This is a genomic window from Niastella yeongjuensis (genome assembly GCF_900110245.1).
GTDB classification, from domain to species: domain Bacteria; phylum Bacteroidota; class Bacteroidia; order Chitinophagales; family Chitinophagaceae; genus Niastella; species Niastella yeongjuensis.
Genome location: NZ_FOCZ01000008.1, coordinates 1 through 57,671, shown reverse-complemented (window position 1 = coordinate 57,671; position 57,671 = coordinate 1). Strand labels below are relative to the sequence as shown.

At 44.6% G+C, this 57,671-nt stretch carries 48 protein-coding genes (1 of these 48 running past the window's edge); 19 read left to right on the top strand and 29 right to left on the bottom strand.

From position 1 onward, the window contains the following. A protein-coding gene (locus tag BMX95_RS21540; RefSeq protein WP_081200478.1) for a SusC/RagA family TonB-linked outer membrane protein crosses the window boundary here: on the bottom strand, nt 1–897 show its 5' end (the start). Its footprint begins 2,436 nt before the window's first position; 897 of the gene's 3,333 nt are visible here — the first part of the coding sequence; it begins with the start codon at nt 895–897; the stop codon falls past the left edge of the window. Nucleotides 898–1,288: 391 nt separating this feature from the next. Here BMX95_RS21540 and BMX95_RS21535 point away from each other — a divergent pair, with 391 nt between their 5' ends. From BMX95_RS21535 to BMX95_RS21525, 3 genes are all read left to right on the top strand, one after another. Continuing rightward, nucleotides 1,289–1,984, top strand: a complete 696-nt coding sequence (locus BMX95_RS21535) for a FadR/GntR family transcriptional regulator (protein ID WP_081200477.1) — start codon at nt 1,289–1,291, stop codon at nt 1,982–1,984. Nucleotides 1,985–2,156: 172 nt separating this feature from the next. Continuing rightward, complete coding sequence (locus BMX95_RS21530; protein ID WP_133053909.1) at nt 2,157–2,744, top strand: hypothetical protein; 588 nt, start codon at nt 2,157–2,159, stop codon at nt 2,742–2,744. 99 nt (nt 2,745–2,843) lie between these two features. After that, on the top strand, nt 2,844–3,341 hold the full coding sequence (locus tag BMX95_RS21525; protein ID WP_081200475.1) for a response regulator transcription factor: 498 nt from the start codon (nt 2,844–2,846) through the stop codon (nt 3,339–3,341). A gap of 52 nt (nt 3,342–3,393) precedes the next feature. Here BMX95_RS21525 and BMX95_RS21520 read toward each other — a convergent pair whose 3' ends face one another. The 8 genes from BMX95_RS21520 to BMX95_RS21485 all read right to left on the bottom strand — a co-directional run bounded on the left by BMX95_RS21520 (nt 3,394) and on the right by BMX95_RS21485 (nt 10,197). Further along, entirely contained in the window at nt 3,394–4,071 is a 678-nt protein-coding gene (locus tag BMX95_RS21520; RefSeq protein ID WP_081200474.1) for an SRPBCC family protein, read from the bottom strand. 139 nt (nt 4,072–4,210) lie between these two features. Next, nucleotides 4,211–5,125, bottom strand: coding sequence for a bifunctional molybdenum cofactor biosynthesis protein MoaC/MoaB (gene moaCB / locus BMX95_RS21515; protein ID WP_081200473.1), 915 nt, complete (start codon nt 5,123–5,125; stop codon nt 4,211–4,213). A gap of 3 nt (nt 5,126–5,128) precedes the next feature. Continuing rightward, on the bottom strand, nt 5,129–5,575 hold the full coding sequence (locus tag BMX95_RS21510; RefSeq protein ID WP_081200472.1) for a molybdenum cofactor biosynthesis protein MoaE: 447 nt from the start codon (nt 5,573–5,575) through the stop codon (nt 5,129–5,131). 70 nt (nt 5,576–5,645) lie between these two features. Next, nucleotides 5,646–5,879 carry a MoaD/ThiS family protein gene (locus BMX95_RS21505; protein WP_081200471.1) on the bottom strand — a complete coding sequence of 78 codons (234 nt, stop codon included), beginning with the start codon at nt 5,877–5,879 and terminating at the stop codon, nt 5,646–5,648. Nucleotides 5,880–5,906: 27 nt separating this feature from the next. Then, nucleotides 5,907–7,091: a molybdopterin molybdotransferase MoeA gene (locus tag BMX95_RS21500; RefSeq protein WP_081200470.1), complete on the bottom strand. Its 1,185-nt coding sequence runs from the start codon at nt 7,089–7,091 to the stop codon at nt 5,907–5,909. A gap of 10 nt (nt 7,092–7,101) precedes the next feature. After that, nucleotides 7,102–8,082: a GTP 3',8-cyclase MoaA gene (moaA, locus tag BMX95_RS21495; protein WP_081200469.1), complete on the bottom strand. Its 981-nt coding sequence runs from the start codon at nt 8,080–8,082 to the stop codon at nt 7,102–7,104. A 115-nt stretch (nt 8,083–8,197) separates the two neighbouring features. Continuing rightward, a complete protein-coding gene (locus tag BMX95_RS21490) occupies nt 8,198–8,800 on the bottom strand; it encodes a nucleotidyltransferase family protein (protein ID WP_081200468.1) in 603 nt (200 codons plus the stop codon). Between the two features lie 239 nt (nt 8,801–9,039). Then, nucleotides 9,040–10,197, bottom strand: a complete 1,158-nt coding sequence (locus BMX95_RS21485) for an XdhC family protein (RefSeq protein ID WP_081200467.1) — start codon at nt 10,195–10,197, stop codon at nt 9,040–9,042. Between the two features lie 171 nt (nt 10,198–10,368). Here BMX95_RS21485 and BMX95_RS21480 point away from each other — a divergent pair, with 171 nt between their 5' ends. The 4 genes from BMX95_RS21480 (at nt 10,369) to BMX95_RS21465 (ending at nt 14,163) form a co-directional block, all read left to right on the top strand. Continuing rightward, nucleotides 10,369–10,848 (top strand): (2Fe-2S)-binding protein, encoded by a 480-nt coding sequence (locus tag BMX95_RS21480; RefSeq protein WP_081200466.1) that lies wholly within the window; start codon nt 10,369–10,371, stop codon nt 10,846–10,848. Nucleotides 10,849–10,866: 18 nt separating this feature from the next. Continuing rightward, nucleotides 10,867–13,032, top strand: coding sequence for a xanthine dehydrogenase family protein molybdopterin-binding subunit (locus BMX95_RS21475; protein ID WP_081200465.1), 2,166 nt, complete (start codon nt 10,867–10,869; stop codon nt 13,030–13,032). Nucleotides 13,033–13,304: 272 nt separating this feature from the next. After that, nucleotides 13,305–13,865, top strand: coding sequence for a hypothetical protein (locus BMX95_RS21470; protein WP_081200464.1), 561 nt, complete (start codon nt 13,305–13,307; stop codon nt 13,863–13,865). Next, nucleotides 13,858–14,163, top strand: coding sequence for a helix-turn-helix transcriptional regulator (locus tag BMX95_RS21465; protein WP_081200463.1), 306 nt, complete (start codon nt 13,858–13,860; stop codon nt 14,161–14,163). The genes BMX95_RS21470 and BMX95_RS21465 overlap by 8 nt, the downstream gene beginning before the upstream one ends. Before the next feature lie 8 nt (nt 14,164–14,171). Here the strand turns inward: BMX95_RS21465 and BMX95_RS21460 are convergent, their stop codons facing one another. The 5 genes from BMX95_RS21460 to BMX95_RS21435 form a co-directional block, all read right to left on the bottom strand. Then, entirely contained in the window at nt 14,172–15,422 is a 1,251-nt protein-coding gene (locus BMX95_RS21460) for an adenylate/guanylate cyclase domain-containing protein (protein ID WP_165758917.1), read from the bottom strand. Between the two features lie 237 nt (nt 15,423–15,659). Continuing rightward, complete coding sequence (locus BMX95_RS21450) at nt 15,660–18,773, bottom strand: efflux RND transporter permease subunit (protein WP_081200460.1); 3,114 nt, start codon at nt 18,771–18,773, stop codon at nt 15,660–15,662. Between the two features lie 201 nt (nt 18,774–18,974). Beyond that, complete coding sequence (locus BMX95_RS21445; RefSeq protein ID WP_081200459.1) at nt 18,975–20,027, bottom strand: efflux RND transporter periplasmic adaptor subunit; 1,053 nt, start codon at nt 20,025–20,027, stop codon at nt 18,975–18,977. Between the two features lies 1 nt (nt 20,028). Then, nucleotides 20,029–21,390: a TolC family protein gene (locus BMX95_RS21440; protein WP_081200458.1), complete on the bottom strand. Its 1,362-nt coding sequence runs from the start codon at nt 21,388–21,390 to the stop codon at nt 20,029–20,031. Between the two features lie 232 nt (nt 21,391–21,622). Next, nucleotides 21,623–22,837 carry a helix-turn-helix domain-containing protein gene (locus tag BMX95_RS21435; RefSeq protein WP_081200457.1) on the bottom strand — a complete coding sequence of 405 codons (1,215 nt, stop codon included), beginning with the start codon at nt 22,835–22,837 and terminating at the stop codon, nt 21,623–21,625. Between the two features lie 104 nt (nt 22,838–22,941). On the opposite strand from BMX95_RS21435, the gene BMX95_RS21430 reads away from it, so the two are divergent. Both BMX95_RS21430 and BMX95_RS21425 read left to right on the top strand, forming a co-directional pair. Further along, nucleotides 22,942–23,658 carry a hypothetical protein gene (locus tag BMX95_RS21430; protein ID WP_081200456.1) on the top strand — a complete coding sequence of 239 codons (717 nt, stop codon included), beginning with the start codon at nt 22,942–22,944 and terminating at the stop codon, nt 23,656–23,658. Nucleotides 23,659–23,693: 35 nt separating this feature from the next. Beyond that, nucleotides 23,694–24,128, top strand: a complete 435-nt coding sequence (locus BMX95_RS21425) for a hypothetical protein (RefSeq protein WP_081200455.1) — start codon at nt 23,694–23,696, stop codon at nt 24,126–24,128. 93 nt (nt 24,129–24,221) lie between these two features. Here BMX95_RS21425 and BMX95_RS21420 read toward each other — a convergent pair whose 3' ends face one another. Together BMX95_RS21420 and BMX95_RS21415 are read right to left on the bottom strand one after the other, a co-directional pair. Beyond that, on the bottom strand, nt 24,222–25,328 hold the full coding sequence (locus tag BMX95_RS21420; protein ID WP_177193707.1) for an AAA family ATPase: 1,107 nt from the start codon (nt 25,326–25,328) through the stop codon (nt 24,222–24,224). Further along, nucleotides 25,306–26,019 carry an RNA ligase family protein gene (locus BMX95_RS21415; RefSeq protein ID WP_081200453.1) on the bottom strand — a complete coding sequence of 238 codons (714 nt, stop codon included), beginning with the start codon at nt 26,017–26,019 and terminating at the stop codon, nt 25,306–25,308. Before BMX95_RS21415 ends, BMX95_RS21420 begins: the two co-directional genes overlap by 23 nt. 183 nt (nt 26,020–26,202) lie before the next feature. On the opposite strand from BMX95_RS21415, the gene BMX95_RS21410 reads away from it, so the two are divergent. From BMX95_RS21410 to BMX95_RS21400, 3 genes are all read left to right on the top strand, one after another. Further along, on the top strand, nt 26,203–26,493 hold the full coding sequence (locus BMX95_RS21410; RefSeq protein ID WP_081200452.1) for a hypothetical protein: 291 nt from the start codon (nt 26,203–26,205) through the stop codon (nt 26,491–26,493). Between the two features lie 495 nt (nt 26,494–26,988). After that, complete coding sequence (locus BMX95_RS21405; protein WP_081200451.1) at nt 26,989–30,312, top strand: SusC/RagA family TonB-linked outer membrane protein; 3,324 nt, start codon at nt 26,989–26,991, stop codon at nt 30,310–30,312. A gap of 19 nt (nt 30,313–30,331) precedes the next feature. Beyond that, the gene (locus BMX95_RS21400) at nt 30,332–31,792 is read left to right on the top strand and encodes a SusD/RagB family nutrient-binding outer membrane lipoprotein (RefSeq protein ID WP_081200450.1); all 1,461 of its coding nucleotides are present in this window, start codon (nt 30,332–30,334) and stop codon (nt 31,790–31,792) included. A gap of 106 nt (nt 31,793–31,898) precedes the next feature. Here BMX95_RS21400 and BMX95_RS21395 read toward each other — a convergent pair whose 3' ends face one another. Then, nucleotides 31,899–32,795, bottom strand: coding sequence for a helix-turn-helix domain-containing protein (locus tag BMX95_RS21395; protein ID WP_081200449.1), 897 nt, complete (start codon nt 32,793–32,795; stop codon nt 31,899–31,901). Nucleotides 32,796–32,834: 39 nt separating this feature from the next. Next, nucleotides 32,835–33,605, bottom strand: a complete 771-nt coding sequence (locus BMX95_RS21390; protein ID WP_081200448.1) for an SDR family NAD(P)-dependent oxidoreductase — start codon at nt 33,603–33,605, stop codon at nt 32,835–32,837. Between the two features lie 142 nt (nt 33,606–33,747). Between BMX95_RS21390 and BMX95_RS21385 the strand changes: the two genes are divergently transcribed. The 5 genes from BMX95_RS21385 (at nt 33,748) to BMX95_RS21365 (ending at nt 41,017) form a co-directional block, all read left to right on the top strand. Next, nucleotides 33,748–34,416 (top strand): endonuclease III domain-containing protein, encoded by a 669-nt coding sequence (locus tag BMX95_RS21385; RefSeq protein ID WP_081200447.1) that lies wholly within the window; start codon nt 33,748–33,750, stop codon nt 34,414–34,416. A gap of 188 nt (nt 34,417–34,604) precedes the next feature. After that, nucleotides 34,605–37,037, top strand: coding sequence for a bifunctional YncE family protein/alkaline phosphatase family protein (locus BMX95_RS21380; RefSeq protein ID WP_081200446.1), 2,433 nt, complete (start codon nt 34,605–34,607; stop codon nt 37,035–37,037). 19 nt (nt 37,038–37,056) lie between these two features. Then, entirely contained in the window at nt 37,057–37,308 is a 252-nt protein-coding gene (locus BMX95_RS21375; RefSeq protein ID WP_133053908.1) for a hypothetical protein, read from the top strand. A 71-nt stretch (nt 37,309–37,379) separates the two neighbouring features. Beyond that, nucleotides 37,380–38,450 (top strand): hypothetical protein, encoded by a 1,071-nt coding sequence (locus tag BMX95_RS21370; protein WP_081200444.1) that lies wholly within the window; start codon nt 37,380–37,382, stop codon nt 38,448–38,450. After that, complete coding sequence (locus BMX95_RS21365) at nt 38,450–41,017, top strand: TonB-dependent receptor domain-containing protein (protein ID WP_081200443.1); 2,568 nt, start codon at nt 38,450–38,452, stop codon at nt 41,015–41,017. The genes BMX95_RS21370 and BMX95_RS21365 overlap by 1 nt, the downstream gene beginning before the upstream one ends. Before the next feature lie 106 nt (nt 41,018–41,123). On the opposite strand, the gene BMX95_RS21360 is transcribed toward BMX95_RS21365, so the two are convergent. The 6 genes from BMX95_RS21360 to BMX95_RS21335 form a co-directional block, all read right to left on the bottom strand. Continuing rightward, the gene (locus BMX95_RS21360; RefSeq protein WP_081200442.1) at nt 41,124–42,194 is read right to left on the bottom strand and encodes a phosphatidylinositol-specific phospholipase C1-like protein; all 1,071 of its coding nucleotides are present in this window, start codon (nt 42,192–42,194) and stop codon (nt 41,124–41,126) included. Nucleotides 42,195–42,227: 33 nt separating this feature from the next. Further along, complete coding sequence (locus BMX95_RS21355) at nt 42,228–43,835, bottom strand: RagB/SusD family nutrient uptake outer membrane protein (protein WP_081200441.1); 1,608 nt, start codon at nt 43,833–43,835, stop codon at nt 42,228–42,230. Between the two features lie 20 nt (nt 43,836–43,855). Then, the gene (locus BMX95_RS21350) at nt 43,856–46,858 is read right to left on the bottom strand and encodes a SusC/RagA family TonB-linked outer membrane protein (RefSeq protein WP_133053907.1); all 3,003 of its coding nucleotides are present in this window, start codon (nt 46,856–46,858) and stop codon (nt 43,856–43,858) included. A gap of 100 nt (nt 46,859–46,958) precedes the next feature. Continuing rightward, nucleotides 46,959–48,179 (bottom strand): CehA/McbA family metallohydrolase, encoded by a 1,221-nt coding sequence (locus BMX95_RS21345; protein WP_242673126.1) that lies wholly within the window; start codon nt 48,177–48,179, stop codon nt 46,959–46,961. Between the two features lie 109 nt (nt 48,180–48,288). Then, entirely contained in the window at nt 48,289–49,386 is a 1,098-nt protein-coding gene (locus BMX95_RS21340) for a FecR family protein (protein ID WP_081200438.1), read from the bottom strand. A gap of 76 nt (nt 49,387–49,462) precedes the next feature. Further along, entirely contained in the window at nt 49,463–50,011 is a 549-nt protein-coding gene (locus tag BMX95_RS21335) for an RNA polymerase sigma factor (protein WP_081200437.1), read from the bottom strand. Nucleotides 50,012–50,400: 389 nt separating this feature from the next. Between BMX95_RS21335 and BMX95_RS21330 the strand changes: the two genes are divergently transcribed. Next, nucleotides 50,401–52,257, top strand: a complete 1,857-nt coding sequence (locus tag BMX95_RS21330) for a T9SS type A sorting domain-containing protein (RefSeq protein ID WP_242673125.1) — start codon at nt 50,401–50,403, stop codon at nt 52,255–52,257. A gap of 48 nt (nt 52,258–52,305) precedes the next feature. Here the strand turns inward: BMX95_RS21330 and BMX95_RS21325 are convergent, their stop codons facing one another. The 5 genes from BMX95_RS21325 to BMX95_RS21305 all read right to left on the bottom strand — a co-directional run bounded on the left by BMX95_RS21325 (nt 52,306) and on the right by BMX95_RS21305 (nt 56,258). Then, on the bottom strand, nt 52,306–53,343 hold the full coding sequence (locus tag BMX95_RS21325; RefSeq protein WP_133053906.1) for a hypothetical protein: 1,038 nt from the start codon (nt 53,341–53,343) through the stop codon (nt 52,306–52,308). A 42-nt stretch (nt 53,344–53,385) separates the two neighbouring features. Beyond that, nucleotides 53,386–54,228 carry a sulfurtransferase gene (locus BMX95_RS21320; protein ID WP_081200434.1) on the bottom strand — a complete coding sequence of 281 codons (843 nt, stop codon included), beginning with the start codon at nt 54,226–54,228 and terminating at the stop codon, nt 53,386–53,388. Nucleotides 54,229–54,325: 97 nt separating this feature from the next. Beyond that, the gene (locus tag BMX95_RS21315; protein WP_081200433.1) at nt 54,326–54,769 is read right to left on the bottom strand and encodes a hypothetical protein; all 444 of its coding nucleotides are present in this window, start codon (nt 54,767–54,769) and stop codon (nt 54,326–54,328) included. Between the two features lie 3 nt (nt 54,770–54,772). Further along, complete coding sequence (locus BMX95_RS21310; protein ID WP_081200432.1) at nt 54,773–55,384, bottom strand: Panacea domain-containing protein; 612 nt, start codon at nt 55,382–55,384, stop codon at nt 54,773–54,775. A 163-nt stretch (nt 55,385–55,547) separates the two neighbouring features. Continuing rightward, nucleotides 55,548–56,258, bottom strand: coding sequence for a recombinase family protein (locus BMX95_RS21305; protein WP_242673124.1), 711 nt, complete (start codon nt 56,256–56,258; stop codon nt 55,548–55,550). 1,153 nt (nt 56,259–57,411) lie between these two features. Here BMX95_RS21305 and BMX95_RS21295 point away from each other — a divergent pair. After that, a partial coding sequence (locus BMX95_RS21295; protein WP_177193706.1) for a transposase occupies nt 57,412–57,671 on the top strand: 260 nt, incomplete at its 3' end.

Sequence of the window (57,671 nt, the reverse complement as noted above, 5' to 3'; positions counted from 1 at the left end):
CAGCAGGGCGTCTTTTGGCAACGCATCGAATGTGTTTTTAACGGTGGTACGGGCCAGGGTGAGGTAATCTTTGGCGCTTAAATAGTCATAATCGCGCATCATGGTTTCCCAGTTGTGGCGATAGTTAAAGGTGACAACCGGCTTTGAGCCAAACTTGCCCGATCTTGTTTTTATGACAATTACGCCATTTGCGCCACGGGCGCCATAGGCGGCAGTGGAAGCGGCATCTTTCATTACCTGGAAAGTTTCAATATCATCGGGATTGATATCGCTCATTGAGCGGAACACGCCGTCGATCACTACCAATGGATCTGATACATCGACATTGCTGTTGGCACTACCACCACTGGATCCCACGCCCGTGCCATAGGAATTTAGTTTGGTACCACCACGGATGAGGATGTTATTGGCGCCTGAACCGGGTTGCCCGTTCACAATAGGCACAGACACCCCGGCCAGTTTTCCCTGAAGGGCCTGTACGGGGTTTGGATTAGGGGTATTGACCATTTCTTCAGCCGCCAGTTTAGATACCGCAGCGGCTGTTTTGTTCCTTGTTTGCGTCATGTAACCAACCACCACTACATCACTGAGGGAGGTAGCCCCGGCATCCAGGGAAGTATTCACAACCGTTTGGCCGTTTATGGCCACTTCTTTCGGCTGCGTACCTATATAGGAGAATACCAGGGTGTCCTTCAATGAATTTACCCTGATCTCGAAATGACCATTGTTATCGGTAACAACAGCCCGGTTAGATCCTTTTACAGTAACAGTAACGTTTGATAATTTTTCGGCGGAGACAGTTTTGACAGTTCCCGACACCAGGGGATTCGACTGCCCAAATACAGTGGCACTAATCATTAACCAGCAACCAATAAGTAACCAGGTAATCTTTTTCATAAATGGCTTGACGTTAGTTTTGCAATTCAATACGTAGATATGTTCTACATATAACAAATATAGAACTATTACTATTTAAACCAAATAAATTTGGGCTACAAATTGGCCACGATAACTTTGTGGCCTGTTTTCTGCATATAGCAGGGGCCTGGAACAGGGAGATTCCTTCCCATGCGATTAAGGTTTAACGTGCATCATTTCAATATCTTATACAACCAACATCACTTCGAACCACTTAAGGATATTTAACCCGTCAGGCAGCTTAACAGGCTGTATGGCCATCCCTATACGCAATCGATTGTGTAAATGGGGGTAACCGGTTTTAATATTAAATAACCAATCCACCATTAAGTATTACATATTCCGCTAATTTTTTATTATTTTTGAACATATGAGCATTGAAAAAGACCTGTTTAAACTCAAACCTATCGCTTATACCACGATGGCCGACCAGGTGGAGAACCACCTCCGCGAGTACATCATTAAACGCTCCATTAAACCGGGCGACCCCATTCCGAAAGAAACGGAAATAGCCCAGGCACTGGGTGTAAGCAGAAACGTTGTGCGGGAAGCGCTTAGCCGTCTGCGCATGCTTGGCATGATTGAATCTCGTAAGAAAAGAGGTATGATACTTACCCAGCCCGATGTAATGAAAGGGTTGGAACTGATCATACACCCCACTATATTGGATGAACATGTGCGCAAACAGTTATTCGAACTGCGGTTAGTGCTGGAAGTTGGGTTGGGTGATCTGTTGTTTCGCCGCAAAACGGAGGAGCAACTGAAAAGACTGGACGTCATTGTTGAACGCGAACAAAAAGCCACTACCCAAATTGAACGCATTCGTTGCGAAGTTGATTTTCATTCCACACTGTATGATATGGCCGGTAATGAAACATTGAAACGTTTTCAGGACATCCTGATGCCGGTATTTGAATACGTAGTGGAATATGAATCAAAGCTCGATCATACTTCCGTTGGTTCGGTAACCCATGGCGACCTGGTTAAAATATTATATGATAACAATGCAGAAGCATATCCCAATGCTATGCGGAAACACCTGATGCCGCACTTATCGCATCTGTAAGAATTTTAAAATTTGAATACAACGCGTAACATATATGGTGTTACGCGTTTTTTTTGTGCCTTTCATTAACATCAGTTATTGCCCCGTTAATCGCACCTTTCTACAGCAAACCTCTCCCATTACTGCCGTCTTATATTCGCTAAATAACAACATTGACGCTAAAAAATTTTGTATGAAAAACGTAATTATTGTCGGCAGCCTGCTGGTATTTACCGCTACAGGCGCATTTGCACAGGATGAATATGTATATAATCAACCTGCCGGGTTTATTCTACATAAAACAAGCAAAGCGCAACGTGAAGAAAACAGGTTGATCAAAAGAGAGAAAATGCTCACTACGCCCAACTATATGACTGTACAGCAGTTTATGGTCGATTTTCCCAAAGCTGAAAATATAAGCTGGAAGCGCGGCACCTTTGAAGAGGCTTCCTTTACATTGAATGGAAAAGAGATGAATGCCTTTTATGATGAAAAGAATGCCCTCATTGGCACTACTTCGGCCGCCAGCTACAATGATCTTCCTGTAGGTGTCCAAAAAGACATTGAAAAACATTTCAAAGGGTATACACCCCAACAAGTGATCCTGTTCGACGATAATGAATTCAATGATACCGATATGGAATTATATGGCAATGCATTTGAAGATGAAGACAATTACTTTGTAGAAATGACCAACAATAATAAAACTATTGTATTGCAGGTTAACATGGAAGGATTAGTTACCTTTTTTCAGGACATCTCTTATAGTAATGTTAAATAACCCCTATTACTACAGGTTTCCGGCATGGCCGTGAAACCTGTTTTTAAAAAATTTGTTAGTAAACACAATTAATGTTCGAAAAAGTCATTAATACTCTTTATGAAACCTGTTACTATATTACTGGCAGAGGATGACCTGGTGTTGGGCCTTTTTGTAAAACGGGTGTTACAGACGGCTGGTTACCGCGTGTGGTATTGTATGAATACGTCGGAAGCATGGCAATATTACGCTGATAAAAACCCCGACCTGGTATTACTTGATAATAACAGATCAGCCGATTCGAATCTTTTACTGGCGGGCAAAATACGGGAGGTGAATAAACTGATCCCTATTCTGTTCTTATCTGGTAAAACATATGAGGAAGAAGTATATGAGAACATCTGGCCGCAACAGGAACAGTCAACGGCTACCGGGGCACTGAGTGAAAAGAAGCTGTTGGAAAACCTGCACAACATGCTGCCGGTTGCAGCACCACCTGAAGTAATTGCACCGGTATTTGATGTGAATGAGATGACCTTATGTGGTCCTGAAGATATATTGGTACTTACGTCCTTTTTTGAAGATTCGGTACATCTTAAACAATACGTACCTAATTAAGGGGAAAATGTGAAAATAGAACAGCCGTTCCATTTTCACATTTTAATTTCGTTTATCGGGGGATCAGAATCGTTTCGTGGGTTTCTACAAAGTCCTTGAACCCTTTTATTTCTTCTTCTATCAGTCGTTTGGTTACCGGGGTAAATAACCGGGCTATCTGTTCGCCTGCTCTTCCTAACGGCGCATGATACGTGAAAACTACATCGACAGTAGTACCTCGTCCACCCAGCGAGTCACGAAAACCTATTTTACCTGCATTATCTATTGATGAACCGGGGAGGCTTTGCCAGGCGATCATTTCACCATAGCGTTCTTTCACGATCTCTGCATGCCATTGCATGGTCCCTATTTTACCCGGAAGCACCATCGTCCAGTTCGAATACAATTCATCCTGCTCATCTACCTGTTGCAGGTGTTTCATGAACAAAGGCAGGTTGCTCAGGTTTCTCCACATGGCAAATACTTCCTCCCGGGGTTTATTAATGACCATCGACACCCTGATATTGAGTGTACGGCCAGCGGCCACTTTTTCAAAAGAACGGTACATTTCACCCATGGTACGCCTTCCGGCCACTCCTTTAAACGTGAGGTAACAGCCAACGGCAGCTTTTAAAAATCGTCTGGAAGAATTTTTGTTCAATGCACTGCCTATTAACATGATTCCTCCTACAACGGATGCCAGCCTCTGGCCGGAGGCTGCGCTCATTAATTTATCACGGTTGCTGTGCATAACTTAAGGTTTTAAAGTGGATAGTATTGAAGAATTGCATTAAGCATCAAAATACTGTACCACGTATGCAACCGTGTTAACCGTTACCAATATTACATAGAGGGTAAAAGTGTAGCTTTTTTTCTACAACAGTGTCAACTTATCCATCGTGTCTCATGCCTTCTGCAACACGAAAAATATGGAAGATATATGGGAACAGGGCATCCATGCTTTCTTCAGTTCCCTTGGTAGAACCGGGCAGCGTAATCACCAATGTGTTCTGAATAAACCCGGCCACACCACGCGATAACATGGCGTAGGGCGTGCGTTGTTGTCCATATTGACGGGCAGCTTCCATAATACCGGGAATGGGACGATCGAGCAAGGGAGTAATGGCTTCGGGTGTTACATCGCGTGGAGAAAGTCCTGTGCCGCCGGTAAACAGCACCAGGTTATATCCTTCACCTACCAGCTGTTTTACTTTCGCCTGAATAACAGCCGCTTCATCGGGAATGATCATGTAAATACCGGCATTGAGATTAAACTGTTTTAATTTTTGCAGGATCACTTTTCCGGCGCGGTCTTCTTTAGCACCGGCTGCAATGCTGTCGCTGCAAACGACCACTGCACAACGCAGGTCTTTGGAATAATTATCTTTGAAATCCGATTTGCCGCCTTTTTTATTTTCAAGCCTGATGGTGCTGATCTCAATTCCTTTATCCAGGGGTTTCAGCATATCGTACATGGTAAGCGCTGTTATGGAGGCGCCATGCATGGCTTCCACTTCTACCCCGGTTTTATAAATGGTATGCACCTCTACGGTTACAATGATGTTCAGGCCGTCAATGGCATGGCTTATTGCGGCAAACTCCACAGGCAGCGGGTGACAATCGGGAATAACATCACTTGTTTTTTTTATCGCCAGCAAACCGGCAGCGCGACTGAATTCAAATACATCGCCCTTGGGCACTTTGCGTTGCTGAATGGCATCGATGGTTTCCTGTTTGGATACTTTTACTATTGCTGTTGCAGTTGCCTGTCGTAAACTGGAGACTTTATTGGTAATATTGTTCATGTGCTATCTATTCTCTTTCCATTGATAAGATTCATTCTCAAAGATCTCCTTCCCCCAAATTGGCAATTCTGCTTTTATTCTTTCCACCGTTTCGGTACAGGCATCGATCGCTTCCCTGCGATGGGCTGAAGAGGTAAACACAAACAAACAGATCTCACCGGCTGCAATTTTACCCAAACTATGGTGCACATGCATACAAACGAGCGGATATTTGGCAAAGATTGCTTCGCGGATCTGATGCATTTTTTCCAGGGCCATTTCTTCATAAGCCGTATATTCTATCGCCGCTACTTTATTACCATCGATCACATCGGCCCGTACCTGCCCCAGGAAAATACTATGCCCTCCAATATTTGTTTTTGTATCGTGCTTTTGAATGCTATCGGCAATAAAGGAAGCCGATATCGGTCCCGTAGTAAAGATATTCCTGATCTTATGTTCGGTAGCCATACTTGAAAGTTTAATTCGTGAAATTCGAAAACCCTTCTTTGCCCTCTGCCTTTTGCCCTCTGCCCTTCTATCATCCTCCCGCAAACGGTGGCAACAAAGCAACCGCATTTCCCCCGGTTAACGTTGTATTCCCGGTTACGATCTTCTTATCAACCGCAATGATATAAGGTGCATTTACCAGTGCCGGGTAGCGTTGATTCAATCGCCTGATCAACGTGTTGGTATCAGGCGCATCTTCCATCGTTACTGGCTGATGTCCCAGAATATCTGTTAGCTGTCCAAACACAATAACCTGAACCGGCATAAAAATAATTTATAGTACAAATTTACTTTACTCTGGTAATAAATGAACGACTACCAATTCTCCTTCAGGGAATTCCATTTTTTCCTCAGGCAAACACACCAGGCAATTGGCCATGGCAAAAGATCGCAGGCGATACGATTCCTGTGAATCCAACGGTACTACGGTTTGTCCATCGTAATAACCTTTTAAGAAAAAAGTAAGCAGTGCATTTTTGGAATAGGTCTTTGATAACGGTACCTGTATGGTTTTCAAAACAGGCGGTATTTGCATCAACTCCTCCAGGGCGGTTATTACATACTCATAAAAACAGGTAAGCACCGAAGAGGGATTACCCGGCAAACCAAACACCCATTTGTTTCCTTTTCTGCCTACAAACAAAGGTTTACCCGGTCGTTGTTTTAATTTATGGAACAGGGTGGTTACGCCACAGGCGGCAGCGGCTTCTGGCACAAAATCATAATTGCCTACGCTTACCCCACCGGTTAATAACACCACATCGCTGTTGTCCAATGCATATTGCAAGGTATCCTTTACTACCTGTGGATCATCCTTGGCTTCAAATAACGGCACCTCTTCTATTTGCAATGACTGCAAGGCGGCACGCAATTGAAAGGAATTACATTCGTATACCTGTCCATACTGCAGGGTTTTACCTGGTTGCTGCAATTCATTGCCGGTAACAATTATACTCATTACCGGGGTTGGGTAAACGGTTACTTCCGCCACACCGGTGGTGGCCAGAAAACCCACAGCCGCCGGCGTTAGTTTTTGTCCTTTCGGTAAAACCAGTTCGCCGGCTTTTATTTCGGAACCTTTTATTCTAACATTATTCCCTGCTTTCAACTGATCGTCGAGAATATACAGTTGATTATTGTTCACCTGCACTTTTTCCTGCATCACCACGGTATCGGCACCGGTGGGTGTTGGCGCCCCGGTAAAAATGCGCATGGCCTGGTTGGGCTGCAACAGCGACAACTCCGGCGCACCGGCAGGCACTTCACCATGGATCGTCAGCGTTGTGTGCAATTCAAAACCGGCAAACGACAGGGCATAGCCGTCCATGGCCGATTGATCAAAAGCCGGAATATCGGTGACGGCAAAAACATCGGCTGCCAGTACCCGGCCCGCGGCTTGTTGTAATGGAATGGTAACGGGCGTCAATGGCGTGGCATTGGCGCGGATCATATTTTTTGCTTCTGTTACAGAAATCATGTTGGTGATATTAACCTCCGATGGTGATCATGCTGCGGTTCTGAATAGCGCTGGCCTCGATGTGTTCAAAATCGGCGCTGAATTGTCCGCCCAGTTCTTTGGCCTTGGCATGAACGCTCTGGCGGATCAAAGGAATAATGTCCTGTCCATTGCGCAATGCCGAAAGCAGGTCCGTTTCTTCCTTTGAAAAAAGACAGTTTTTCATTTTGCCGTCTGCGGTCAGGCGCATCCGGTTGCAGGTGCCACAGAATGGCGCGCTCATGGTGCTGATAACGGCAAAGGTGCCGGCATGCCCCGGTACTATATATTTTTTTGCAGTTTCGTTCAATTCATCCTTCAGCGGAAGGAATGAAAATTCCGATTCAACAATTTGTAGTATCTGTTGCCAGGTAAGCACTTTGTTGCTCGTCCACCTGTTCCCCTGGAAGGGCATGAACTCGATAAAACGTACATGCACAGGTGTGTCTTTCGTCCAGCGAACAAAATCATTGATCTCATGATCGTTGAAATCTTTCATTGCCACCACATTCACTTTGGCGCGAATGTCGTTTTCGAGCAACAGGTGTATATTGTCGTAAACCCGCTGAAACTGATCGCGGCGGGTGATGAGTTGAAATTTATCGGCCTGTAACGTATCGAGGCTTACGTTAAGTGAAGTAACACCGGCCTGTTTTAATATGGGCAGAAATTCATGCAGGCGGGCACCATTGGTGGTCATGGTTAAGGTAACCGGCAGTTTCGACAGCGCAAGTATGATATCGGCGGCATCCTTCCGTACCAGTGGTTCGCCACCAGTAAGCCGGATCTTTTTTACTCCCAGCCCAACAAATGTTTTCGCGATGGCCTCTATCTCATGCGCCTGCATCAGTTTGGAAGCGGGTGTGAACTCGTACTCTTCCTCAGGCATACAATAAAAGCAGCGAAAATTACAATTGTCGGTCAATGAAATCCGTAAATAATCGTGCGCTCTGTTGAACTGATCAATTAACATTTATCCTGCTTGTTGAAGTAGTAAAATTAACTTAAAAAGGGGACAATCGGGACGTGAAGTTAGTCAGTTGGCAGGTTGATGGAGTTCATAGGTTGACAAGTTTTGGCCTTCCTTATCAACGTGTTAACCTCTCAACCAGTTCCTGATATTCCCCTGGCGTATCGATATCAATCTTTCCTTCCGGAAATGCTACCGAAGCCACCTCTTCCCCATATTGCTGAATCAATCGTCTGGCCCCAGTGTCACCCTGTAAATCAAGCAGTTGGGAAAACAGGGATTTGGTAAACAGGGCGGGAATGCCCAGCGTACCGGCATAGGCACTGGCCACAATCGGTTTGTGGCTTTTCTGTTGTTCATTGATGAGATCGAGTAATAATTCTACCGTTACAAAAGGCTGATCGCAAACCATAAAGATCACCTGGTCCGGTTCGGGCGTGCGGTTCAATAAAGCCTGTAAACCGCAGCGGATAGAGGAAGCGATCCCCTGTTCCCAGTTTGCGTTAAAAACCAGTTTCACCTGACCGGGATCTATCGCCGCCGCCAGATGCTCGCTATTGGCGCCCGTAACCACCACGGGTTGCGTGGTTACCGTGCGTGCAGTTTGCACCGCATGTTGTAACAGCGTCACCCCCTGCCAGGGCAGTAACTGTTTGGGGCGGCCCAACCGGGTAGATGCGCCTGCCGCCAGGATTATTATATCGGTGTGAAAGATGGTCATTCCCCCTACCCCCTAAAAGGGCTATTAAGTGATAATGTGTTTTGAATCAATCGGTTTCAGCTTGCTTGCACCCAGGATTTCACCATATTTTCCCAGGATTTTGCTTCGTATCCCGGGATTTCATGCTGTTTTCCCGGGGTTTTATACCTTTTTCCCGGGATTATATAGCGTTTTCCCGGGATAAAAACCTGTTAACTCGTCAACTTGTCGACTTGTCAACTTGTCAACCTATCAACTTGTCAACCCACCCTCACTTCCTCAATTTCCTTCTCCACCCGCGGGTGAATGGTATCGGCGCTGTTGCGCAGCGATTCCCCGTTCCGGCCCGCAGTCACTGCTTTTATTTCTGCTATAATGGCTAATGCAATTTCTTCGGCGTTCTCGGCCCCGATGTTTAACCCTACCGGTCCAAAAACGGATGCCAGTTGTTCGGCGGTAGGCGCTATCCCTTCCCCTTTCAATTCATCGAGCATGCGCACCAGTTTTTTGCGCGGACCTAACATGCCTATATAAGGTATGTGCTGGTTGAGCAGTTGCCGAAACACTTTCAGGTCATAATTATAATTATGGGTCATCAGCACAAACACGGTTTGCGCATCGGGCACTACCTGCGCTACTACTTTTTCAGGTTTGGTAACCAGCACCTGGTTGGCTGTTGGGAACCGGGCGGTGGTTGCATAAGCAGGCCGTCCATCGGCTACGATTACCTGCCAGCCGAGTAAATGCGCCATTTGTGCAACTGGTATGGCATCGTTCCCAGCTCCGATGATTACTACCGAAACGGCTGGTTTTACCAATTCAATAAAGGCCGTGAATTGTTTTCCTTCCGAGATGTATGTTTTGGTGGCCGACACCTGGTTTATAAAAGCGGTTTTGGCGTCTGTGGTCAATGCCTGCTGCAACGCCTCATTGGTCATGCGGGCCGTTATGGTTTCGCCGGGCAACTGTAATAAACAGGTACCGGGTTGCACCTCGCGCCGGTCGTTCAAAGAAAAAAGCATTACGAGCACGGCATGCTGCCGCTGGCCGCTGATAGTTTTTAATAACTGAATGGGATTATCGGGCAGCTCCGGTTGTATGGGTTCTATCACAATATGAATAATGCCTTCGCATCCCAGTCCTACCCCTAATTTAGCGTCGTCTTCGTCGGTGGTATCGTACGTCACCAGCATGGGTTGTTGCTGGGCCATCACCAGCAGGGCCTTGCGTAAGGCATCGCCTTCCAGGCAGCCACCACTTATGGCTCCGGTCAGCTGGCCGTCCTGCGTAATCAACATACGCGCGCCCGGCCGCCGGTAAGAAGAACCCTGTACATGTACTACTGTTGCCAGTGCTGTTTGTTTGCCCTGCTGCTGCGCCACCTCATAGGCCTGGATAATGGCCTGTATTTCTTTCATATGGGAGATATTTTATGTACTCTGCTATATTAAAGTTACAACAGTTGACAAATATATTTTGATACAAATTCGACCAACGGCGTTGGGCATAATTCCTTTACCATTAGAATAATTTGTTGGAAGCCGCATCGGGTTTGTTGTATCTTAATACTATCCTAAATCACCTCCATTATGGCTTCCTACAAACTCAGTATCAACGGCACTATACAGGCCGTAGAAGCTGATCCCAAAATGCCGTTGCTATGGCTTTTGCGCGATCTGTTGAATATGACCGGTACAAAATATGGATGCGGCATGAGCCAGTGCGGCGCCTGCACGGTGCACCTCAATGGCAATGCCATTCGTTCCTGCTCCATGCCGGTATCGGCTATAGGCAATCAAAAAATTACCACCATTGAAGGAATAAGTTCCGATAACATGCATGCTGTACAACAGGCATGGATAGCAGAACAGGTGCCGCAATGCGGGTATTGCCAAAGCGGGCAGATCATGTCGGCCGTGTCTTTGCTGAAACGCAATCCCAATCCCACCGATCATGATATTGACCTTGCCATGCAGGGAAATATCTGTCGCTGCGGTACTTACCCCCGGATCCGGAAGGCCATTCACAAGGCAGCGGCCATGATGAAACAACCGGCTAAAAGTTTTTAATCGTTAACCATCCATGTTATGCAACCCAAACATTCCATCGACCGCCGTGCATTTTTAAAGCTGTCTACTTTTACCAGCGCTGCACTTACCATAGGATTTTACTTTCCTGCCCTGGCAGAAGAAAGTACCATTATTACCGCCGAAACTGCTGATAACCTCGGCATCGTGTTGAATGCATTTATTTCTATCGACAAAACCGGAAAGGTTTCTATCATCAACCACCGCGCCGAAATGGGCCAGGGTTCTTTTCAGGCGGTTCCGCAAATGATTGCCGAAGAACTGGAAGTTTCGCTCGACCAGGTGTCGATCGCCTTTGGTCCCGGTCACCAGACTAAATATGGCGGCAGTCAGATCACAGGTGGCAGTTCAACCGTACGCGGCGCCTATAAACATTTATTGAGAACCGGCGCTACTGCCCGCGAAATGTTGATCGATGCTGCTGCAAAAAAATGGAGTGTACCACGTGAAACATGTTATGCATTGAATGGAGAAGTGATCCACCGCCCTACCAATAAAAAACTCGGTTATGGCGAGCTGGTAGAAGAAGCTGCCAAGGGCACACCACCCAAACAGGTTGCCCTCAAAGAACGCAAAAATTATACGGTCATCGGAAAACCATTACCCCGGCAGGATACGCCGGCCAAGGTAAACGGCAAGGCTGAATTTGGGCTCGACAAAAAACTACCCGGCATGCTGTATTCAGTAGTGGAACGATGTCCTTACTTTTTGGGAAAGGTTAAAAGTTATGACGACAGCGCCGTGACAACCATGCCCGGCGTAAAACATGTTTTCAAAGTACAAATGCCAGTGTTCGATAGCTTACGTGAAGGGGTAGCCATTGTGGCCGACAATACCTGGGCCGCCATGCAAGCCCGTAAAGTATTGAAAGTAGAATGGGATGCTACCGGGTTCGAACACCTGGACACGGCCACTCTATACAACCGCATGAAAGCAGACCTGCAGAAACCCGGTCTATCACAACGCACAGGTGGTAACTTCGACGCCACTTACGCCAAAGCTGCCAGCAAACTGGAAGCTGTTTACGAAACGCCGTACGAAGCACATGCCTGTATGGAACCACTGAATTGCGTAGCCGACGTAAAGGGTGATATCATCACTGTCTGGGGTCCTATTCAGGGCCCCGACTGGATCCAACGCGATCTGGCAGAACGCCTCAAAATACCCATGGAAAATATTACCGTGAATATGACTTTCCTCGGTGGTGGGTTTGGCAGAAAAGCCTTTACCGATTATACTACGGAAGCAGTACTAATCTCAAAAGAAATAAAAGCCCCGGTACAGGTTGTCTGGACGCGTGAAGATGATATGACACAAGGACCTTTTCGCCCCGGTGCAGTATACGAATGCAAAGCAGGACTGAACGACAAAGGCCGCATCACTGCTTTTCAGGCTAAAATGGCGGCGCAGAATATGGACCACCAATGGCCGCATGCCGATAAAAGCAATTTCAATGGCAGCACTACCGAAGGCTTACCCGAAGTATTTATCAATGGGCTCGAGCATTATAGTTTTTCCGATGTACCTACTGAATCGCCCATTCCCGTTATGTGGTGGCGCTCGGTCTATTCATCTACCAATGGTTTTGCCTATGAAAGTTTTATGGATGAACTGGCGTATGCTGCCAATACAGATCCACTCGATTACCGGCGCCAGCACCTGCGCGATGAACGCGCCGAGGCCCTTATTCAAATGCTGGAAGAAAAAACCGGCTGGCGTACCCGCGAAAAAAATTCCGGTTGGGGCATAGCCATCACCGAATGTTTTAAAAGCATGGTGGGTGAAGCGGTAAAAGTATCCAAACAGGCAGACGGCAAACTAAAGATCGACCGGATCATAGCCGTAATGGATTGTGGCTGGTACGTAAACCCGGATATTATTAAACAACAAGTGGAAGGCAGTATTGTAATGGCCCTGGGCGCTGCCACTACACATGAAACTCATTTTACCGATGGCAAGTCGGTTGAAACCAACTTCCATCAATACCTGATGCCACGCATGCCTGATGTACCCGACATTGAAGTATACATTATGGAAAATGAAGAAAAACCCGGCGGCGTTGGCGAACCGGGGTTACCGCCATTTGCACCGGCGTTGTGTAATGCTATTTTTGATTTAACGGGAAAAAGAATAAGGAAGTTGCCTTTTAATATGAATTCGATTTAAGCGGATCCCAGATCAATAATATGCTTTCTTCTTAAGTAAGATTTTGAACTTACAATTTTTAACGCTGAAACATCAACGCATCATCTCTTTTTACTATATTTAACATTCCAACCAGGTAATCATTTCTATCCTTTAAAGAGGAAAGAGGGAGTCAAACAACAATACTACCATTATAGGGAACGACAACATATGCTAAAACACCACCAGCCTGCTTTTCAGGCGTTTTAGGGCATAAATATGTTGAAAAAAATGTTAACCTATAAGTTTACTTTATGAAAATGGTACGTATCTTTGTGGAAGAAAAAGGAGAGAATGGACTTTGGGCTATTCATCTTGATGGCAAGCAACAAAATGAGTTAGACGAGTTTTTTGACCAAATGTATGTCCCTGAATACTTGTACAACTTCTTCGAATCACACAAATATGATCTTTGGGCCGGCTTTTTTGGAAAAATGACTATTGAAGAAGCTGTACGTAAAACATTAGACGAGGTAGAAGAAATAGGAGAAGCCTTATTCGAATATGCAAAACAAGGCTTTTCAGGGAATGCCAATTGCCTCCAGCATCTTTTCAAGCCACTCAATAATCAAGAGTATGTTATTTGCGCCCTTCAAAAAAGTAAGGCACGGTTAAAAAGAGGTTGGTTAAGGGTATATGCTATCCGAATGCCTCAAAATTGTTATCTGGTAACGGGTGGAGCCATTAAGATAACCTACAATATGGAAAGAAAACATTTGCAGGAAGAATTAATAAAACTGGAACAAACTAAAATATTTCTACGGAATAATTCCATTCTTTTCCCTGAGGATTTAAACGAATATCAACATGAGTGACTTAATGAAAAAATTAGCAGAATTGGAATCTAATGAGTCCTCTGACTTGTTAGAAAAGATAAAATACCGCATTGAAAACCGCGAATGGCTAAGAAGGTCTGCTATTATCGCTGTAAAGGTGTTAAGCGCTTTAAAAGCACAGAAACTTACCCAAAAAGACCTTGCAGAACGCATGGATGTATCACCTCAACAAATAAGTAAAATTGTAAAAGGCCAGGAGAATCTGACTCTTGAAACCATCGCCAAGCTTGAGTTAATACTGGGCATCCAAATCATTAACACCTCCTCTGCTGCCTGATTAACCTACTAGGCCAGCCCATACACCGTAACCGGTTTGTGCCAGCCTTTCAGGGCTACACAACCGAAGTTGGTAGCGGCCGCTGCAGCCACCTGTTCATCCATTGCCTGGATCACTTCTTCAGAAACCAGCAACTGGGAACCGAACTGTTTATTCAATTGTTCTATTCTTGCAGCCAGGATCACTACACTGCCCGTGATGGAATACTGCCGGCGTTGCGAAGTACCAATATTGCCAGTCACCACTTCACCAGTATGAATGCCTATGCCGATGCGGGTAGCAGGCAACCCACCGTTTTCCAATACAATGTTCAGCTCCTGCAACAACCGTACGGCAGCATCAACGGCTGCCTTTGCCGGGTTCTCCAATTGCACGGGTGCACCAAAAGTTACCATACAGCCATCGCCTAAAAACTGGTTGATGATGCCATTGTAGAGGGTTATGGTATCGATCACTATCCTGAAAAATGCATCCTGGTATTGAACTACTTCTTCCGGACTTTTACCCACCACAAACTGCGTGAAGTTGCGAATATCGATAAACATAATGGCGACCTGCATCCGTTTGCTTTCTATTTTCCCATCGTTCTCCAGCATTTTTTCAACGATCTCTGCCGAGATCTGTTGGCCGAAAAGATCTTCAACCATACTCCTTTTTTCTGCTTCCTTTAATAAACTATTGATGGCGCTCCTGATCTGCCGGGCCACCAGTCCGGCCGCTATACCAGATATTAACAGGATGGCTACTTTTACGGCATCAGTCGAATAAAAATGGGCATTCAACACTACCCTTAAGATCAGGTAGGAGGTGGCTGCAAATAACCCGCAAAAAAATGATAGCCAGAAATTCAATCGCAGCGTAGAGAGTATAATAAAGATAAAATAAATAAACACTACAGGCGAACTGAGTACGTTGTATTGCGGGTACTGTCTGGCTATAATAAAGATCACACAGGAAGGCAAACACACTTCAATGATCGTATTAAAATACCGCGCTCCCCGGGGTGGCTGTTTTTTCCGTTTCAAATGTTTGGTGATAACCAGTAACGATACTACTTCAAAAAGTAGTATCGTTACTGGAAACAGCCAGGCAATACCGAACGTATTTTTAGGCGCATCTGGGTCCGTTATTTTCAACACAAACAGATCGAGCAAACGGTAGCAGATGCCTATTGCAAAGATGATCACGAGGATCAATGCTCTGCGTTGTTCGTGCTGCAACAACACTTCATTTAACCGTTTGTTGATTGGCATTTTCATGTTATAGCGTTTAATAGATCCTGAATTCATTTTCTCTCTCTATTCTGCGTACCGGCAAACACAGCAGGATAACGCACGCTACAAAGGGCAAAGGTAATCCCAACCAGAACCATAACCAGAATTTTCGTCCCAGGCTTTTTGCCATCAAGCCAGTTACAACGGGGAAGAAAAATGGTAAGGCAATTATTGGTAAGGCAACTAAAAATTCCATGGTGTTAATTTTAAATATTTTGAATATTATGCTGTTGCTAATGATAAAGCTGTTTTGGGTTTACGGCTAAAACGGGCAATCAGGCGGTCAATGATCAGGTAAATAGAAGGAACCACTACCAGTGTAAGCAACATAGAGCTGGTTAAACCACCGATCAATGCCCAGGCCATACCATTTTTCCATTCGGCCCCTGCCCCACTCGCCAATGCCAGCGGCAGCATACCTATCACCATGGCAATGGTTGTCATCAGAATGGGACGTAACCTGGTGCGGCCCGATTCTATCAACGCTTCTATAGTCCCCATTCCCTGTTGTTTCAGGTGGTTGGCGCAATCCACTAACAGGATCGCGTTTTTGGCCACCAGCCCTATCAGCATAATAATACCTAACAGCGAAAAGATATTGAGCGATTGCATGGCCAACGCCAGTGCCAGTAAAGCTCCTACTATGGCAACCGGTATAGAAAACAACACCACAAATGGATAGATATAAGAATTGTACAAGGCCACCATGATCAGGTACACAAATATGATTGAAGCGATCAGGGCATAACCCATACTGCCAAATGCCTCCGCCTGTTGTTTCATGTTGCCTTCATACTCTATAGCAATACCCCCTGGTATGGGATCTTTTTCTATGGCAGCTTTTATCTCTGCGCCTACTGTTCCCTGCGGCCGGCCGGTTACTTCGCAAGACACTGTAACAGAGCTGATCCTGTCTTTACGTTCCAGCTTGGCCGGACCAATTGTTTTTTCAATGGTGGCAAACTGGTTCAGTCTGATGATCTCTCCTGCCCCGTTCACAAAGGATAACTGCTGCAGATCGTTTACAGATTCCCGGTCGAAGGCATCGAGTTTTACGGTGATGTCATAATCGTATTGTCCTTCCGATAATTGCGCATCGCTGTTACCATTGAATGCCAGTTTCACTGTATTACCTACCTGGTCCATGCGCAGTCCCAGGGCCATCATCTTTTCTTTGTCGATGCGGATGCTTACTTCCGGTTTGTCGTTTTCGATGGAGATCTTTGCATCGGCAGCGCCCGGAACGGTTTTCATTTTTTGTAACACGGTATCGGCATAAGCAAGCAGCTGATCTACTTTACTACCACTGAGCACTACCTGAATAGGCGCCTCGCTGGTGCTACCCATGATGTCTACATTCGCGATCCTGATTTTGGCGCCGGTGATCCGTTCCTGCAATTCCTTTTTTATGTTCTGTGAGAATTTTTCGGTACTGATTGAACGGTCTCCTTTATCAACCAGCTTTACGCTCACTTCTGCAATATGGCGTTCGCCCTGGGCCGCAAACTGGTTATCGCTTTTTCCCATAGAGGAGAACACATTCACCACTTCCTTTTTCGTTAAAATAAACCGCTCCACTTCCTGGGTTTTCATATTGGTTTGTTCAATGGTGGCATCTTTCGGCATTTCCACTTTCACTACCAGTTCGCCCCTATCGCCCATATTCACAAACTCATTCCCGATAAAACCTCCGCCTACCAATGAGAAGGAGCCTACCAGCAATGCCAGCGTAATACCTAATACCCAGCGTTTATGTCCCAAACTCCATTTCAGCAGCATGGTATAATTATCAGTAAGTAAGTTGATCTTCTTCTCTACCCACAGAATAATACGTCCGCCTAATCTTTTCCGACTTGGGTGCGTAAGTTTACCAAAACGTGATACCAGCAAGGGAGTAAGAGTGAAACAGACAAACAGGCTCATCAGGGTAGATACCACTACTACCATGGAGAACTGACGTAAGATATCGGCGATCATGCCATCTACCATTGTAATGGGCAGAAACACTACCACATCCACCAGCGTGATAGACATGGCCGTAAAGCCAATTTCATTTCTTCCTTCCAGCGCCGCCTTGCGTTTGTCTTTACCCATTTCCATATGGCGTTGAATATTTTCCAGCACCACAATACTATCGTCTACCAATATGCCCACTACCAGCGACAGGGCTAATAATGTCATCAGGTTGAACGTAAAACCAAACAGGTGAATACCAATGAAGGTAGAAACCAGGGAGGCGGGTATAGCGATCATTACGATCACCGCATTTCGCAGGCTGTGCAAAAACACCAGCATCACCAACGCCACCAGCAAGATGGCCAGCATCAGGTCGTGGTTCACGGCTTCGGCCGCTTTCATGGTAAACTCCGAAGAATCCTGTGCTACAGCAAAGGTTAATCCATCGGCTTTGTATTCTTTTTCCAATGACCGGATGGCTTCGTGCATTTGGCGGCTTACCTGTACTGCGTTGGCATCGGTTTGTTTGTATACCAGTAACCCGATGGCTGTATTGGCATTGTACCGGCTTACTGTTTCTGTTTCTTTAATGCCATCGATCACCACGGCTACATCACTCAGGTGAATGGCTTTTCCGTCGCGTTCGGTGATCACTACGGCTTCTATATCTTTCGGGTTTTTGAATTTACCTGCCAGCCTGATAGTGGTTTCTCCCTGGATGTTCTTTACAGAACCTGCCGGAAAATCGAGGTTGGAGGTTTCTATTGCCTTCAACACCTGTTGCACATCCAGTCCATACCGTTCTACTTTAGTACGATCGATATTTACGCGGATCTGTCTTTCTTCACCGCCCATGATGCCAATATTGGCCACCCCTGCAAGTTTTGATAACAGCGGTACTATCCGTTGCTTCACTACATCGTACAGTGCCCGGTTGTCGGTTTTAGCGGCCACAGACATTTTCATGATCGGTGCTTCATCTACCGAGAATTTACTGATCACGGGATCCTTTGCATCTTCGGGCAATTGCGAGGCAATGGCATTTACTTTCCGTTGTGCATCCTGCATCGCCTGGTCAATGTCTACATCGGCTTTAAATTCCACGATCACATTCGACTGGCCTTCCAGTGATTTTGACTTGATGTTATCAAGTTTCTCCAGCGAAGAGACCGCATCTTCAATTTCCTTCGTAACCGAGTTCTCTACTTCCGAAGGCGCTGCCCCCGGATACTTGGTACTGATGGTAATGATCTGTTTCGACATCTTGGGCAGCAATTCGTACCCGATAGAGAAATAGCTTACTATTCCTATTAATCCCAGCACTGTGAATATTACCACGATAAGTGTGGGTCTTTTTATTGATAATTCTGTTAATGACATGTTTGTGTTTTTAAAAAGTTGACTATTCTATAATTGTTGCAGGCCCCCTCCCGACCTCCCCCCGGTTGGGGGGAGGCCAGGTTTCGAATTGTCTGTTACTGATCTGTTGCTGCGCAGGTGTGTATTTCTTTCTGCCCTCTGCCTTCTGCCTTCTGCCCTCTGCCTTCTGCCTTCTGCCTTCTGCCTTCTGCCTTCTGCCTCCTACTTGCTTCCCCTCACCGCCATTCCATTTTCCAGATTCAATTGTCCTGAAATCACCACCTGTTCCCCGCCCTGCAAACCTTCCAGCACCTGCACTTTAACCGGTGTAACAAAACCTGTTTTAATAACCCGTTGTTGTGCTTTATTGTCTTTTACCACATACACCGTGGCTTGTTTGGTACCGGCTATCAATGCACTAACGGGGATAGACAATCCAGTTTCAGTTACACCGGTAGAAAAGGTTACATCGGTGAGCATACCGGCTTTCAGCTTTTCCTTTCCATTGTTGGGCAAACTGATCTCTGTTAAAAACTTACCACCGGCATCGGCCTTATCGCTGATCATACTGATGTGAGCGGTTTGCGGTTCTGCCAACACTACACTGCTGACGGTTACCGCCTGGCCGGTTGTTGTCTTGAAGGCTTCCTGTTCACTCAGGTATACATTTATCTTCAGGGCAGAGTTATCTATCAATTGGGCCAGCACGGTGCCATACGATACAAACGAACCGGTTTCCACCGTAACATTTTCAATTTTTCCACTGAAGGGTGAAAAGATCTGCCTGTGCGCGATCTGTTGCCCTATTTCTTTTTTCTGTGCCTGCAACGAAGCATATTGCAGTTTTACATTTTCCAGCTGCATGGGTGTGGCTCCCCCCAGTTCAATCAAATGGGTGTAGCGGTTAATATCGAGCTGGTTTTTTGCCAGGGAAGTTTCAATGCTGTTCAACTGCGCGTAAAAAACACCGGCATCCAGTTGGGCTATTACCTGTCCTTTCCGCACTACATCACCGTTCTTAATATATAAGTTTACCAGTTTACCCTGTACTTCCGATGCGATCTTTACTTCTTTGGCTGGTGAAGTGGTTCCGTTTATGGTAAATGCGGTGCTGAAGGAATCTGATATCACGTCTGCTATTTTAACCGGTATTACCGCATTGTCCTTTACGGGTTGTGCCGCCGCATCGATCTTTGATTTGTTATTGGCCAGCACCACACCGATGCTGCCGGCAATTAATAATGCACCTGCTATTTGAATGATCTTCTTTTTCATGTTATATTGATTTTACAAATTCAGTTAATAATGTTCCGTTTGCTTTGTGTGCCTTTACCAGGCTGGTTTGTACATTGATGAGGGATTGGGTATGCAGGTTACGTGACTGACTTAATTCCCTTTCTGCATCGAGTAATTCAATCAGCGTTGTTACACCTTCGCTGTAAAGGGCCTTGCGGGAGGTGTATACTTTTTCAGCCAGTACCAGGTTCTCCCGGGTAATCAGCACCTGTTGCCGGTCGTTGTTCAGCGTTTCGCTGGCACTCACCCATTCTGTACTGGCCAACTGTTGTTGCTGTTCATTTTGAAATTGCAGTTGTTGTAATTCCACTTTAGCTACGTGCATCCTGTTCCTTCTCCTGTATCCATCGAACAGGGGAATACTGGTGTTAATGCCCACGGTAGAACTTTTAAACCCATAGTCACTTTTTATAGCATCCCCGGGTTGATTGAATTGCGATTGATAATTAAACCGGAAGAAAGCATTCACCGCAGGCATTCTTTCGGCCTTGATGGTTTTTACCTCCAGTTCTTTTGATTCTATCAGCTGACGGTACAGGTGAACATCCTCCCGTTCCCATAAACGGGTTCCGCCGTTTTGCATTAAACCGGGTATACGGGTGATATCATTGTTTATAGATACAACGGCATTTGTGGGCAGTCCCAGCAGGTATTTAAAATAGGCCAGCTGCTGGTTGTAGGTTGTTTGCAATTGATCGAGCTGCGATTGAATATTGGCTGCATTGATCTGTAACGATTCAAAATCAATTCGCTTCAATACGCCGCTTTCAAATTGAGTTTTGGCAATCTGCTCGATTTCGCGAATGTTGGAATAATCCTTTTTAGTGGTGTTTATTTTTTCCGTAGTGGCCAGCAGGTCATAATAACCTGTTGCTACCTGGTACACCAGGTCTTCGCGGTTCAATAAGTGCCGGGTTTGCGTAATGCCGGTGTTCAGTTCTGCAGCAGCTACCTGCAACCGGCTGCTTCTTTTGATGATGTTTTGGGTTGCTTCAATTCCGCTTCCCATTACATACCGGGTCCCGAATTGAACAGGGATCAGGTCCTTTTCCGGTTGTCCGATCACATTACCCGGCAGCATTTGTGAAGGAAGGGCCGCATTGTACTCCATCTTGTTGTAGAAATTAACCTGTGGCAAAAAGTCAGCTTTGGCAATGCTGACCTTATCACGTGCCACCTGATTGTTGAGACTGTCGGCCTTTAAGGTGTAGTTATTGGCCAATGCCATATCGATGGCGCTTCTGATGGTAATGGATGTGGTTTGTGATTTTGCCGAACCGTGCAGAAAGCCTGCTAATAACAGTACCGGCATACTCCTGAACCATCTCCGTCTTTTGCTCATAAAATTGGTTTTGATCTTTTTTTGAATTGGTTGACGACACAAAGTTGTCGTCTGCAAAAGGCGTTACGGTTCCATTCAGCCAATCCGAACGGACAGTACCTGTTCGAATTGACCGATTCGTTTGTTCGAACCAATAAATAATTGAAAACCAGTAATGAGTTGAATTATCCGAACGACCGCAGTGGGCGTTCCGATTCATAAATCCGAACGATGGAGTATGAAAAACGAAGCGTTAGGAGGCGGTTGTTAACGCGTTTTGTTTATCGCGGAACTCGGTGGGTGTGGTGCCCGTGAATTTTTTGAACACGGTATTGAATGTTGTTTTGGAATTGAACCCGGCTTCAAAGCCGATGGAAAGGATGGTGTAGTTGCGACTCTTTTCATCGAGCAGCAATCGCTTCGCATTTTCTACCCGGTAGTTGTTTACCACGTCATAAAAGTTCTTTTTCATGCCTTCATTCAAGGCTTGCGAAACCTGGTAACTGGGTACCTGTAGTTTAGCGGCCACCTGTTGCAATGTCAGTTCGGCTTCCTGGTAAAGCTTTTCTTCTTCCATCAAAACAATGATCCGCTGCACCAGTAATTCCAGCCGGTTGTCAATTGGGGCGGGTTTTACCGGTTTTGTCTTTTGGCCATTGGTATCATGGGTGCCATTGTTCTCCTCTATTTCTTCAGCCTGCTGAATGGTGGCTTCTGTCGCTTCTTTGTTGATCCCGGGTTGAACCTGCCAAATAGTATATTGCTTTATGCCCAGGTAAGTGGCCATATATATATAAGGTACACCCACAGCCATGCTGACCAACAGCAGTAAAAAAACTTTATCAGGCAAAGTGAGGATGAGTGGAAAAGTGATGAAGAAAACACCGGCTACGATCAGGAAGCCATTTACCAGGAACCGGGTCCAATTGAGATCGATCCGGCTTGTTTCGGAAAACAAATGCCGGATAGACCGCTGATAACGGATCAGTTCGCGCCGCGCCAGAAAATAATAAATGACTGAGATGGCAGGCCGGCCCATCACAAGCAATATAGTAGTGGGTCTGCGCAACACTTCAACCGGGATCATTTCAGCACCGGGATATAGTTTCGAAAACTTAGCAATGTTGTAGTAGGTGGGAATAAGCCAGACAAAGAAAAGTATAAAATGTGGCCAGGCTTTTTTAAGCGTAATGGTTTCTTTAAAACTTCGGATGTAGAGATATAAAAACGGTCCGGGTAACAAAGGGATACCCTGCAAAAAGAAACTGTGCTGCCAGCCAAAGGTTTGAACAAGATAGGGCAAAGCGATCACGGCCGAAACACTGATGATAAACAACGCCAGAAAAAAATTGACCGACTTATCACCTTTGGGATGAAAGTAAATAAGGGCAGCCAATAGCATTCCCTGCAGAACGCCCAGGCCGCAAACCATCTTCAAGATATTTTCAGAAACAGTTAGTGTATACATACCCAGTCATTTAAACGGGTACAGGCGCCAGGGAACTTCAACCAAAGATAAAGAAACCATATATTGCAGTTGTATTATTTTACCACAAATCCGCTTTAACCCTTATGCAAACGTTCAAGCTCAACACGGAAGGATTAACCAGAAGAATCCTGCTACGGGCAATTCCCACCATTATTATATCCTTAACCTTCTTTTTCACGATCTTTATCGTTCAGGGTGGCAACGTCTATGTAGATGCTACTTATTATATTTTCCCGGTTATTTTAATCCTGGGAACATTCTCATTTTCTCTCTGGCGCGGAATAAAAAAGCAAAAAGTCATGGCAGAAAGTTACGAACTGACTATTTCCGACCAACTTATTTGCCGGGAGCAACTGAACACCCCTGATATTTCGATTTTAGTTACCGAAGTGATTGAAATTGCCAAACATCCCAAGGGTGGTTTTACCATTAAGGGCAGCCGAAACAATGGCACCATTATCATTCCCGTGCAAATTGAGCACTATGAACAGCTGGAAGCTACCCTGCAACAAATACACCCCATCACAATCAAAAGCAATTCCCTATTCAAAAAGCTTCAATTCCTGCTGCCATTTATCGTGGGGGGACTTATGATCTGCGTGTATGCGGTTAACAATAAAGTAATAGTTGGCGCTGCAGGCAGTGTATTAACGGGATTGATGATCTGGAGTTTGATAAAAATCCAGAAAGACAAAAACGTCGATCGTAAAACCAAAAACAGAACATGGATCGTTCTCCTGGTTTTAGTCAGCGTTATTGCCTCCATTATCATAAAGCTAACAGCTCCATCACTTCCCTAGCGTAAAACGTACCTTTATTGTTCAAACTGATGTGTATGGAATTTCTTAACAGCGAGGACGATCAGGAACTGAAAAAAGCATTGGGCAAACCCAAATACTATCTCGATGCGCCGGATAAAATTGCCGGTGAACGATACTATTGGTTTCCCAACCAGGGCGATAGTATGAATGACCACAGCGAGCGGGCGATCCCTGGCGGCAGTATGGTGCTGGGCCGGCTGTTACCCATTAAATATATGGAGGAAATTCCCCTGCACCGCCCCATGGTTTTTATCATCGATTATAAAGGCGAGCAGTTTTGTTTATTAAAATGCCCTACCGACACCAATACAGATTCCAATAAAGTGTGTCTGCATAGTTATAATCCAGCAACTGGTTACGATGATCTGTGGATACCCTTCCAATACATCAAATACATTTTTTTACTGGAAAGAGTTCGCCGGCCTGATGGTAGTGAGTTTGTTCCATAGAACAAAGGGGACTTAAAATAAAAGTCCCCTTTTGTTTTTAAACTTGATGAAGTAAGTGATCAGAGGTAGGAGGTACGAGGTAGGAAATATCTCCTACTTCACGCAATAAACCACCTCAAGCGCCTCCCAACCAGCCGGTACTTCCAGCTTCGAGACCAGCCTGTCGAGGGCATTGCGCGGAACTACCGCCTCCCGGTTGTTGTTCTGCACATGCAGCCTGCTATAGGGTACTTCTACATACACCATTTTTACATAGGCTTTATAGGTAACAAACAGCTCTACCAGTTGCGCCCGCATTTGCCGGGTTACGTTGGTGGCGTTCCAAACAAAATGTTGTTTGCGGCGTAAATATTCCCGGGCCTGTTCTTTGGCCAGTTGAACAACGGTACCATTTCCGCTTTTATCGGTGGGCGCTATCTTGTTTTTCCGGCGGATCTCATCGAGGTTGATCACCGGCCAGTGTTTATACTGCTGTTGCACGTAGGTGTCTTTACCCGCGCCGGGCAATCCGCACAAGAGTACCACCGTTGCTCCAAAATCATCGAATGGAACATAATCAGGCGTACTGTCCATTTTATTAAAATAATGGAACCGGGCATGAGGTGTTTGAAAAGCCTTAGGCTGCCCCCAGCAATGTTGTTCCTGGCATAAGGCTTCAAACAGGTCGATGCGGTATAACAGTTCCGCCTGATCGTTGCAAATTCTCCCCAATGCATCGGCCCTTGCCAAAAGAGAAAGTAATTGGGTATCTACCATTTCACTGGTTTCAAAGATCACCCGGGCCGGTTCTCTTCTTTCAATGGCCCAAATGGGCATGCCGTGGTAGCGCACCAGTTGCACAACCTGTTCCCGTACCTGGAATGGTGCCGGGTGTTGCGTGTATAAGATCTGCCGCGCAGTAAGGGCGCCTTTTTTTGAATGCCCGCGCGAGGTAATGCTGCCATCTGCTTCGTGCACTGTGGTGCTGCGTTTTTCTACATCATGCAACAAGGCTGCAGCCCATAACACTTCCTGCTGTTGTGCCGGCAATTGTTTAAATTCCGGCAGTTGTTCCAGGGCCGCCAGCACCATACGCGTATGAATGGCCACGTTACCTTCGGCATGGTATACAGGGTCTTGCGGCACGTTCTCCATATCACGCACCCAACTGAACTGCTGGCACAGCTGTTCCCAGCTTTTATCGGTTGTTAAAGTCCACATAATTACCTCCTTCGTGTTTCAATGATGCCCGTTTCCAGTTGCGGGTCCAGTGCTCATTTGTTTTTACATGCCCTTTACGCACCCATTTAAAAATGTTGTGCGCAAATACATGGTTGTGAAATCCGTCCGTATTCCGGCTTACAATGCCTTCCAGGGTGCAGAGCTTTCCCGTTGCTGTATCAACCGGATCAAAAACGCCGGCCGAAGCGGTCTTATGCAACAGTTTTTCTTCGAATAATGGCCTGTTACCGGGTGTGTTCTCTATTTCAATCACTGGCACGGTGGGCAGTTCCAGCAGGGCGGCATAGAATTGTACTTCTTCCCAGCTCAGCCAGCGATCCGCCTCCCGTACTGCAAAAACATAAAAATGATGAGGCAGCTGTTGGTACCGGATGGAATGCACGGCATACATGTTCTCTAAAAATATTTCCAGATCGCCCAGGTCGTTTTTTACCAGGTGCCAGAATTCGCGCAAAGTGGCCGTCCAGGGTGATGTGGTTGGCGCTGCATGCGATCGCGCAAACACGCCCCATTTGTTCAGACAGTTATTTTCACCGTCGAGCTTTTCGGTATGTACTACCGTTTTTATTTGTTGAAGGTCGTTCCAGTAATCAAAATTTATCCGGTCATCGCTGGTAGTGCCCGGCGAAAAGGGATAATGATACGTGCGACCGTATTTTCCGGATGGCATATATTATCAGTATAGAAAAAAGAATAGTGTAACGCGCTTTGTATAGCGCATTCAATCAGAAAGGATTATATGTGAAGACGATTACATAACACAAGTTTGAACTTGTTTTTCAATGGATGCAAAAATAAACATTTATTGCGGCATTCAAATTGCAATTGCTTATTTTTAAAAAAACCTTTTGCTATGACACTCACTGAGTTGCTTATACTTTTAGTTATTGCTGCCATCTGCGGCGGCGTAGGGCAATCCCTGGCAGGCTACGATCTGGGCGGTTGTTTTGTTTCCATCATCGTTGGTTTTATCGGTGCCTATATTGGGCTATGGATAGCCGGTAAATTTGGCCTGCCTGAGATCTTCGCCATAAAAGTGGGTGCTAAAACTTTTCCCGTTGTATGGGCTGTTGTCGGTTCTGCCGTATTTACATTGATCATTGCACTGATACGAGGTGCTATTTTTGGGAGAAACAGGCAGTAGAAGGGCAGAGGGCAAAGGGCAGAAGGCAGAAAGAAATACAGCTTAATGCTTCAGTAGTGAGTGGTGAGTGAGTGGTGAGTGAATTCCCGATTTTTCAGACATCTAATAGTTTGGTAGGTTTGCGAATGTTCGGAACTCCGGAAATTCGCGAGCTTACTCACTACTCACCACTCACCACTCACTACTCACTACTCACCACTGACAACTCCCACTCACCTCCTCATCTTCCTCCATCAACTCTATCAACCTGTCAACCTGTTAACTCTATCAACCTGTTAACTCTATCAACCTGTTAACTTGTCAACCCGTTAACTAATTCTCCCCAATCAGTCTACCCCATTAACGCCGCTTAAATAATTCCCCCGCATCAAGCATAGTTGACAATAACCGGGGCATGAAATTTTCTGCGAATCAATTGTTAAAATCTGTGAAGCCATGGCACAAATTTACCAGTGGCTTACCAGATTTTTTGTACACCATTTAAACTAACTGTGTATGAAAAGCATTGATGCCAACCAAAGCAGCTCAGTGGTCTTTCCATGTATGCTCCTTCTCTTTCTTCTTAATTTATCTCTTCACACAACTGCTAATCCAAACAATACCCCGGGAAAACGATTTATATCCGTAAGTGGTAAAGTTACCAGTGCAAATGACCAACAACCCTTACAGGGTGTTTCTGTAACTGTAAAAGGATCCTCCACAGGTACCGCAACAGATGCAGAAGGTTTGTACCGGTTCTCTAATGTTGATGGCAATGCCACCCTGGTATTCAGCATTGTAGGCTACCAGGCCATGGAAGTGCCAATAAAGAACCGCAACGTTATCGATGTTTCCTTACAGGTTGAAGCCGGCACGCTGATGGAAACAATTGTTACTGCCAATGCTATCCGGCGCGACAAACGCTCACTGGGTTATTCAGCCCCTGTAGTAAAAAGCGATGAACTGCTTAATGGGCGTAGCTCCAGCCCGTTAAGTGCCTTACAAGGCAAGGTGGCCGGGGTAAATATTACCAGTGTTGGGGGCGCCCCCAACAGCTCTACCCGCATTGTATTGAGAGGGGGTTCCTCTATCAGTGGTAATAACCAGGCTCTAATTGTGGTAGACGGTGTTCCTATCGATAACTCAGATTTCCTCGGTGGCAGCGATTTACGCACCACTCAAAACAGCGGAACGGTTGACCCCAGAAGCACCGTTAATTTCGGTAACCGTGGGAACGATATTAACCCGGAAGATATTGAATCCGTAACAGTGCTGAAAGGCCCAACGGCAGCAGCCCTGTATGGTTCCCGGGCATCTAACGGCGCCGTTGTTATTACAACAAAGTCGGGCCGCAAAGGACAAAAAAATGAGATCACCGTTAGTTCAACCGTTACTTTCTCTGACGTATTGAAACTGCCCAAATTGCAAAATGGCTATGGCCAGGGTTATCAGATTGGTTCTGATGCCAACGGAAATAATGAATATTATAACGATCCCAAGGAAAACTGGAGCTGGGGTTTTCCATTTAATGACTCCTTACAGGAATGGGGTCAGGAGATCAATGGCGTACGGTTAAAAAAACCATATTCAGCACAGGAAGATAACATCAGGGATTTCTTTGAGCTGGGTAAAGGCATCAGCAATACGGTTTCATTTGCCGGTTCAGGCGAAAAGACCACCTTTTATTTATCGCTCAATAGTTTGAACTCCGATGGTATCATGCCTACCAATAAAGACAAATACGACCGGTACAACGTCCGGTTTAACGGGAATGCCAATTTTACCAATAGCTTTTCTGCCAGCGTAAGCATTAATTACAGCCGGATCAACAGCAACCTGGTACAGGGCGGACAAGGCCCCGGTTCAGTGTTTGACAATGTGTTGCAAACTCCGCGCGATATACCGCTTGATAAAATGGACGACATGAACAATCCCTATTATGGGTACGGATTTTTGAATGACCGCGGTGAACAAGTGTATGGCAATTATGCAGCTTATACCATAAGCCCTTATTGGTTATTAGCAAACTATAGGAACGAAAATGATGTAGACCGCGTGGTTGGTAATTTTACCATTACCTGGAAACCACTGAAATGGTTGAACATCGTAGAACGGATCGGTGCCGACGTATACAGCGATCGCAGACGATTTAAATATCCCAAGTTTAGTTTCCTCCCCTGGGATGAAACAACGGGTAATTATGGCCCGGAAAATATACATTCAGATGTTGGCCAATACCGGGAAAATACTTTCAATGTAAGTGAAGTGGTACATGACCTGATGGTCACTGCCAAAAAAGATTTCGGTACCGATTTTACCGGAAGCCTGATGATTGGGCACAACCTGCGGCAAAGGACCTCTTCCCTGCTGGATGCAAGCACCAACGAATCGTTCGGGCTTATTGTACCGGGCTGGTATAACCTCGACAACAGCAATGGTCCCCTATACAATTACAATGAATACAGCCAGCGCCGGTTAATGGGTTTGTATGCACAGGCAACAGTAGGCTATAAAGACATGATCTTCCTTGACCTTACCGCACGCAACGACTGGTCATCTACCCTGCCTGAAAACAATAATTCCTTTTTCTATCCCAGTGCCAGCGCTTCTTTTGTTTTTTCAGAATTGTTGAAAGACGGGAAACTGGGTGATATCATAAACTATGGAAAGGTAAGGGCCAGTGTAGCCCAGGTGGGTAACGATGCCAATCCATTCCTGCTTAACAACTACTATGCGCGGGCTGAAATTGATGGAAGCTTCGGTAGCACTACTTTTCCATTTAACGGTGTACCCGGTCTTACCCGGTACGGACGGATCGGCAATTCGAACTTAAAACCAGAGATCACTACCGCTTATGAATTAGGCGCGGAAATGAACCTCTGGAACAACCGCCTGTATGTTGACTTCTCCGTTTACAAAAACAGGTCAAAAGACCAGATCCTTACCATTCCGATCTCTGAAGCATCAGGCTTCACCAGCAAGGTGATCAATGGCGGCATAGTGGAAAACAAGGGTGTAGAAATAAGTTTGCGCGGTACCCCTATCCGCACTTCATCAGGGTTCTCGCTTGAACTGTATGGCACCTATACCCATAACCGCAATAAGGTAGTTGACCTGCAACAGGAAGGCGTAACCCAGGTTTCACTGGGTGGGTTGGCAGATATGACAGCTGTTGCCGCTGAAGGAAAACCATACGGTACTTTTTATGGGGTAGATGTTCAACATGATGACCAGGGCAGGGTGATCGTTGATCCCAAAACCGGCATTCCACTTCAAACCCCCAGTGCTGTTTATTTTGATTCCTACAATCCAAAATACATCGCCTCACTGGGCGCCAATATACGCTACCAACAATGGAGCTTTAATGTGCTGTTTGATAGAAAAAGCGGCGGGCAATTTGTTTCGCGCACCAAAGATATCATCGACTTCAATGGTACCGCCTGGGAAACCGCAGAACATGGCCGCGAGCCTTATGTTTTCCCTAACTCTGTTTATTTGGACCCCACTAATAAACTGGTGGAAAATACATCGATCAAAATGTTGCCACAGAATTACTTCAGTGACCTGCCTTATGGCCGGAATGTGATCGATGCTTCCTATGTCAAATTACGGGAAATAAGCCTGAGTTATAAACTGAAGAAAAGTGCGCTTAAAAATGGGCCCTTTGGCGATCTGACCTTTGGCTTATTTGGGAACAACCTGTTCTTATGGGTTCCCTCTGCCAATAAATATGTAGATCCGGAAATCAATTCTGCAGGCGCCACCAACCTGCAAGGTTTCGATTTCACTGCCCAGCCATCACAACGGAATTTTGGGTTTAACATAAGCGCCAGTTTCTAACCGTTAAAAAGAATTAACTATGACAACTCATTATATAAAAAAATACGGCATCTTGTTGCTGATACTTACTGCTACCGGCTTTGCCGGCTGTAAGAAATACCTGGATGTGAATACGAATCCTAATTTATCAACAACAGCCTCACCAGATCTGTTACTGCCTGCAGTACAGGCAGCCATAGGGCATGTACTGGGGAACCCGCTCCAGATCTATGGCAATTTTTGGGCGCAGTTCTGGACACAAAATCCCACTTCTTCACAATACAGAAGTATCGATCAATACGCCAGCTCCACTACTGATTTCGACCGGGTATGGCGCATGATGTATTCCGATGGGTTACAGGATATACAGGAAATATTAACCCTGACACAGGGTAAGGCAAGTTTAAATCAATATACAGCCATTGCGCTTTTAATGAAAGCCTATGACATGCAGTTAGCCACCGATGCATTTGGTGATGTGCCTTTAACCCAGGCCGCCACTACCAATGTTACCAATCCGTCGTATACACCACAGCAACAGGTCTATGACAGCATCTTCGCTTATACAGACCGTGCCATTTCATTAATTGATGTGAACGCGGAAGTAACTCCTTCAAACGACGACCTCCTGTTTCAGGGCGATATGGAGCAATGGCTGCGTTTTGCCAATACCTTTAAATTAAGGGCCTATTTGCGTTTATCTGAAATAGCACCACAAAAAGCAGCCGCCGGCATAGCCACACTAAGCGACCCCGGTACACTTTTCCTGGAAGACGATGCACAGATCAATTACAGTACCATTGGTGGTAATCAAAATCCATTGTTTTCTGAAATGCTTGGCCTGGGTCGCACGCAAAATATGGTAGCCAGTGAAACGGTAACTAAATTTATGACAGATAATAATGACCCCAGGATCAATGTGTTCTTTAACGAAACCCGGATCGATTCCATCGTTGGCATCAAGCAGGGAACTTACCGAACCAACAGCCGTAATGACTCAATAGCATTACCCTCGCCAGTTGTCGGAGCCACCGGACAGAACGACAAATCCGCCAATGCGCCGGTTAAATTGATGTCGGCCGCAGAAAGTAATTTTCTACAGGCAGAAGCAGTGGCAAGAGGCTGGTTAAATACCGGTAAAACTGCCCAACTATTATTTACGAATGGCATCACGGCAAGCTTTGATGCTTATAATGTCGAGGGCGCAACTACTTATGTGGCAGCTGCCCCGGCTGCACAATGGCCTGCAGGCACGCAGAACCAGGTCCGGGCCATCATTATACAAAAATGGCTGGCCATGACCGGTAACCAGGGTTTTGAAGCCTGGACGGAATGGCGCCGCACCAATTACCCTGACTTCCTTGTTACCTCTGCTGCCAGCACTTTAGGCGCAGGCAGAATGCCAGAACGGTTATTATACCCCAGCTCAGAAGTAACAAGAAATGCCAACTTCCCGGGCATATCTTTGATCTATATAAAAGTGTGGTGGGACGCTAATTAGCGAAGCAGGAAGTAAGAAGTAGGAAGTAAGAAATAAAAAAGGTGAGTTCGCTATAAAATGCGAGCTCACCTTTTTTATTATCTTCGTACCTCTTACCTCTTATCTCCTAATGCTGCCTGAACTCCTTTGGAGATTTACCTGTCTTCGATTTGAATAACTTGGTAAAATGTGAAGGATGCTCGAAGCCGAGGTGATACGCTATTTCCGAAATGGCCATTTCACTGCTCCACAACAACGACCTGGCTTTTTCAATCAGCTTTAAATGAATGTGTTCCAGCGTTGTTTTACCGGTGTATTTATTTAGCAGATCGGATAAATAGTTTGGTGACAGATTTAATTGCGACGCAAAATATTTCACATCGGGTAATCCGGTTTCAATAAGCGTATCCTGGGCAAAATATTCCTTCAACAGCCGTTCAAAATTCTCTACGGTATCATTACTCACTTTAACCCGGGTTAAAAACTGCCGGTCGTAAAACCGGGTGCAGTAACCAAAAAAGAGCTCGAGATAAGTCAGCATCAAATTATAAGTATGACTATCCAGATTCTGTACTATTTCCCTTTGAATGTTGTGCAGGCATTCTTCCAGGATATTTTTTTCCGCATCGGATATATGCAGGGCTTCATGGGTCTCGTAGCCAAAAAAAGAAAAACTGGTCAATGCACTTCCTTTTTTTGAAGCATTCAGGAAATCAGGATGAATGTAGAGCGCCCACCCTTCCCGCACCTCTATGGTGGGGTCGGGTTGTATCGGTTGATGCGGCGCAGTGAATATTAATGACCCTTCTGAAAAATCATAAGTAGAACGGCCATACTTAAATTCACCCTGAAACTTTTTACACGAAATCGCATACATATTGAGGCGGTAATAAATATCACCTTTCTTTCTTTTGCTCCTGTCTACGTTCGCCCAATCAATTATAGTGATCAGCGGATGAGTAGGCTTTTCATACTGATAAAATTCATGTAATTCCGGGATCGAGTTGATATCTACGTATTCCATAACATACCATTAAAAGGTTACTGTTAAGGTAAACATTTTTTACAAATGCAGTCCACCAGAGGCTTCTATCCGCTGAGCTGTTACCCATTTAGCATCATCGGAACATAAGAAGGCTACCACACCGGAAATGTCATCAGGCTGTGCGATCCGCTTCAGCGCAGTAATTGCTTTAATATGCTCCTGCAGTTCGGGGCTATTCTTCAACCGGCCACCACTAAAATCAGTAGGCACTGTTCCCGGCGCTACAATGTTTACCCTGATGCCGCGGCCGCCTAATTCAACGGCCAGGTACCGGGTCAGCGTTTCAATAGCCGATTTCATACTGGCATAAGCGCCACTGCCCGGAAAGGTAGTGCGGGTTAAACCACTTGACAAATTCACAATACCACCGCCATCATTTATAAAAGGCAATAGTTTTTGGGTAAGAAAGAAAACTCCTTTCAGATGTACATTCATCAATTCATCAAACTGGGCTTCGGTAGTATCAGCAAAAGAAGGAACTACCAACCCTACCCCGGCATTGTTGATCAGGTAATCGAAACGATCGGTAGAAAATTTACTTCTTAAGGTGGCGGAGAATGATTTTACAAATTCACCAAAGCTATCTGCCTTACCCGTGTTCAACGGCAGTACTGCAGCTTTGCGGCCTATTTTTTCAATTTCCTGTACAACCTGTTCGGCCTCCTCTTTTTTGGAATAGTAAGTGATGATAACATCCTGGCCTCTTTTTGCCAGTTCCAGCGCCATTTCTTTTCCTAAGCCACGGCTACCACCGGTTACCAGGGATATTTTGCTTTGTGTTGTTGTCATAACGATTGTTTTTATTTACAACACAAAGTTCCATAGCACCCGGCTGGCGCACTTATATGTTTTACGACAAGAATTATACTTTTCCCGGTTATTTGAAAAACCTTTCTTCTATTTCGGTAGCTTTATATATAATATTTGCTATATGAAATCTTCCGCTATTGACTGGTCCATTGAAATAAAGCCATTGTTGAAGAAGTATAAAAACAAAAAGCATCCCCTCGATGCTGCCAATTCTTATCAGTGGATTGTAATGGTTGTTTTATCCGCACAGGCAACCGATAGTTTGATCAATCAATTGGCCCCGGACTTCTTTAAAACATATCCCGATATAAAAGCCCTTTCCAAAGCTGATCCGAAATCTTTATTCCCGCTCATCAGTAAGGTCAGGAATTTTGCGCATAAGGCGCAATGGCTGGTGAACATGGCTAAGGAAATAAAAACAGACAGCAATATTCCGCTTGACATGGAATCGCTGGTTGAATTACCGGGCATTGGTAGAAAATCAGCCAATGTGATCCGGCGTGGCGCAAAAGCATCGCCGCAGGGAATTATCGTTGACCTGCACACCATACGGGTTTCAAACAGATTGGGCATTGTTACAACTGATAATGCTGAAAAGATAGAAAAACAATTAATGGAGTTGCTGCCTGAAAAAGAATGGGATGCCGGTATGGCGATGTCGTTCCTGGGCCGGGAGATATGTCACCCCGAACCTGAATGCCCTATTTGTTTAATGAAAAAGGTGTGTGCTTATTATAATGGGGAAAAGGTTGTTAGTGCGGTGAAGAAGAAAAAAGGCAGTAGGCTGTAGGCAGTGGGCCACTCACTTGCCCATACTATCAACTCCGTCAACTTTATCAACCAGGTCAACCTCCCCCAACTACATTACAATTTGTTAATACATACATAATACATAAATTAATAGCTTCACCGCCCCAAACCCTTGGCCTCTGCCCGCTTGCCTGCGTAATTTATTTATTACAACATCATTATTAGTCAATGAAAAAGGTATTATGCTTTTTTCTGGCAGCTGCCGCCCTGCGGGCGCAGAGCCAGGATCTCTCTACCCTTGAAAGCAAACGGGTACATCTTCCCAATGGCTGGTCATTAACCCCGGCAGGTAAAAGTTTGCCATTGGGCGATCTGCCATTGAACATTGCCATCAGCTCTTTGCGGCATTTTGCGGCCGTTACCAACAACGGACAAAGCACGCAAACCATTCAACTGATCGATGTGCGTACCGATCAGCAACTTGATGAAGTAGTGATCCGCCGTTCCTGGGGCGGGCTCGTTTTCAGCGCCGATGAAAAAAACCTGTATGCTTCCGGTGGTAATGATAACTGGATCCTTCAATATGCTATCCGTAATAATAAACTGGTGCCCACCGATACATTTAAGCTGGGCGCCCCTTACCCACAGGCTGAAATTTCGCCAACGGGTATTGCACTCGATGATAAGAAACAGCTGCTGTATGTTGTCACCAAAGAAAACAACAGTTTGTATGTGATCGATCTGGCCTCCCATAAAACCGTGCAACAACTGCCATTGGGTTCAGAAGGTTATACCTGTTTGTTGTCGCCCGATAACACAGCACTGTACCTCACCTTGTGGGGCGCCGATAAAGTAATGGTTTTTGATACCAAAAAGAATATAATAACGGATAGTATTGGTGTGGGTGATAACCCGAACGATCTGTGTTTATCGAAGAACGGCAGGTATTTATATGTCGCGAATGCCAATGACAACAATGTATCTATTATAGATATTAAATCAAGAAAGGTGGTGGAAACATTAAATGCTGCATTGTATCCCACCCGGCTGAGCGGTTCCACCAGCAATGGCGTATCCCTGAGCGATGATAATAAAACCCTGTTTATCGCCAATGCCGATAACAACTGCCTCGCAGTATTTGATGTAAGTAAACCGGGGCACAGTGTTTCGAAAGGCTACATCCCAACCGGCTGGTACCCTACCTGTGTTAAAGTAGTTGATAAGAAACTATATGTTTCCAATGGAAAAGGGTTCTCATCGTTCGCCAATCCCAAAGGTCCCAACCCTATTGGAAAAAAACAGGCCGTAGGTATCCACGAAGGCGACAGTACGCAGCCTAAAACGGTGCAATACATTGGCGGTGGTTTGTTAACGGGTACCATGAGCATTATCCCCATTCCTACCGAACAACAACTATCCGTATACTCCCAGGCGGTATACCACAATACCCCTTATAAAAAAGAAGCGGAAACGCAGGCCGCTGGTGTTGCTGCCGGCAACCCGGTTCCACAAAAAGTGGGTGATCCTTCTCCTGTTAAACATGTATTCTATATTATCAAGGAGAATCGTACTTATGACCAGGTGTTGAGCGATGTACCGGGTGGCAATGGCGATACCTCTCTGCTTTTATTTGGTGAAAAGATCACACCTAACCAACATGCCATTGCCAAACAATTTGTGTTGCTCGATAATTTTTATGTTGATGGAGAAGTAAGCGCCGACGGTCATAACTGGAGCATGGGTGCTTATGCTACCGATTATATGGAAAAGAACTGGCCTACCAGCTATGGCCGCAGAGGCCTTGGGGCCAAAAGTTCCACCAAGCTGAATAAAATATATCTCTGGGACCAGGCCAGCAGTTCAGGGGTTAGTTTTAAAACATATGGGGAGTTTGCCACTAAAAAGAGCGCTTCTATCCCGGTGCTGAATGGACATTTTGCTACCAACTTCGAAGGCTTTAACCTGCATATAAGAGATACCGTCCGTTATCGCAACTGGGAAAAAGATTTCGATGCACTTGTAGCCCGCAACTCTTTGCCGCAACTGATGACCGTTCGCTTTGGCAATGATCACACGGAAGGCATGGCCGCAGGGCGCCCCTCTCCTTTTGCACACGTAGCTGATAACGATCTGGCCATTGGGATGTTTATAGAACACCTGAGCAAAAGCCCTGTATGGAAAGAATCGGTTGTATTCATTTTGGAAGATGATGCCCAAAATGGCCCTGATCACGTAGATGCACACCGTTCACCCGCTTACATCGCCGGTGGTTTTGTAAAAAGGAATTTTGTAGACCATACCATGTACACAACTTCTTCCATGCTGCGCACCATCGAGCTGATATTGGGCATGCCGCCTATGACACAATACGATGCCGCCGCTATTCCCATGTGGCGTTGCTTCAATACGCAATCCGATGGTACAGCCTTCACGTCGTTACCTGCCAATGTAGACCTCAATGAAACAAACCCCGGTGGAACAAAACTGGCAGCCATGTCGAAAGGGCTTGACTTTTCGAAAGAGGATGTTATTCCAGATCAGGTTATGAATGTTATTACCTGGAAGGCTGTGAAAGGAGAACATTCCATTATGCCAACCCCAGTGCGCGCAGCGTTTGTAAAACCGGTTAAATCAAACGACGATGATGACGATGACAAATAATATAAATACCCATTTATCTATGCAAAAAAAATTATTGACCGCTCTTGGTTTGGCAATGGTACTATTCGCCGCCTGCAAAAAAGATGCGGAAGTGAATCTAACACCTGATCAACCTGTGCTGGGTAGCTATATCAACGATGGCGATACGCTCAATACAAACGGAAGGGCGATCAAGGGAACATTAAAAGCAGATGGCACTTATTACTTATACAGCAACTATGGTGATGCTGTGATCAATGCCGGGGATACTTTATTGATACAAGTGGGGTAAAAGTATATTTTGCCGGTCCTTCTACCGGCGCTACGGCCATTGGTACGCAAAATCATGCCCCCGGTATAAAGGTGAACGGTACATTAATTGTGCTGGGCACTAAAGACAAACCGGTAGTATTTACGGTGCAGGACCCGGCGCTTCGTTCAGATCCGGCAAAAGATCCGCAGAACCCCAATACCGATCCAGCCTTTAAAGGATACTGGGGCGGTATACAGGGTGGCACAACCGCCGGCGACATTATTATAAAATGGACACGGCTCGAATACCTGGGTGGTTTGGCGCCGGCTACTGATCCACGTCCTAATAAAGCGCGCTATGGTATCCTGTTGCAAAATCCCAACAGTAATTTCGTACTGGAAGACAGCTGGCTGTACGGTTCCTTTGATGATATGGTGCGAGTAGCAGGTTGCAAATACGAGATCATGCGCAATACATTTGAAAAAGTAGGTTTTCAGGCCGGAGAATGTGTAAACGTAAAAAGCGGTAGCGTTGGTGATATTGCGTACAACCTGGTTGTGGGTGGAACCGGTAATGCTTTTAAATCAGCCAATGCCGGTGGCTTGTCGCCGCAGGCTAACATGAACATGTACAACAATACCATTGTAAATACCGGTTACCGCCAGGCTAAAGTAGGCGAAGGCGGTTCGCTTGATTTTGAAAACCAGGGCCGGGGTAACAGTTACAACAACCTGTTGGTGAACTGCGCCTTTGGACTGGCCATCATGGGCGCCAATGGCAGCGTTCCTTCAGCTGACCTGCAGAATGTAAAGTATGGCTATACTTTTAACTATGGCGATAGCTTACAAATCACTTCGCAGTTTTTACCAGCTGGTTATGTAACAGAAGCAAAGTCAACCGATATTAACGGTGGTAATGGTACCACACCTGGCGCCAACAATCCCAAATTCGTAAACTTTCCGTTGCCTGTACCAGCAGGGTACGATTTTATCAGCCATGATTATGCCGGCACTTATGATTTTCACCTGGCATCTGGCTCACCTGCTATTGGCAAAGGCTATACAGAATTCGCACCGTTGGCAGTTGTAAAAGAGGATGCCGTGTATGGCGCTACAGAAATTACGGCGCCCGGTAAAGACATTGGCGCGTTTCAGCAAGACCACAAAGGGAATCAGCATTAATGATACGTTCATACAAGCTTAAAATTATCATCAGGGTGGCCGGCATACTATGCGGCCACCCTGTTTTTGCACAGCCTGTTCCAAAACACCTGGATACGGTACAAGTCATCAGCAGCAAAGCGCACACCGATATGGTGCACAGCAGCATGCTGGAGAAAACATCCGTACCGCTGGTGAATATTATTTCCCGGGAATCCATCGAACGGTCGTCTGATATTACCGTAGCCGATATGATGCAACGTGTAAGTGGTGTATCTGTGCTGCGCGATGAAACCGGCACACCCGGCAAAACGGTTATCCGCGGTATGGACCCCAAATACAGTTACACTACGGTAAATGGCATGGCCATTCCCAGCCCTAATGATCGCAACCGTTATTTATCGCTCGATCTGTTTCCGGCCAACCTCATCGATCACGTGGAAGTATATAAATCATTGACGCCCGAAATGGCTGGCGACGCCATTGGCGGACTGGTTAATATTGTAACGCGACCTGTTCCAGAGCAAAAAAACTTTTCAATTCAATTGGCTACCGGTTACAGTCAACTCTTTTTCGACAGACCTTACCTGGGTTTTAAAACCAGGGCAGTTGAAAAGCAGTCGCCATACGAACGATATGGCCCCAATTATGTAGCCGGTTCAGACGATTTCTCCAATGACAATTTATCTTTTCATACCAAACATCCCCTGCCCGATGTTCATGGAAATATCAGCTGGTCGAAACGGTTTCTACATCAGAAGCTGGGGGTAATAGTTATGGGCGGTATACAGAACATACATACCGGCGCTGATGGTTTTCTTATTCTGCAAAACAGTGAACCCCAGCCCAACAATGTACCCGGCATCACCGATTTTGTAAAACGACATTTTTCTACTACCAGCACCCGAAAAAATATCTATGCCGCGTTTGACTACAGGTTCAATGCCCGGCATCAGCTGCGATTTTATCAATTGTATGTAAACAAACTGGATGCAGAAACCCGTGATGCCGTGGATACCAGTCTGGCTGAAGGCCGCACAGGCCCTGGCACCGGCCGCATAGCTATTCTGCAACGCTCGCGTATGTACCGCCAAAGCATCGAGCACCTGAATTTGCAGGGCGATCATCAATTCAACCAGCAGCTGTCATTCAACTGGAGAACCGTATACTCCATTGCATATGGCAATTACCCCGACAGGGCCGAACTGACTGCCAATACCGGAAGAATTGTAGGTGCAGATAATGAGGTACATCAAACACCGGTGCTATTGGCGCCATTAAGCAGAACCTGGTTGCACAATACCGAAAAGGAGGAAGACATCTATGCTACCCTGCATTATAAACCGGCCATACTCAAACAACAACTCGATATAAGCGCCGGCACCTTGCTGCAATACCGCCAACGCGATAACTTTTATAATATCTACACCTTTGTTCCTGCCATTACCAGTGGTAATGGACAACCGTTTACCAATATATACGATGCGGTTTGGTATAATAACAATGGGCCTCAAAACCCATTGGGAACCGTGAACACACCGGGAACCTATGCCGCCAAAGAAAACATCAGCGCCGCTTATCTGCAGGCGAAATTTCATACCAATAGCTGGAGCATTACCGCAGGCTTACGGCAGGAACAAACAACCCAGCACGTGCATTCCGAGGCTGATCCCGGCACGCCATTCGGCAAAGCCATCAGCATCCGGTATCGCGACTGGCTGCCCTCGGTTCACCTGGGTTATGTATTAACCCCCAAACAAGGCATAAAATTGTCATACTATAAAGCACTCAGCAGGCCATCGCTCTATGACATTACTTTTTTTAACATGGACCTCGACAATTACAATGTAGCGGGCAATCCATTTCTGAAAAGAAGCACGGCCGATAATTTCGATCTTCGGTATGAATTGTATGCCCCAGCGATTATAGATGCGCTGCAACTGACTGCCTTTTATAAACGGATTGAAGATCCCTACGAAAAAACATTGCTCAGTGCAACGGATACCCTGTATGCCATCGCTGCCAATGGCCAGTCCTATATTCCGGCCGGTAAGTTAACGGAGCAATTGCGCAACTATGGCACTGCCAATAACCTGGGGTTTGAATTTTCTGCTGTGAAATATATCGGCAACCTGGGTATAATTGCCAATTATACATTTACTTATTCACGCATCAGACAAACAAAGAAATTCAAACAGCGGGAAGACCCACAAAATCCGGCCTCAGACATTATCACGGTTACCAAAACACAGGAACGGCCGTTACAGGGACAATCGAAACACCTGGCTAACCTCAGTATCAGCTATCACCTGCCCCGTTATGGTACTACTGCACAGGTCACAGGTGTGTATACGGGCCGCCGCATCGATGAAATATCGGGCTGGTATAATTTAGACAATTGGCAAAAAGGCTATACCACGCTTGACTTTTCCTTAGAACAAACCATCAAATCGCATTGGCGCCTGTTTGCAAAGGCTACTAACTTATTAAACGCAGGTACGCAAATCTATGTAGCTAACAGGATGTTAATTGAGAAAAGTAATTACAAAAGAGGGTATTTAATCGGTATTCAATACCGGGTTCGTTAGTTCGATAAGAACTTAACAAGTTAAAAACAACAAAGGCTTCATCAAAGGTTTTTATACCTGATGAAGCCCTACATTGTATCTACTGAAAATCTTACATTGGACGATACTATTTCTTATTACCAGCGTTGTTTACCGGATTTAAGCGAATGTATTTACTGTTTCCTTCAAAATAAACCTGGTAAGGGCTATCAAAGAAGGTGCTTTTAAGATAATAATCAGTTGTAATGATCTGTGCACCGGAGCTGCAGGCCGCATCAAAATAAGAGCGGTCGTTCACCCGCGCCTGTTTTGTATCGCCATCGGCCCGGGTACGGATGATGTATCCTTTTTGTACCAGTTCCTTTATCCCAGGCTCCTTTGAACCATTTCTGATCAACACAGCCGCTTCAGGTGTACCGGGTTCTGCATTTATAAACAGGATACGTCCTTTTAAAGAAGGATGCCCTTCCATATAAGTAGCCCGTTTGGCGCCATGGTCATCCAGAACAAACAGGTATTTACCTTTGGCTGACTGTAACGTTGGCCAGTTGCCTTTTAGTACGGCTTCCTCCAAAGTTGCATATTTGCCGCGCACATCATCTGGCGTAATAATATATTCCTTGCCCAGATTCTTTACCAATTCTGCATCCAGATCATCCATAGCCTTTACATTCAGCTCCTCGGTATTAGACCCCTCGCTGCCACCCTTTGTTTCCAGGGTAATGAAAACCGGGTTATGGTCCGGATGTTCTTTTGACCAGTTCCTTAACTTGGTCAATATGCCTGCAAAGGTGTATGAATCGGTGCGGAAATCAAAATCAGGCACGTGAAATACTTTGTACCCGGGTTTTAGCATTTCCCCATTGGGATCATAAGGCGCCTGGCCGGCTGCCATGTCTAACCCTTTTGGATGCGCGTATTTACCACCTTTCTCATCCCGATAGCAATCGATCTCCAGGTTATTCAACCCCATTTTCAATTGCTCTTCGATGGGAATATGCGCATAGGCCAGTCCTTTTACCCTGTTGGAATCTTTTTCCATAAACACTTTGAACAGGGCCGGATCGATGGCTCTTTTATAACTGTTGTGCGAGCCTATTACCTGTATCTTATTAATAGGCGTATTATCGGGAAGACCCGGGTTACCGCTCATTTGAAAAGCGAATGCGCCCATCGCAAGGCAAACCAATGCTTTCATATAACAATGTGTGTTTTATTATGTGCAAATAAACTAATTATAGCCATCGTTCTGTGCTAACTTTGGATTAAGCAATATGGCGCTTGAAGGAATGGGGAATATTCTCTTTCTTACATCCGCGTCTGTTTTATACATCCATTTGTCTTCAAATTTTCCAAAGCGGATCATATCGTTCCGGTGCCAGGCTTCCCAGGCAAACTCCCGGCATCTTTCACCAAACAAACCTTCCAGATCAACCGAAGTAAAGGCCGCTGCACCTCGTTTGGTACGTACACTGTTTACCAGTGTTAACGGCGTTGCACCTAATGTAGCGGTAGCGCCCCGTAAAATAGCCTCCGCCTTCATCAACAGGATATCTGAATAACGGAAGAAAGGTACATCATTAGACTGGTTCCTTGTGGTAGACGTGCTGTCGGGATAATATTTAATACAACGATAACCCATGGCCCAGGCCAGTTCATCATTACCTACATCAAAAGTCTCCAAACTCTTGATCTTAACATCAGGTGTAAGGTTCAAATGAAAATCGTAAGGATCGCCGCCATCGGCACCGGTATAAGACTCGTCGTACCCCTTCTTGGTAGTTTTAATGATAATATCAGAGCCATTGTAATATTTCTGAATTCCGGTAAGCCAGATGTTATTGCGTTGATCACCGGCATCGTTGAAGTAAGCGTAATAGGGGGCAGTAGTACTTACGGGTCCGCTTGCTTTTGTAGGCAGGCTGTATTTTTTCTGTACTTCAGCAGAACGGTGCATATAATACCGGCTAAAGAACTGTGCCGTTTGAACTTTATTATCGAAGGGAACAGCAAAAACAAATTCTTTAGCACCACCGGTGGTAGGTCCGTTGTTGATCTTGAACATATTGAGATAATCCGCTTCCAGATCAAACTTATTACTGGTGATAACGCTGTCGCACATCGCTACAGCATCATTGTACCGGTCAGTTCCTGTATATACCTGTGCATTCAGGTACATTTTGGCCAACAGGGCGAAAGCCGCATATTTGGTTGGTCTGCCATAAGTGGCTGCTCCGGTAGTACTGCTCAGATCGGGCAAAATTTCCTTTACTTCTTTTTCTATAAAATTAAACACGTCTTTACGGGAGGTAGTAACAGGCAAATCTGTACCGCCATAAGTAGTGGGCATGGGTATGTTGCCCCACAGGTCCATCATAATGAAAAACGACATGGCGCGCATCCCTCTTACTTCGGCAGCAATCTGCTTTTTCACGGGTATACTATCTGGTGCTGCCGGCAATACATCCTGTAAGATATTGTTACAATAACTTATAGTAGTCAGGATCCAGTTCCAGGCCTGGTTATTCATGTTATTGTCCCTGTTCCAGGTATGAAAGTGCAACTGAAGGTATTGGCCTCCATCTAACCAGTTGCTGCCATGTACCGGCAAAATGGACTCATCGGTACTTAACGATTGCAGGAACCAATAGCTTACCGGTATCTCTTTTCTAAAATTTATATATACGGGGGCTGCAACAGAATAGATCTGAGCCTCGGTTTGTGGGAAGTTATCAGTATTTAAATAACCGGGCGTTTCTATGGTAAGTTTGTGGCAAGACATACTACCGGTAACAACCAGTAATAATATGAATAAACCTATTTTATTAATGCGTTTCATTGTATAAATATTTAGATCTACTAAAGAGTTACATTCAGGCCAAACATAAAGCTGCGGATCTTGGGATAATAGCTGCTCACATCAAGACCAGGTGTAAGACCGCCCAGGTTCACTTCAGGATCGATGCCTGTATATTTGGTAATTACGAACAGGTTGTTAGCAGTTGCGTACAACCGGATTGATTGTATAGCCTTAACCGGTTTTAAGAAGGTATATCCCAGAGTAGCATTGTCTAAGCGAACATAACTTCCACTTTCGAGAAAACGGTCAGAATTGTTATTGCTATAATCATCGCTTTTACTCTCATTGAAGGCTGCTACAGGTATATTATACGTTGGCACTGTACTGGGTCTGAACAACTCGGCTTTGGTTTGGTTGTAGATCTTATTGCCCAGTGTTGAACGGAAAAACATACTCAGATCGAGTTTTTTATAACGGAATGCATTGCTCCAGCCCAGCTGTAATTTTGGCTGCGCCGTACCTGCTCTGTAGTAGTCCCTCGAAATGATAAGCTGGGGTGCGCCTACTACCTTACCATCCCGATCATAAAACTGCGATACGTTTTGATCGTTTTTACCTGCATATTTATACATAAAGAACTGTCCTACCGGAAGGCCGGGTTTCAGGATCTGTAACCATACATTCGTTTGTCCTGCCCCGGTACCGGCTGCAGTACTGATAGAATCATATCGGTAGATATCATTAGTAAGCGACACCAATTTGTTCAGGTTATGCGACATATTAAGCGATGAATTCCAGCTAAAGTTTTTGGTATTAACAGCTGCTACATTTACACTAAACTCAATACCCGTATTCCGCATTTTGCCTGCATTGGCGGTTATATTATTTATTGCCAGGTAACCAGTTTGATAATTAAAGATGAGATCACTGGTTGTTTTTGAATATACTTCCAACGTACCCGAGATCTTGTTTTTCAACAAGGCAAAATCAAGTCCTGCATTCACCATAGCTGTTTTTTCCCATCTCAGATCCGGATTGGCATTTTTTATAGTACCAGTACCGGGGGTTGCGTTGGGTCCCAGTTCAATACCAAAAGGTCCGTATAGAGGCAACGGCGTTATTACATCAATACCATTTGAATTACCGGTTACCCCATAGCCCACCCGTAATTTCAGGTCATCGAAAATATGTTGCCTGTTCATGAAGTTTTCACTGATCACACGCCAGGCAGCTGATACCGCCGGGAAATAACCCCAACGATTGTTGGCGCCAAAAACCGAGGAACCATCATGCCGGAGAGATGCCTGCAACAGGTATTTATCGGCATAATTATAATTCAACCTGCCATAATCAGAAATGAGGTACTTCTCCCGGTAGCTATTGGGTCCCCAATTAATTACATAGTTAGGGTTGGGATTACCCGCGCCCAAATAGTAATAGCTCAGGTCATCGACAACGAAATTGGAGTTGCTGGCGGTAAATCCATTTCCGGTTACATCTTTTTGGTAAGAATATCCGATAAGCGCTTTAATTGAATGCTCTCCAAACTTTTTTTCATAGTTCAAAAAGTTCTCCAGGATCTTCGAGGTGTTCTTATAGGTAGAACGCGTTGCCTGACCGCCCGCTACTCCTACGCCCAAAACACCCAGGTAGCTGGTGAGGTAGGTGTTAGAGTCATTTTGGTTGTTTTTGTAAGAAGCGCTGAGGTTATAGCTGAACCCAAACGGGAGCTTCAACGCGGCTGTAAAACTGGCAATCAAATTTTTGCTCTCACTTTTTCCGAAAGCGTTATTCTGCATCGCTACCGGATTGTAATACCCGGAGTGGTCACGGTTTTCGAAATAAGTTCCATCGGCATTGTAAACCGGTACGGTTGGCAAATACCGGAGCGCCTGTGCCAATACCGTAGCCTGAGCTGGATTGGTGGTAGCGTTATTAACGCTGTTTATAACGTTGAAGCCCAGTTTCAATTTATTATCCAGGGCCTGTTGTTCCAAAAACACCCTTCCGGTAACACGCTCCACGCCACTGTTCTTTAAAATCCCCTCCTGCTTGAAATAGTTAATACTGGCCGCGTACGCGGTACCTTCTTTGCCGCCACTCACCGACAAATTATGGTTTTGCGACATAGCAGTGGGGCGTTGAATTTCCTTTTGCCAGTCGGTATTGGCATGCAGGTCATCTTTGGGTGCCAGCGACTGGCCATTTTTGGCCAGAAATTGGTACACCTGGTCGCCGGTGAGCATCTCGATCCGGTTCGATACTTTGTCCACTGACACATAACCATCATATGCGATGCGGGCCTGTCCTTTCTTTGCTTTTTTGGTAGTTACCATTAAAATACCGTTGGCGCCGCGGTTACCATAGATGGCGGTGGCGGCAGCATCTTTCAGTACGTCGATAGAGGCAATATCACCAGGGGCTACTGAATTGATGTCAGCACCGGGTACACCGTCTATCACCACCAAGGGTTCATTGGCGCCTTCGCGCAAGGTAGAGGGTCCTCTTAATATAATGGAAGAAGCTACGTTGGGGTCGCCACTACGAGTGATAGATAATCCAGGTACCTTACCCTGCAACATTTGCAAAGGATCGCTGTATACCCCTTTATTAAAATCTTCTGAGCTAACAGATGTAATGGAGCTGGTAAGGTTCCGTTTTGAGTCGGTGCCATAACCTACCACCACCACTTCATTCAACTTGCTGCTTAACGGCGTAAGATTGAAAGTAAAGGTGAGTACGGTATTACCATCGTAATGCACGTCATTCGCTGCAGGGGCATAACCCACTGAGCTTGCGCGCATGTGATAATCGCCGGGATTCAGGTTGTAAAATATAAAGACCCCTTTATCATCGGCCTTTACCTGTTTGGAAAAGCTGCTGTCTGTATTGGCAATGTAAACAGTTGCGTTTGGTACCGTTTCTCCTGTTTCATTTACCAGAATACCTTTGATGGAAACTTTGTTTTGCTGGGCCATACCGGCATTAGCAAAACCAATGCAAAACAACAGGCACAGAAGCATCCATTGTGTGTGTTGTTTTTTGTTTGGTGTTACGTGCATAGCTATCAATTTTGGTTCCGTTTTGGGCAATACAAGCCCTGCTCCGTAGCGGAGTGTTTTTAAAATGATTCTGATTATGTTTATTTAGTCAGCGCCGCAATCAAAAATTAGGATCGAAGTTGAAGCAGATCGGGTTCGACAAACCGACCATGTTTCCACTCAAGGTTTGGGATACCGGTACTTGCGGATAAGGTGTTGATGGCCCTTCTACCACAACCCGGTAATAGGTGCGTCCTACTGTCGCCGGTGTATCTGTAAATTCGATCACAGGATTTTTACCGGTTGTTTTAAAGGTGCCGAACGGATTACCGTTCTTTACTACGCTTACGGTATAGGTGGAATCTGCTACGGTTTTACCGGTTAACTGTACACGGAATTTGGCAGGTTTACCAGTGGGTTTGGTATTGTCACCCATCATCATATCCATTTTGCCATCCTGGTCAAGGTCAGCATAAAATTCAACGCGGGGCGCAAAGGGGTTCGCGCTAACAGATACTCTTCCATTGGTAAGTGCATCAACAACGGCTTCTCTGGTACGCGCGGTAGCAAACACCCAGGTAGTAGGCGTTCCTACATAATTAGCCGTTGCCTGTTTGCTATTGGGCGTTGCCTTGTCTGGCGAGTCAGGAACACCATGGTGCGCATCGCTGCCACCTCTGCCGGTGATCTTTCTACCCGATGAAAGCATGTCGTCCCAGATCAACAGCGCATTCTCATTTTTTTTCCATACGGCAGAATTCCATACTTCCATGGAGCTGACCATGTCGTATGAAAAACCGAAATGATCTTTAGGCCCCATAGGATGATTGGCCGATAAATGAATACCCAGTTCTTTTACTACAGACTGAATAACAACGTCGCGTTGGTCGCGTACAAAATACAGTCGTTGGTGATCATAAGGGTGGGCCGAAAAAACGTTGCCATGTCCGCGGGTGGTTGTCCACTCAGCCCCATACAACAACAGTACAGAGTCTGATTTAAACTCCGGATCTGCCCAGGTATGGTTGGGAACATCACCATCAACATGGTTGTCGTGGTCGGTGATACAGATATAGTCTACACCAACAGTTTTGCAAAAGTTTATGATCTTTGATTCAGGATTGTTGGATGATTCTTTACTGTGACGTGAGTGCAAATGCAGATCACCTTTTAACCATACGCCATTGGTAAGGCTGGCCACTGGCGGCATATTGTTGATAGCAGTGGGCGCCCAGGGATCATTGGGAAGTGGTGTTTTTGATTGTGCTGTAGCAGCAGTGCCGATACAAGTGGTGATACCTATCAGTAATCCGCTACATACCATGCCAGCTACCCGTTTCATTATGCTGTTGTTGTTGCTCATCTTAATTCTGTATTACAGTTTTTAGTTTATTCCGGGCATAGTATTCCCGGCTCCATTGCGGAGTATTTTTTATTATTTGACTATTAATCTATTTGGAACCGATAAGGTATGTTTTAGAATCCACTCGCTGGCAATTCAGATCGTTGATAAAGGAGACAATCCGTAACACATCAGCCGCCTTCATTTTTGCTTTTATGAAACTACCCGAGTAAAGCGATTTTGACAACACCGAGTCTGGCATATTCTTATAAACGATCTTTATATCATACAATTTATTAAGTGCTTTGAAAACGGATGGTAGTTCTGTGTTTTTAAATATTACATGTGATGCATCCAGCTGACAGGTGCTATCTATGAAGTAATACTTTTTATCATGCACCACCGAGGCTGCGGCCGGTTTCATAACATAGTACAAAGAATCTGTTTTTTGTAATGCCTTTCCATCAAAAGAACAGTACTCACCTGGCAATAGGTATAACGCATTTGCAGGATGGTTCAGATCTTTCACCAGTACTTTTCCTTCTTCCAGCTTTACGGTAACGCGTTTAAGTTTATCATTGCTATTAACAGTGAAAATGGTTCCAATAGCAGTGGTACTTACATTTTCTGCGAATACAGTAAACGGGCGTTGTTTATTTTTTGCAACCTGAAACTTCGCTTGCCCTTTAAGCTGCAGCCATCTTTTTCCCGGTTCAAAATCTTTTTTATAACGCAACACACTTCCTGGCTGCAACAATACCAGCGAGCCATCCGATAAGTACCGGCTTTCACCCATGCTGGAATTGTTTGTCCATATTACACTGTCATTGACCATAGAGCTGCCAGTGCCTGTTGATACCATTGCATGGTTATCGTTTGCCGGCCGCTGCATAAAATAAACAAGCGCACTAATTGCCAGCACCGCAAAACAGGCTGCTACCGACCATTTCATCAATGGCTGCATATGCCTTAATAACCCGCGCTTTCTCCCATGCAGTTTTCCCTGAATGGCCTGCAATAGTTCTTCTTCATTATAAGAGATAGTAGCATCAGGCAGCCTGTTCAGTGATTGTGTCCAGTCATCTTCTTCAAAAAAGCCATCCAATATTTCTTTATGCGATTCCAGGTAAGCGGCCACTTGTCTTTTTTCTTCCTCAGTGCATTCGCCCCTGAAAAAACGCATGATTACTTGTTCGTCTATTTTCATTCCGGGAGGTATCTACCAGCAATACGTAACAAGTGAAAAAAAACACCTAGTGGTAACAATTTGGTAAGATTGGGAGTTAGTGGAGAAACACCAACAACATCAATGGTGTTAAATTCGAGAGTTTTCTCAATTCCCTGTAGGCCGAATTGATGTTATTTTCCACCGTTTTTACGGTGATCGTTAACTGGATGGCTATTTCTTTATTGGAATAGCCATTGATCTTGAGGTTGAGGATTTTCTTTCTTACGGGGGGAAGGGCGGCAATTAAATACTGCAATTTCTCCTTTTTATCGAGGGAGATCTGAAAGTTGTCTTCGGCCGCCACATCGGGCAGCTCGTCGTGGGAAACATACGACACTGGCGCTTTTGACGCTCTTTTCGCAATATCTATCAACGTGGTTTTGGCAATTCTGAACAATTGAATATCGAATGAGAGCGAAGCATTCAGGTTTGACCGGTACTTCCACAGCCGGATAAATGTTTCCTGCACCAGGTCCTCACAAACCTGGGTCGACCGTATTCGTTTATAAAAATAAGAATACAGGAACTGGTTATACTGGTAGTATATTTCTTCAAAGCACCCTTCTTCGCCAGCTTGTAATCTTAAAATATAAGAATTGTCCATCCTACACCTATTTGAAGGTGCAAACTTATTAAGGGTTTTTGGTGATTGTATATTAAGAAATTATTACATGACGTAGCAACATCAACGCAAATCAGGTTTATTTTTAATGTGGGGAATTACCTGCCCGTCGTAATTCTTGGCACAATAGATGTTGCTCATTGCACCAAAATAAGCATAACTGTTTATACGACAGATATAGCTGTTTTTCCAGGTTTCTGAATGACCTAGTTTTGCTACACCATTATTTTAAAGGCCTGATTAATCTTTGAAAAACAATGAAAACACCAGTATCCCTGTGTCTCATAGCACTATTGTTGTTAGGGACCATGCATTCCTATGCCACTAACTATTATGTGGATCCCTCAAATTGGGGATTAAACAAAGGAACAATGACAGACCCATGGAGATCTATAAATGATATACCATGGTACATCAACTACTTCAAGCCCGGTGACACCCTTTTCCTGAAACGCGACCAATGGTATACCGGCACCCTGTCCATCAACAGTTCGGGGAGCGCCGGCGCCCCCATTGTGATCATGGGCTATGGAGCAGGCAATGCGCCCAAGATGCAGTACAACGTAAACAGTCCCACGGAACAAAACGTCTACGACAGAACCATCATCCGGCTGAACCAGGCCAATTACATTGTGGTTGATGGTCTTGAGCTGACTGATGATTACACGCCCTGGTGGAATCATAATGTAACCGCCAATGTTGGTTACGGCGTTTATATCTACGGTACCAACGGCAACGGTTCACATAATGTAATTAAGAACGTTACCATCTCAAAGTTGGGCTGCGGCGTATCCATCGATGGTGGAAGCGATAATACCGTTTCAGATTGTACCATCATGAATTTGCGAATGATCCTGAATACACCCGATGTTCAATGGGACGATTTCGGTGCCATGGGTATCATGATCGGCGGCTCCAACAATACCATCACCCGAAATATTATTCAGGAATGCTACAGCAATAGCTACGATTATCAAATCGACGGTGGCGCTATTGAAATGTATGGGGCGGTTAGCAATAATAAGATACTGTATAACAAATGCAGCGAGAACCTGGGCTTTATGGAGTTCGGCAGCTCATCTGGCCAACAGGCGCTCAACAATGTGGTTGGATACAATTTGTTGATCAATAATGGACACGTATTCTGGATAAACACAAATAACGGTTATGGTGTGGATGTGCGGAACCTGCAGTTTTATAATAACAATGTTATTGAAACACATGCCCCTCGTTTGCCTGATGTCAGAAACATGATAGGCATAGCATCAACGCCCTGGGTTTCGAACGTGCTAACCATGAAGAACAATATCTTCTGGATAGCCACCGGTTCCAACATCACCGACCCTAACATTCAACCTTTTAACGGCCCACAGCTGATCCACCAAAGTAACCTGTATCATTTGGCTGGTGGACTTATGGGTTTTAATATGGATGGTTCAGAAAAGAAATTGAATGCAAACGATCAGGTGTTCGCCAATACAAGTGACAGCGATCCTAATCAATGGGACTTCGCCCTGAGCTTATTCAGCGCAGCTTTAAATATTGGACAAAACACTGGCATTGGCCTTGACAAAGACTTTTTCGATCAGGCCGTTCCTACTGATGGCATGTACGATGCCGGTATTGCCCAACAGGGTATGACGACCAGAATAATGAGTACCCTGCCTGTGCAATTCCTGTCTGTTAAAGGTCTGCCAGGCACCCTGGCAAATACAATTGTATGGGAAACTACCAATGATGGTGCCAATCACTTTGAGGTGGAAAAAAGCAATGATGGTAATACCTTCAGCAAAATTGCAGACGTGCCATACAATGCAAAAGCTGGTGCAAGCAGCACAAGATATATGTATGCGGACGTAAACAAAACCGGTGATGTGCAGTATTACCGCATCAAAGCAGTAGAAAAAGGAAGCGATGGTCCTTACTCGCAAGTCGTTACAATCAAGAGCACTACTGCAACAGATAACGCCAACAACAGTCTCTCCCTGACCGTTTACCCCAACCCGGCCCAGGATTTTGTGTATGTAAAAACAACGGCCACTGATCTGCAGAATAAAGAAATGGTGTTGGTAAATATGTCTGGCGTGGAATTAAGAAAAACCAGGATCACCACCACCGGCAACCAGGTACAACTTAATGTAAGCGATCTGCCGAAGGGCACTTATGCAATAAAATTATTGGATAATAAGACCAGTAAGGGTGAAAGCATTATGTTTACGAAGAAGTAAACAACCAGAAAATAAAAAGGCCCTGACAATGTCGGGGCCTTTTTATTTTTATGTGTGGGCATTGATAGCGTTGGTGAGCACTTTAAAAATCACTTCTGACATTTGCTTATCATAAAATTGTAAAAGCAGCTCTGTTTGCTGTTTTTGTAAACCAATGCCGTCAGTATACGTATCGAATGCATGTAATTGAGTAAATGGGATTGCAAAGGATTGCTGTTGCGCAGCAAATACCACCCCTTTATTTGTTATGGCAAAAATACCCGGCAGGTTGTCAAGTACATGTTCCCTGATAGGCGAGTTTCTGCTGGAACCCAATTGGTACGATACGCCTTTTGTTGCTTTAAATCCTTCCTTGCTGCTTTGGCTGAAATACCCGGTTGTATTGGTTCTTGCGAACACGAAATTTGAACTGATTTCCCAGTAAGCAACTTCATCGTTTTGTATTACCACAGTAGGTTGTTTGCATTGCGGCAAATAACCTTGCTCCAGGGCATTTAATAATACGAGGTAATAATAATCTTCCTTCAGTTTTTTATCAAGGGTAGCCTGTCTGATATCGATACCCAGTGTTTGCGCCAGCTGTTTCAATGTTTGTTGTTCATCAGCAGTTACCAGCTGATCTGAGATCACATCCCTAACGGCATTCTGATATAATTCCAATGCATTTTGTTGATTAATGCGGGTTACTTCCTCATCTGAAACATTCAACTCTTTTGCAAACAGCCCAATCTCCTGAATTTCTTCCTCGGATAAATGATTGTCGGCCAGTTTTTGTTTTGAAAGCCCGGCAACCGCATTTTTTGCGTACTTGCTTTTAACGGTATTGATGGCCGCATCGGACAGCTGAAAATATTCTTTTATTTTGATGAGCCCTTTTTTCTCGTCATCAGTGATGGCATAATCCTGAATAACATCCTGCAGGTGTTTTTCATAGATCTCCAGTCCCAGTGATTGCAGCTTAACAGGATCGGCTTTTTTACTATTGGTGTTGTTATAATTATTGAAATGGGATTCCCAGTTATTGTAGTTATCATTTCTGATATCTTCTACTAATTTGGCATGGGATGAAAAAAGCTTTTTGAACATGGGTTGGGTTTTATCATTTTTCAATATTTTTTTCACCGGGCATTATGCACCTGTTACTACAGGTCTGGCAGCGTCTGTGATCCATTCACTCCAGGAACCTGCATATAATTTCGGTATCGGATAACCGGCATATACAGACAATAATACATTGTATGCTGCAGTTACACCAGAGCCGCAATAAAACACAACATTTCCTTTCGCATATTCGTCTTTGAAATGTTCTTTATATACGGAAGGCTCAGCTACGCCTTCTGCTCCTATTTTGGCATTGAATGGTTTAGATACAGCAGTTGGGATATGACCGGCCACAGGGTCTATAGTTTCATTTTGTCCGGCATATCTGTCGGCAGTTCTGGAATCAATAAGACAGGTATTACCTGCTTCAATAGAGGCCAGCACTTCCGTTGCAGAGGCTAGCAGGTTATCATTAAAACTGGCAACAAAGTCCTTTTGTTGCAGAGATCTTACCGCATTGGTCAATGGATATCCTGCTGCAGTCCATGCACCCTTTCCACCATTCAATACCGCTACATTTTCATGTCCGGCCCAACGTAACAACCACCATAACCTGGCAGCAGCCATGAACCCGGCAGTAGCATCGTAGGCAACCACCTGCACATTTTTATCTATACCCCAGTTTGAAAATAATTTTACCAGCGCTTCTTTCTGCGGCAATGGGTGCCTGCTTGTTTTACCAGCTATAATTTCACCAGAAAGATCATCGTGCAGGTCTGCATATAAAGCGCCGGGAATATGCGCCTTCTCATATTCGGTTGCTCCCCAGTTTTTATCAGCCAGGGAATAGCTACAATCAATAAAAAGAAAGTTAGGATTATTCAGATTTTCAGCTGCCTCCTTAGGTTGGATAAATGTTGTGTAGTTCATATGAGTACAAAGCAACTATTTTCTTGCTAATATCCCAAGAATTCAATGTAACCAATTATTTATCAATCTTATATACTAAGAAAGAAGAAGTAAATACTTAACGGAGGTAATTTTTGATCTTATTTTTAACACTTGTACTATTCAGCAAACAGTTTTTCAATGATGTAAATTCCGCATCAGTCAATAGATCCAAAATATGGTAATCCACCCCCTCTATTGGATACACCTGCTCAAAAATTGCAATTTTGTAATCCTCAATTTGATGGCCATAGATAAATGTGGGTTCGTAAAACTTAAATCCTTTTTTACCCACGACCTTGTCCTTCTCAAATACATAACAATTATAACATCTTTCATCTATATTAATGCACCCATGCGGTACCGTTACAAACGAAGGCACGTTGTTACTTCTTGTTGGCAAAGCGCCGACAATAATATCATTTTCATTTTTAGCTAAAACAATGAAGTATTTGGGTTTGGCGGTATTGCCATTCTTGAAGAAAAAATCCGGGAAATAAATAATTTGTCCTGGTAAAAACAAGCCCTATCGTTTTAAATGCTTCACAAATTCCAGATTTTCTTTCGATTCTTCAAATCTCTCTTTTAAATATGAAGGCATGGAGGAGTTATCAAATAAAAGACTAAAGTCAATCGTGTATTCTGTACTATTTAGCAGATCAGTTTCCAGGGACTCGAGAACACCATATTGAATAGCCGATTTCCTCCAAAGTGAATGCGGGCTTTGCGTGTGATCGACTAAATTTGATGCAGATTTTTCACTAGCAAAATTGATAATCAAATCCATTAGTTCAATATCGTTGTCGCTGAATTCATCATTGTTAAATGTCTTATTGGCTATAAAATTGCTGGAATGTTCGCTCTCCTGTTTGATAAATTCATTTAAAAGTATCGGTGTTTCATAAGACAGGTCAATGAAAATATCCTTTATTATCGGTCCGGATTTCCAAAGTTGAAAATCGATACCAAAGAAGTGGTGTCCAAACTTTTTAATGCATGCTTCTTCAATTATAAAAAGCAGACTTAAGATCTTTGTTCTATTTAGATCAGGAATTTTATTTGAGAAGTATATTATAGTGTTCCCAATCTTGTTAATCTGATCTTGTGTAAAAGCTTTATTTCGGATGTCCGCGTTCATTCGGCTAGTATCGAAAAATTGAATAATAAACTGGGTGGAGGGAAGTATTTATAGGGTGAAGGTACCAAAAAATTGATAGTTTTTATCATTTCTGCTGTAGTGTTTTGGTAGTTCTAAACCATTTTAAAAGCGTATTTACTTACACATGCATTGTTCCTTATTATTATTTGTGTGGGGCAGCCTCTTTATTTTTGGTCATTTCTAATCTCGAAAGTACATTATGAACACTTGTTCTATGCCATCGCCCTCCCGGCCTGAATGTTGGCACCTTCAATCTGTTTAATTCACTTGCTATTTTTCTTGTACTGCAAATACCCTCTTCATTTAATTTAAAGAGGAGCGGTTGAAGTTCTTTCGCAAATTTATAAGCCGCTGCTTTATTTTGTAATGCAAGTGCATTCGCATTCTTCCCTAATAATACCCCTCTTTGTTTTGCTGCCTGCAGCGCTGATTTTGTATTTTCACTTATTGAACGACGTTGTTCTTCTGCGACTGCAGCCAGAATATGTATTGTAAAGCGATTTGCATGGGGATTATCAGCAACGATGATATCAACCGGTAGTTTAATGTTGCGTGCGATCTCCTCTACATCACGGCCTAAACGATCGAGCCGGGCAACAATCAAAGCTGCCTGATGCTTTTGACAAAGTGCAAACGCATTTTCTAAATACACTCTTCGTTTCCGTGTCGACTTTACTTCCTGAATCTCCATCAGCAGTTGAAATCCATTGCTATTACAATGATGCCTCACTGCATGTTGTTGAGCTTCCAGTCCTAATCCACTTTTACCTTGCTTTCCAGTTGATACACGATAGTACGCAATTACCAATTTCATGAGATCTGGATCTTTCTTTAGCCAAATGTCCAGCGTCAAACGGTGATTTACTTTTGGACGAATTTCAGTACCAAAATATTTTTTGTTCGCCCTTAAGCCCCTGTCAATACTGGCTATTTGAAATTAAAAAATAAAGATATCTGAACCCATTTTGTCCATAAGTAAGTGACCGTTGTCATATGGACAAATTAAAGAAGCAATTGTTATTTGAGCGTAAAATCGATTTGAATTACTTGCGGCTATCCAAATATATTAAAAAATACACAAATATCAGTAGATTTGTATCACTTTGATCGATTTATCTAATTCACATTTTTTTTGACAGCTTCAGCTCATTGGCTGACAACATCAGCTCATTGAATGACGGAAAAAATTATGATTTCACGTCTTTGTCTTGTCCGATGTGACAATAAGTACATTAATTCACCTAATGGGCTAATCGATACTGCCAATGGTGTATTGGAGAGTCATAATGAGCTATTCGCAACTCACAATCAGCCATGTGCAGGTGGCAATTGATTTTTTTTTGGTTAAAATAAATTCATGGAAGCCATCATGCGATTTATGGAGGCTATCATTCGATTTATGGAAGCTATCCTGTGAATTATGGTAACTCCAGAAAATTTATATTAGCCTTCAACCAATTTATGCTAATCACCAACTAACTTATTGTAGATATAACTTATTTATTTCGTGAAAAAATTAGCACATGCCGACAAAAAATGAATTATTCCGATTGGGAACATAATTATTGAGGCTGTAATTTGAAAAAAGACAGCTGTCATTTGAATTATGGAAGCTATCATTCCATTTTGGAAGGCTGCCATTGGAATTATGGAAGCCATCATTCGATTTAGGAATGCTGCCATTTGATCTGGAGGTAGTAAGTAAATTGGAGGCAGCTATAATTTGATTGATGGTCCCATCTACTGAAAATTGTTCTTAATTAAATTGACTGACGAGTGCTGGCAATTGAAAGAAGGGAGTTGAGAAAATTGAATGGCGGTCTTTCTTTTAATTGGTAGTATAAAGTTCTTTGTGTAAACGTTATTAAGTAACTGTATTAGGGGTTTAATTCCCCAGGCAGGTTTCGCTTCGTTCGGCTGCGCTTCGCTGCGCCTCACTTCGCTGCACCTGCCTGGGGAGCGGCGCAAAATTTGGCCCCATTTTTTATTACCTTTAATACAGATTTATGGACAAAGAACAATCAAAAATTCCCAAGGACTTTTTTAAGCAATTCAAAAGCAAGGAAGACTTTCAATCTTTTTTCAGTGAACTCTACAAGCAGGGTGTGGAAGAGATGCTCAAAGGTGAACTTGATGAACATCTCGGCTATGAGAAACACAGCAAAGAAGGCCACAACACTGGCAACAGCCGCAATGGCTCCTATCCTAAAAAAGTAAAGACGGAAACATTAGGCGACCTGGTACTGAATATTCCCCGGGACCGTAA

What these genes read in the sequence shown, in the direction of transcription:
- BMX95_RS21535 (WP_081200477.1), top strand. Translation starts at nt 1,289, where the DNA reads ATGAGCATTGAAAAAGACCTGTTTAAACTCAAACCTATCGCTTATACC.
- BMX95_RS21530 (WP_133053909.1), top strand. Translation starts at nt 2,157, where the DNA reads ATGAAAAACGTAATTATTGTCGGCAGCCTGCTGGTATTTACCGCTACA.
- BMX95_RS21525 (WP_081200475.1), top strand. Translation starts at nt 2,844, where the DNA reads ATGAAACCTGTTACTATATTACTGGCAGAGGATGACCTGGTGTTGGGC.
- BMX95_RS21520 (WP_081200474.1), bottom strand. Translation starts at nt 4,071, where the DNA reads ATGCACAGCAACCGTGATAAATTAATGAGCGCAGCCTCCGGCCAGAGG.
- moaCB (WP_081200473.1), bottom strand. Translation starts at nt 5,125, where the DNA reads ATGAACAATATTACCAATAAAGTCTCCAGTTTACGACAGGCAACTGCA.
- BMX95_RS21510 (WP_081200472.1), bottom strand. Translation starts at nt 5,575, where the DNA reads ATGGCTACCGAACATAAGATCAGGAATATCTTTACTACGGGACCGATA.
- BMX95_RS21505 (WP_081200471.1), bottom strand. Translation starts at nt 5,879, where the DNA reads ATGCCGGTTCAGGTTATTGTGTTTGGACAGCTAACAGATATTCTGGGA.
- BMX95_RS21500 (WP_081200470.1), bottom strand. Translation starts at nt 7,091, where the DNA reads ATGATTTCTGTAACAGAAGCAAAAAATATGATCCGCGCCAATGCCACG.
- moaA (WP_081200469.1), bottom strand. Translation starts at nt 8,082, where the DNA reads ATGTTAATTGATCAGTTCAACAGAGCGCACGATTATTTACGGATTTCA.
- BMX95_RS21490 (WP_081200468.1), bottom strand. Translation starts at nt 8,800, where the DNA reads ATGACCATCTTTCACACCGATATAATAATCCTGGCGGCAGGCGCATCT.
- BMX95_RS21485 (WP_081200467.1), bottom strand. Translation starts at nt 10,197, where the DNA reads ATGAAAGAAATACAGGCCATTATCCAGGCCTATGAGGTGGCGCAGCAG.
- BMX95_RS21480 (WP_081200466.1), top strand. Translation starts at nt 10,369, where the DNA reads ATGGCTTCCTACAAACTCAGTATCAACGGCACTATACAGGCCGTAGAA.
- BMX95_RS21475 (WP_081200465.1), top strand. Translation starts at nt 10,867, where the DNA reads ATGCAACCCAAACATTCCATCGACCGCCGTGCATTTTTAAAGCTGTCT.
- BMX95_RS21470 (WP_081200464.1), top strand. Translation starts at nt 13,305, where the DNA reads ATGAAAATGGTACGTATCTTTGTGGAAGAAAAAGGAGAGAATGGACTT.
- BMX95_RS21465 (WP_081200463.1), top strand. Translation starts at nt 13,858, where the DNA reads ATGAGTGACTTAATGAAAAAATTAGCAGAATTGGAATCTAATGAGTCC.
- BMX95_RS21460 (WP_165758917.1), bottom strand. Translation starts at nt 15,422, where the DNA reads ATGAAAATGCCAATCAACAAACGGTTAAATGAAGTGTTGTTGCAGCAC.
- BMX95_RS21450 (WP_081200460.1), bottom strand. Translation starts at nt 18,773, where the DNA reads ATGTCATTAACAGAATTATCAATAAAAAGACCCACACTTATCGTGGTA.
- BMX95_RS21445 (WP_081200459.1), bottom strand. Translation starts at nt 20,027, where the DNA reads ATGAAAAAGAAGATCATTCAAATAGCAGGTGCATTATTAATTGCCGGC.
- BMX95_RS21440 (WP_081200458.1), bottom strand. Translation starts at nt 21,390, where the DNA reads ATGAGCAAAAGACGGAGATGGTTCAGGAGTATGCCGGTACTGTTATTA.
- BMX95_RS21435 (WP_081200457.1), bottom strand. Translation starts at nt 22,837, where the DNA reads ATGTATACACTAACTGTTTCTGAAAATATCTTGAAGATGGTTTGCGGC.
- BMX95_RS21430 (WP_081200456.1), top strand. Translation starts at nt 22,942, where the DNA reads ATGCAAACGTTCAAGCTCAACACGGAAGGATTAACCAGAAGAATCCTG.
- BMX95_RS21425 (WP_081200455.1), top strand. Translation starts at nt 23,694, where the DNA reads ATGGAATTTCTTAACAGCGAGGACGATCAGGAACTGAAAAAAGCATTG.
- BMX95_RS21420 (WP_177193707.1), bottom strand. Translation starts at nt 25,328, where the DNA reads ATGTGGACTTTAACAACCGATAAAAGCTGGGAACAGCTGTGCCAGCAG.
- BMX95_RS21415 (WP_081200453.1), bottom strand. Translation starts at nt 26,019, where the DNA reads ATGCCATCCGGAAAATACGGTCGCACGTATCATTATCCCTTTTCGCCG.
- BMX95_RS21410 (WP_081200452.1), top strand. Translation starts at nt 26,203, where the DNA reads ATGACACTCACTGAGTTGCTTATACTTTTAGTTATTGCTGCCATCTGC.
- BMX95_RS21405 (WP_081200451.1), top strand. Translation starts at nt 26,989, where the DNA reads ATGAAAAGCATTGATGCCAACCAAAGCAGCTCAGTGGTCTTTCCATGT.
- BMX95_RS21400 (WP_081200450.1), top strand. Translation starts at nt 30,332, where the DNA reads ATGACAACTCATTATATAAAAAAATACGGCATCTTGTTGCTGATACTT.
- BMX95_RS21395 (WP_081200449.1), bottom strand. Translation starts at nt 32,795, where the DNA reads ATGGAATACGTAGATATCAACTCGATCCCGGAATTACATGAATTTTAT.
- BMX95_RS21390 (WP_081200448.1), bottom strand. Translation starts at nt 33,605, where the DNA reads ATGACAACAACACAAAGCAAAATATCCCTGGTAACCGGTGGTAGCCGT.
- BMX95_RS21385 (WP_081200447.1), top strand. Translation starts at nt 33,748, where the DNA reads ATGAAATCTTCCGCTATTGACTGGTCCATTGAAATAAAGCCATTGTTG.
- BMX95_RS21380 (WP_081200446.1), top strand. Translation starts at nt 34,605, where the DNA reads ATGAAAAAGGTATTATGCTTTTTTCTGGCAGCTGCCGCCCTGCGGGCG.
- BMX95_RS21375 (WP_133053908.1), top strand. Translation starts at nt 37,057, where the DNA reads ATGCAAAAAAAATTATTGACCGCTCTTGGTTTGGCAATGGTACTATTC.
- BMX95_RS21365 (WP_081200443.1), top strand. Translation starts at nt 38,450, where the DNA reads ATGATACGTTCATACAAGCTTAAAATTATCATCAGGGTGGCCGGCATA.
- BMX95_RS21360 (WP_081200442.1), bottom strand. Translation starts at nt 42,194, where the DNA reads ATGAAAGCATTGGTTTGCCTTGCGATGGGCGCATTCGCTTTTCAAATG.
- BMX95_RS21355 (WP_081200441.1), bottom strand. Translation starts at nt 43,835, where the DNA reads ATGAAACGCATTAATAAAATAGGTTTATTCATATTATTACTGGTTGTT.
- BMX95_RS21350 (WP_133053907.1), bottom strand. Translation starts at nt 46,858, where the DNA reads ATGCACGTAACACCAAACAAAAAACAACACACACAATGGATGCTTCTG.
- BMX95_RS21345 (WP_242673126.1), bottom strand. Translation starts at nt 48,179, where the DNA reads ATGAAACGGGTAGCTGGCATGGTATGTAGCGGATTACTGATAGGTATC.
- BMX95_RS21340 (WP_081200438.1), bottom strand. Translation starts at nt 49,386, where the DNA reads ATGAAAATAGACGAACAAGTAATCATGCGTTTTTTCAGGGGCGAATGC.
- BMX95_RS21335 (WP_081200437.1), bottom strand. Translation starts at nt 50,011, where the DNA reads ATGGACAATTCTTATATTTTAAGATTACAAGCTGGCGAAGAAGGGTGC.
- BMX95_RS21330 (WP_242673125.1), top strand. Translation starts at nt 50,401, where the DNA reads ATGACAGACCCATGGAGATCTATAAATGATATACCATGGTACATCAAC.
- BMX95_RS21325 (WP_133053906.1), bottom strand. Translation starts at nt 53,343, where the DNA reads ATGTTCAAAAAGCTTTTTTCATCCCATGCCAAATTAGTAGAAGATATC.
- BMX95_RS21320 (WP_081200434.1), bottom strand. Translation starts at nt 54,228, where the DNA reads ATGAACTACACAACATTTATCCAACCTAAGGAGGCAGCTGAAAATCTG.
- BMX95_RS21310 (WP_081200432.1), bottom strand. Translation starts at nt 55,384, where the DNA reads ATGAACGCGGACATCCGAAATAAAGCTTTTACACAAGATCAGATTAAC.